Origin of the sequence: Pseudarthrobacter phenanthrenivorans, from assembly GCF_000813845.1 — a bacterium.
Classification (GTDB): domain Bacteria; phylum Actinomycetota; class Actinomycetes; order Actinomycetales; family Micrococcaceae; genus Arthrobacter; species Arthrobacter phenanthrenivorans_B.
On the sequence record NZ_JWTB01000012.1, the window covers coordinates 55,292 to 112,962 of the forward strand.

Consider the following 57,671-nt stretch of genomic DNA (forward strand, 5'->3'; position numbering starts at 1 on the left):
CATGAGGAAGGCATCTCGCTGGTGGGGCAGGATGTGGGAACGCCCGTGGTCGCGTTCAACGGCACCGCCTTCTTCGGGCCCGTCCTGACCCGCATTCCGCGCGGCGAGGAAGCCGGCAAAATCTGGGACGCCACCACCGCCATCGCCGCGTACCCGCACTTCTTCGAGCTCAAGCGCAGCCGCACGGAGAGCCCGGAATTCGACTAGATTCCGGGCGGCGTCCGGGCTCACCTGACGCGCAAAGGGCCCCGGGATAACTACCGTTGTGTAGTTATCCCGGGGCCCTTGTGCATGCCCTGGAGCAGGAGAACAATGGTTTTTACCCACTTCGAAAGAAGCGGGACGCAGGAACCAAAGATTCAGTGATATGTAGTTTGACGCAGCCATCGGCAAAGTTGAATGCAAGCTACCAGTGACGGTGTAGTAAGACCTGAAGATCAGCGGATCCTGCCAGACCATCAGAGTTCGTCACCAGATGGCCGAAAAGTCGAAGCCCCACCAACGGCAAAACGCTGATGGGGCTTCCCCTTTGCCCGGAAACGGGCCACTCACTGGACCGGCGTCAGGCCTTGGCGGGTTCGTCGCTCGGCGCCAGGGCCACGCCGGTGACGGCGAGCTCGCCCTCACCCACCACCAACGTGATGTCCCGGGCGTTGGACGCAGCCTTCAGGTCGGCCAGCCCCGCCCGGAGCTGTGCCGTCAGCGCTTCCGGAGCGGTGATGGTTGCGGACAGCACCTCGGTGCGCTGCTTGACCTTCGCCTCCGACTTGGCCTTGCGGACACCACTGAGGGCCACGCCGACAGTGGCCAACATGGTGGTGTCCCCGCCGGGAATTTCCAGCGCGGCCGGCCATGCGGCACGGTGCACGGAGCCGTTGCGCCACCAGCTCCAGACTTCCTCCGTGGCGAAGGGCAGGAACGGGGCGAAGAGCCGCAGCAAAGTGTCCAGGGTTGTGGCCAGGGCGGCCAGCACGGATGCCTGCTCAGCTTCGCCGGCGGCCCCGTAGGCACGGTCCTTGATCAGCTCAACGTAGTCGTCGGTGAACTGCCAGAAGAAGGTTTCCGTGAGCTGCAGGGCGCGCGCGTAGTCGTAGTTGTCGAACGCCTTGGTGGACTGTGCCACAACGTCGGCCAGCTGGGCCAGCAGCGCCCGGTCCAAGGGGTTCGTCAGGACGCCGAGGTCGCCGGAAAGTACGGAGTTCTCCGTGGCGCCGAGGTTCAGCACGAACTTCGAGGCGTTCAGCAGCTTGATGGCCAGGCGGCGGCCGATCTTCATCTGCGCGATCTCGTAGGCGGTGTCTGCGCCGAGCCGCGCCGAGGCAGCCCAGTAGCGGACGGCGTCGGAGCCGTATTCGTTCAGCACATCCGTGGGGACCACCACGTTGCCCTTGGACTTGGACATCTTCTTGCGGTCCGGATCCAGGATCCAGCCGGAGATGGCCGCGTGCTTCCAGGGGGCGTTCTTCTGCAGCGCATCCGCGCGGACCACCGAGGAGAACAGCCAGGTCCTGATGATGTCGTGGCCCTGGGGCCGGAGATCGAACGGGTACACCTTGGCGAACAGGTCCTCGTCCCGGCTCCAGCCGCCAACGATCTGCGGCGTCAGTGACGACGTGGCCCAGGTGTCCAGGACGTCGGCGTCGCCGGTGAAGCCGTTCGGCTGGTCACGCTGCGTCTCGTCAAAGCCCGGCGCAGCGTCAGCCGCCGGATCGACGGGAAGCAGGTCGTCGGAGGGCAGGATGGGGTTGTCGTAGTCCGGGTTGCCCTGGGCATCCAGCGGATACCAGACGGGGATGGGCACGCCGAAGAACCGCTGCCGGGAGACCAGCCAGTCGCCGTTCAGCCCGGCGATCCAGTTCTCGTAGCGGGAGCGCATGAACGACGGGTGGAAGTCGATCTCCTTGCCCCGGCCGATCAGGCGTTCGCGGCGGTCCTCGTCGCGTCCGCCGTTGCGGATGTACCACTGGCGTGAGGTGACCACTTCCAGCGGCTTGTCGCCCTTTTCGAAGAAGTTCACCGGGTGGGTGATCTTCTTGGGTTCGCCGTCCAGCAGCCCGGCTTCCTTGAGCAGTTCAACCACTGCTTCCTTGGCGGAGAAGGCGGTCTTGCCGGCAATCGCCGCGTACGCTTCCCTGCCGGCTTCGCTGGTGATCCACTCCGGGGTCTCGCCGATGATGCGCCCGTCGCGGCCCATGATGGCCCGGGTGGGAAGCTGCAGCTCGCGCCACCACGTGACGTCGGTCAGGTCACCAAAGGTGCAGACCATCGCGATGCCGGAGCCCTTGTCCGCCTTGGCCAGCGGGTGGGCCTTGACCTCAAGCTCCACGTCGAACAGCGGGGACCTCACGGTCTTGCCGAACAGCGGCTGGTACCGCTCGTCGTCGGGGTTTGCCACCAGCGCGGCACATGCTGCGAGCAGCTCCGGCCGGGTGGTCTCGATGAAGACCTTGTCCCCGTCTTCGGTGAAGAAGGGGTACCGGTAGTACGCGCCGGGCACTTCGCGGTCCTCCAGCTCCGCCTGGGCCACTGCGGTGCGGAAGGTGACGTCCCAGAGCGTGGGAGCCTCGGCCATGTAGGCGTCGCCGGCGGCCAGGTTGGCCAGGAAGGCGCGCTGGGACACGGCACGCGAAGTGTCATCAATGGTGCGGTAGGTCAGGTCCCAGTCCACGGACAGGCCCAGGGTCTGGAACAGGTTCTCGAAGACTTTTTCATCCTCGACAGCGAGTTCCTCGCACAGTTCGATGAAGTTCTGGCGCGATACAACGTCGAAGTCGCGCTGGTTCTTGGCCGGCTGGGCCGGCGGCCGGTAGTCGGCGTTGTACGGGATGGCGGGATCGCAGCGGACACCGTAGTAGTTCTGGACCCGGCGTTCGGTAGGCAGGCCGTTGTCGTCCCAGCCCATCGGGTAGAAGACGTTCTTGCCGGTCATGCGCATGTAGCGGGCCTGGACGTCCGTCTGGGTGAAGGAAAACATGTGCCCCACATGCAGGGATCCCGACGCGGTGGGCGGGGGAGTGTCGATCGAGTAGACCTGCTCCCGGGTGGTGTCGGGGTTGAACTTGTAGGTTCCCTCGGCAAGCCAGCGCTGCGTGAGCGCCGTTTCGAGGCCTTCGAGGGCCGGCTTGTCCGGAACGTTGATGGGGGCGGTGGTGGGCGTGTCTGTACCCTGCGTGTCTTCAGCCATTGGGCAATTCTTTCATGCCCGCTTGCATCCCACCCAACCCGCGCGCCCCGGCGGGACGCGGGCACGGGTAGCATGCCGCTTATGAGCGGGACTCATGGAACCTTTGGCATCAAGCGCACCTATGACGCCGTGGCGGACGACGACGGCTTCCGGGTGCTGGTGGACCGGCTTTGGCCCCGCGGCATGCCCAAGGAGGGCGCCGCCGTCGACCTCTGGCTCAAGGACGTGGCACCATCCACGGAGTTGCGCAAGGAGTTCAACCACCGCCCCGAACGGTTTGCCGATTTCGGTGCACGCTACCGGCTCGAACTGGACTCCAATCCAGCGGTGGACACCCTGCTGGAACTGGCTGCCGGCCACCCCCGCGTCACCCTTCTCTACGCCGCCCGCAACACCGAGGCCAACAACGCGAGGGTGCTCCTTGATTACCTCCGCGAACGTCCCTCCGCCTGATCCGGCTAGGGTGGTGCCATGACTGAGCACTTGCAGAAAAAGGCAGCACTGGTGACCGGCGCGAGCAGCGGCATCGGGGAAGCGACCGTGCGCGCGCTGCGCGCCGACGGCTGGACGGTCTTCGCCGTGGCCCGCCGGGCCGACCGTCTCGCCGCCCTGGAAAGCGCGACGGGCGCCGTCGCCATTCCTGCCGACATTGCAGAGGACGACGACGTGTCCCGGCTCCTCGCGCAGGTCACGAAGGCGGGCGGCATCGACACGCTGGTCAACATCGCCGGCGGCGCCCGCGGTGCCGACCGGGTGGGCGATGCCAGCACCGACGACTGGGAATGGATGTACCGCGTCAACGTCCTGGGCACCATGAAGCTGACCCGCGCGTTCCTGCCCATGCTGCGCGCCACCGGCGGGGGAACGGTGCTGAACCTGACCTCCACGGCCGGGCTGGACGCCTACGAAGGCGGCGGCGGATACAACGCCGCCAAGTTCGGCCAGCACGCCCTGACCAATGCGCTCCGGCTGGAGGAAGCCGAGCACAACGTCCGCGTGATCGAGGTGGCCCCCGGCCTGGTGCAGACCGAGGAGTTCGCCCTCAACCGGCTGGGGGATGCCCAGGCCGCGGGCAAGGTGTACCAGGGCGTGGAGAAGCCGTTGACGGCAGAGGATGTAGCCGACGTGGTCCGTTACGCCGTCACCGTTCCGCACCATATCAACCTGGATCAGATCGTCATCCGGCCCGTGGCGCAGGCGGCAACGCACAAGCTGATCCGCAAGGGCTGACAAGGGTCGCTAGGGGACCCGGATGTTCAACGTGGCGGACACCGCGGCGTGGTCCGTCCCCTCCAGCCTGTCCACCGAATACCCGGACGCCTGGATGTCCGGGCTGGTGACCAGGTGGTCAAGGGCGATCCCCGGGAGATGGTAGCCCCGCATCGGCCAGGTGGGGACCAGCCTGCTGCCCAGCGATGCCGCCACGTCCAGGAGGGGGCGGCCTCCTGTTCCTGCCAGCAGCGCCCGGAATTCCCGGTGGTCGTGGGTCGCGTTGAAGTCCCCGGCAAGCAGCAGGGGACCCGACCCCGGGTCAGCACCGGCTGCGGCAACCAGGTCGCTGCGCCATTGGCCGAGGCCGTTTCCCACCGGCGCCAGGGCGTGCACCGCTGCCACGCGCAGGACGGTGCCGTTGCCGGCGCCCAGGTCCACGTCGGCCACCGGCATGCTGAACCGGGTGCCGGGCAGTGCGCCGGCCTCCTGCAGCGGGTAAGAGGAGTAGATGGCGCTGCCGGCGGCACGGTCCCGCGGACGGGCAACCCGGTGGGGGAGCACGTTGTCCAGTCCCGCCGCCGTGAGCCTTCGTGCGAGTTGGGGCGTGTACTCCTCGACTGCCAGCAGATCAACTCGCCGTTCACGGACCAGCTTCACCAGGGCCGCCGCGTCAGCCCCGCCCAACTCGGCGTTGATGCTCAGGACAACCAGGGACACCTGGCTGCCGGCGGCCTCGGCGGCCGGTTCACGGATGTCCAGCGGGAACAGCCAGAACGCCTGGCAGCCCGCCAGCGCCGCGGCCAGCACCTGCTGCCACCTGCTCCGTCCCAGGAACGCCAACAGCAGGGCTGCGGCGGCGGGCACCGCGGCCCAGGGCGTGAACGCCACCAGCTGCACCGCGAACACGGGCCAGTCGGCGGGTACCGCCCGGATCACGGATACTGCCACGACCGGAAGGGCGGCGGGAACGAACAGCCATCTGCACGCCACAGCCGCACGCCTGCGCGCAACCGAATCCCCGGGAGCTGCCATGAGGCGAGTCTAGGCACACCACCGGGTCCGCGTCAGGCCCTGAATGGCACAGGATGCCGGTGGAATAGTAGACTCAACAGTGGCTATGACCCGGCAATCACCGGTGAGCTTCCGGAAGAACGTGCGGCCGCGCCATGCAGGGCGGGCGGCATTAGTAGAACCGGACGGGTAAGCCCGTTACAGCAGTAATGAGAGGCCGGGGCCAGCGGCCGTTCCTTCGGGAACACGCAGCGCCGGTAAGTGAGGTGGTACCGCGGTAGGCGTGCAGTCTTCGGACCGTACGGCAGCCGTCCTCGCATCCTGAACGGAACCTCCGGCCCGTGCCGGAGGTTCACCCGCGCTCAACCCAGGATGTCGAACATGACGTTTTACCCCAAGGCCTCAGCCAGTACCTCTGCCAATGGCAGCGCCGGCGTTTCCGCCTCCGTGAAGTTCCCGGAGATCGAAGAGCGCATCCTGAAGTACTGGGACCAGGACGGCACCTTCCAGGCAAGCATCGACCAGCGCAGCGCCGACGTCCCCGGTGGTGAGCCCGGCAGCAACGAATTCGTGTTCTACGACGGCCCGCCCTTCGCCAACGGCCTGCCGCACTACGGACACCTGCTGACCGGCTATGCCAAGGACCTGGTGGGCCGGTACCAGACCCAACGCGGAAAGCGCGTGGAGCGCCGCTTTGGCTGGGACACCCACGGCCTTCCCGCCGAGCTCGAAGCCATGAAGCAGCTGGGGATGACCGACAAGACCCAGATCGAAGCCATGGGCATCGACAAGTTCAACGACGCGTGCCGCGCCTCGGTGATGAAATACGCCGACGAGTGGCGCAGCTACGTCACCCGCCAGGCCCGCTGGGTGGACTTCGACAATGACTACAAGACGCTCAACGTCGAATACATGGAGTCGGTCCTCTGGGCGTTCAAGCAGCTGCACGACAAGGGCCTGACCTACAACGGCTACCGGGTCCTGCCGTATTGCTGGAAGGACGAAACGCCGCTGTCCAACCATGAACTGCGCATGGACGACGACGTCTACAAGAACCGCCAGGACCAGACGGTGACCGTCACGTTCCCCATCCTCGCCGGGAAGTCGGAGCTGTCGCAGAAGCTTGCCGGCGTTCAGGCCCTGGCCTGGACCACCACGCCCTGGACGCTGCCCACCAACGCCGCGCTCGCCGTCGGGCCTTCCATCGCGTACGCCGTGCTGCCGGCCGGCCCCAACGGCATCAAGGCGGCCTCGCCCGACGCTCCCGTCGGCGGCAGCTTCCTGCTCGCCGCGGACCTGCTGGGCAGCTACGCCAAAGACCTCGGCTACGACAGCTTCGAGGACGCGGCAGCGGCCGTCGTGGCCACCTACACCGGTTCCGAACTCGAAGGCCTCGAGTACCAGCGGCTCTGGGACGACTTCGCCGACAACGAGAAGTACGGCATGGAGAACGCCTGGCGTTTCGTGGTGGCCGACTACGTCACCACCACGGACGGCACCGGTATCGTCCACCAGGCACCCGCCTACGGTGAAGACGACCAGAAAGTCTGCGAGGAGGCGGGTATCCCCGTGGTGCTCTCCGTCGACGAAGGCGCGCGGTTCCTGCCGCTGTTCAAGCACGGCGACCTTCACGGAATCGTGGGCCTGCAGGTCTTCGAGGCCAACAAGCCCATCACGCAGGTGCTGCGGGCCCAGGGCCGGCTGGTGCGCCAGGCCAGCTACGAGCACAGCTACCCGCACTGCTGGCGCTGCCGCAACCCGCTGATCTACCGCGCGGTGTCCTCCTGGTACGTGGAGGTCACCAAGTTCAAGGACCGCATGTCCGAACTGAACCAGGAGATCAACTGGATCCCCGGCAACGTGAAGGACGGCCAGTTCGGCAAGTGGCTGGAAAACGCCCGCGACTGGTCCATCAGCCGCAACCGGTTCTGGGGCAGCCCCATCCCCGTGTGGCAGTCGACCGATCCCGAATACCCGCGCACCGACGTCTACGGCTCCCTCGCCGAGATCGAGGCCGACTTCGGCCGCCTGCCGCTGAACAAGGATGGCCAGGTGGACCTGCACCGGCCGTTCATCGACGAGCTCACCCGGCCGAACCCGGACGACCCCCGTACGCCCGAAGAGGGCCAGTCCGTGATGCGACGCGTGGAGGACGTCCTGGATGTCTGGTTCGACTCCGGCTCCATGCCGTACGGCCAGGTGCACTACCCGTTCGAGAACGAGGCCTGGTTCAACACCCACAACCCGGCCGACTTCATCGTCGAGTACATCGGCCAGACCCGCGGCTGGTTCTACATGCTGCACATCCTCTCCACCGCGCTTTTCGACCGGCCCGCGTTCCGCAACGTCATCAGCCATGGCATCGTGCTGGGCTCCGATGGCCAGAAGATGTCCAAGAGCCTGCGCAACTACCCGGACGTGTCGGAAGTCCTTGACCGGGACGGTTCCGACGCGATGCGCTGGTTCCTGATGTCCAGCCCCATCCTGCGCGGCGGCAACCTCATCGTCACCGAACAGGGCATCCGCGACGGCGTGCGCCAGGTCATCCTGCCGCTCTGGAACGTCTACAGCTTCTTCACCCTGTACACCAATGCCGCCAACGGCGGCGCGGGATACGACGCCAAGCTGCGCTACGAGGGCTACCGGGACACCCTGGACCAGTACCTGCTGGCCAACACCGGCGACCTGGTCCGCAGCATGACCGCCCAGCTGGACACCTATGACATCTCCGGAGCCTGCGACTCGCTGCGCAGCTACCTGGACATGCTCACCAACTGGTATGTCCGGCGGAGCCGCCAGCGGTTCTTCGACGAGGACCAGGACGCCTTCGATGCCCTGTACACCGCCCTGGAAACCGTCACGCGTGCCGCGGCGTCCCTGCTGCCTCTGGTGTCCGAGGAGATCTGGCGCGGCCTGACCGGCGGCCGGTCCGTGCACCTTGCCGACTGGCCGGACGCGGACCTGTTCCCGGCCAACCCGTCCCTGGTGGAAGCCATGGACCGGGTCCAGCAGATCTGCTCCACCGGCTCCTCGCTGCGCAAGGCAGCGAACCTGCGGGTGCGCCTGCCGCTGCAGGAACTCACCGTCGTGGCACCCGGTGCGGACGCGCTGGAAGGTTTTGCCGCCGTCGTCGCCGACGAACTCAACCTCCGTTCCGTCCGCCTCCTGGACGCCGCCACCGCTTCGCCCGAGGAGTTCGGCATCCAGCAGAAGCTGGTGGTCAACGCCCGGGCCGCCGGTCCGCGCCTGGGCAAGAACGTCCAGCTGGCCATTAAGGGCTCCAAGTCCGGCGACTGGTCAGTGGACGACGACGGTGTGGTCACCGCCGGGGGCCTCCAGCTGGAGCCCCAGGAGTACACGCTGGAGACCGTGGTGGCGGAGTCCGAGGGCGGTTCCGCCGCTGTTGCCGTGCTGCCCGGAGGCGGGTTCGTTGTGCTCAACACCGAGGTCACACCCGAGCTTGAAGCCGAAGGACTGGCCCGCGACATGGTCCGCGCCATCCAGCAGGCACGCAAGGACGCCGGACTGAACGTCAGCGACCGGATCCGGACGTCGGTGACCGCCTCGCAGAACGTGGTGGATGCCCTGCTGGCCAACGCCGGACTCGTCAAGGGCGAAACGCTGACGGTGGACCTGGACGCCCATGCAGGCACCGCGGCTGAACCCGCCGTCGCCGTTGAAAAAGTGGAGGCCTAGGACATGACCGACGAATTTTCCGTGGAAAGCGTCTACGCCGAGCTGCTGGGACGGGCGCCGGAAAACAAGATGGAGCCCCGGCTGGCGCCGCTGTTCCGCGCCATGGATGTCCTCGGGGAGCCCAATAAGGCGTACCCGATCATCCACGTGACCGGAACCAACGGCAAGACCTCGACGTCGCGGATGATCGAGTCCGTGCTCCGCGCCCACGGACTGAGCACGGGCCGGTACACCAGCCCGCACCTGTCCAAGGTCACGGAGCGGATCAGCATCGACGGCCACCCGGTGCCGGACGAAACGTTCGTCAGGATCTGGGACGAAATCCGGCCCTACCTGGAGATCGTGGACTCCGAACTCGAGGCCGAGGGCCAGCCGCGGCTGACCTACTTCGAGTGCCTCACGATCCTGGGCTTCGCCGTCTTCGCCGACCAGCCCGTCAATGTGGCCATCATCGAAGTGGGCCTGGGCGGCATCACGGACGCCACCAATGTCGGCGACGGCCAGGTCTCGGTGGTGACGCCGATTTCGCTGGACCACACCGACCTCCTGGGGGACACCACTGAGGACATTGCCCGCGAAAAGGCCGGCATCATCAAGCCCGGCGGGTACCTTGTCAGCGCTGCCCAGCCCCTCGACGCGGCGCAGGTACTGCTGGAGAAGGCCAAGGAAGTGGGCGTGCCGTTCCGCTTCGAGGGTGTGGAGTTCGGCGTCGAGTCCCGCACGGTGGCCGTTGGCGGACAGGTGGTGACCATCCAGGGCATCGCCGGCCGCTACCCGGACCTTCTGGTGCCGCTGCACGGCGCACACCAGGCACAGAACGCTGCCGTGGCGGTTGCCGCCCTGGAGGCATTCTTCGGCGGCGAAAAGGAACTCGACTTCGAGGTCCTGCAGGAAGGCTTCGCGGCTGTCACGTCCCCGGGCCGGCTGGAGGTGGTCCGGACCGCGCCCACCATCATCGTGGACGCCGCCCACAACCCGGACGGCATCAAGGCTTCGGCTGCCGCGCTGCAGGAAGCGTTCACGTTCACCCGCCTGGTTCCGGTGGTCGGCGTACTCAAGGAGAAAGACGCCGAGGAGATCCTCCGTGAACTCAGGGAATCCCTGGGCGACATGGCGTCGGAGTACTGCTTCACCCAGTCCAACTCGCCGCGCGCCGTTCCGGCCGCCGAGCTCGCCGAGCTTGCGGTGGACCTCGGCTTTGGCGAGGACAACGTGCACATCGCGGAGAAACTGGACGACGCACTGGAATGGGCCGTTGAGCGGGCCGAAGCCAACGATGACCTCTCCGGCGGCGTGCTGGTCACCGGATCGATCACCCTGGTGGCGGAAGCACGCATCCTGCTCGGCAAGACGGAGGCGTAGGCATGGCCAAACTGACCAAGGCACAGCGGGAATGGCGTCCCGGGATGCCGAAGAAGCGCCGGTCCACCAAGGTGATGTTCGCCTCCACGGTGCTGCTCCTGGAAGCGTTCGTCATGTTCTTCGCCACCCTGGTGGTGTTCGGCCTGCGGCGCGGGGAGTTTCCGCCGGCGCTGATCCTCGGCGTGGGCATTGCCCTCAGCGCGGTCATGGTCTTCGCCTGCGCGGTCCTCAACAAACCCTGGGGGATTGGATTGGGCTGGATCCTGCAGCTCGTCCTGATCCTCACCGGCATCTTTGAGCCGGCCATGTTCCTGGTGGGCGCGCTCTTCGCCCTGGCCTGGTGGTACGGCATCCGGACCGGCATCCGGCTGGACCGGGAAGCGGCGCAGCGTGCCCGCGAGCAGGCTGAATGGGAGGCGGCCCATCCGGACCAGGCCGCCGGCCCCGCCCAGCCCCAAACTCCGTAAACCAGTCCCCGTAGACTTATCCCGAAACCCCCACCAACCCATTGGAGCAGTTGTGACTACAGAGCGCACCCTCGTCCTGATCAAGCCCGACGGCGTCGCCCGTAACCTGAGTGGCGCCATCCTGGCCCGGATCGAAGCCAAAGGCTACAGCCTGGTCGAGCTGAAGAAGGTTGACGCCACCCGCGAACTGCTGGAGCAGCACTACGAGGAGCACGTGGGCAAGCCGTTCTACGAGCCGCTGGTGGAGTTCATGCTCAGCGGCCCGGTCGTGGCGGCCATCTTCGAAGGCCACCGCGTGATCGAGGGCTTCCGGTCCCTGGCGGGCACCACGGACCCCACGACGGCGGCCCCCGGCACCATCCGCGGCGACTTCGGCCGCGACTGGGGCCTGAAAGTCCAGCAGAACCTCGTGCACGGTTCCGACTCCACCGAGTCCGCTGAGCGCGAGATCAAGATCTGGTTCCAGGAGAACTAACAGCAGCAAAGGGGAGGGCCGGTGTTCGATGTGAACACCGGCCCTCCCTTTGCTGTAACTGCGGCTAGAAACCCGAGGTTCCCGCGAAAATCTGGATGAACGCGAAGAAGATGGTGGCGATGACGGCCACGTACAGCAGCGCGGTGATGATCCAGCCGGAGTCATCCAGGACACGGGCTGCGCCTGCGGGCATCGGAATCACGCCGGCCGAGATGTTGCGGATGGTGGTCCAGACAAAGAGCGGAATCATCGCGGCCCAGACGATCATGCAGAACGGGCACAGGACGTGGATGGCGTACAGCGCCTGGGACCACAGCCACACGACGAAGATGAAACCGAGGGTGACGCCTGCCTGCAGACCGATCCAGTACCAGCGGGCGAAGGTGGCCCCGGACAGCAGGGCCATGCCCACGGTGATGATGACGGCGAACGCCACGATGCCAATGAACATGTTCGGGAAGCCGAAGAGCGAGCTCTGCCATGTCTTCATGACTTCGCCGCAGGAGATCCAGGGATTCACGTCGCATACGGTGACGTGGTTGGGATCCTTGAGCACTTCCAGCTTCTCCAGTACCAGGGTTCCGGAGGCAAGCCAACCAACAAGGCCGGTGACGACCAGCAGCCAGCCGAAGGGCCGGTTGCGGGTCATCCGCGGGACATTCGCGGCAGGACTGGACTGCGGATCGGCGGCCCGTTCCTGGTGGTGGGCGCTGACGGGGGAGGTGCTGGGCATTGGTGTGGCGTCCTTTTCGTCCGGTGCTCCTGTGCCTGATTGTAACGCCGGACCCTGAGGCCACCACACAGCAACGGAAGAGCATCGGCTGCCTCCGCGGCGATCCGGCGCGGGTATGAGAGAATGAACGTGGCTGGAAGCCGATCCACATTCGGACTCCGGTCCGGTGGTTTGTTCCAAGACCGCCAATGATGAGCAGGGCAGGCTTCGGATTCTTCCGGCACTCCCGCGACTCCATTGGGCGGCACCTGGTTGTGGCACGCAGAACAACGGGTTTTCGAAACATCCGCCGGCTCCCACGGGCTGCCGCACCCCAACGACGGTGCGAACCTGGGAGTATCCACTTGACTTCTGTCAACGCCTGCGGGTTTTGACAATATGTGCCCCAATGGGTGCCGGATGTGGCGGTACGTCAGGGGCAGGAGTGTTGCCACATATGGACAATGATCAGGAACTGGCCGTTAACGAAGATGCAGCGGCCGCTGCACCCAAGAGGGCTGTGCGCACCCGCCGCAAGACGGCTCCCAAGGCCGAGGCCGCCCCGGCGGACGCTGGCGCCGTGGCGCCTGCGGAGGCAGCCACCACCCCCGGTGCCGACGACGGAGCAGTAGAGGCCCTCGCGGAGCCCAAGGCTCCGGCCCGGCGCACCCGCGCCCGGAAGAAAGTTGACGCCGCCGAGCCCCTGCCCGCCTTCGCCGGTGAAGCGGACGCCGCCTCGCCGGGTACCGGCGTCGAGGCTCCTGCGGCAGCTGCCGAGAGCCCCGCACCGCAAGCTGCTTCCGACGCCGCGGCCGCCCCCGACGTGGCTGATGCCGAGGCCAAGCCCGTGCGCCGCCGTCGCGTAGCTACCCGCAAGGCTGCGTCCCCCGCCGCCGCGCCGCAGCCCGAAGCAGAGGCCGTGGCCGCACCGGCGGAATCCGCTGTTGCGGAAGCACCGGCTGGGGAACCAGCCGATGCAGAGGTACCCGCCCAGGAAGCACCCGCCCAGGAAGCGCCGGCCCACGAAGCTCCAGCCACGGCGGCCGCAGGCCCGGCAGCAGCCCCCGAACAGGACCAGGATCAGACCCCACAGGCCACAACCGCCGGTGGAGCTGGCGGTGCCGTGGAAGCGGCCGCCGCATCAGCGCAGGGTGCAGCCCAGGAGCAGACCAAGGAACCCGTCCCGGCCCAGGAACCCGCGCCGGCACAGGAACCCGCCGCAGCCCAGGCGGGGGAGCCGTCCAAGGCCGGGTCCGCCCCGGCAGCCGCCAGCCCGTTCGGGTCCTTGTTCCTTGAACCCGCTTCCCCCACGTCCGTCATCTTCCAGGCACCCGACCTGAGTACCGTGGTCCGCCCCGCTGTGCCGGCCGTCGAGGAGCCTGAGGAAGACGAAACCGACGACGGCGACGACTCCTCCAGCCGCCGCAGGCGCCGCAGCCGGGGCCGGCGGGGCCGCAGCCGCACCGGCGACCGGGCCAGTGAGGACGCCGAGGCCGGCAGCCCAGACACTGACGCCGAGGACGAAGCCGACGAAGACAACGCCGCACAGCTGGAAGACGGTGTCACCTCCCGCCGCCGTCGCCGCCGTCGCCGCGGGGACCAGGACCTTGAACTGACCGGCGGCGGGGACGACGATCCGCCCAACACGGTGACCCGCGTCCGTGCACCGCGGCCGGTGAGCGAAGCACCGGTGAACAACCGGGTCACGAGCGTAAAGGGCTCCACCCGCCTGGAAGCCAAGAAGCAGCGCCGCCGCGAATCCCGAGACACGGGCCGCCGCCGCACCGTCATCACGGAAGCCGAGTTCCTGGCACGCCGCGAATCCGTCGACCGGCAGATGATCGTCCGCCAGCGCGACGACAGGATCCAGATTGCGGTCCTCGAAGACGGCGTCCTGGCTGAGCACTTCGTGTCCAAGACGCAGCAGGACTCGCTGATCGGCAACGTCTACCTGGGCAAGGTCCAGAACGTGCTGCCGTCCATGGAAGCGGCGTTCGTTGACATCGGGCGCGGCCGCAACGCCGTCCTGTATGCCGGCGAGGTCAACTGGGAGGCAGTGAACCTCGAAGGCAAGCAGCGCCGCATCGAAAACGCGCTGAAGTCCGGTGATACCGTGCTGGTCCAGGTCACCAAGGACCCCGTGGGCCACAAGGGTGCCCGCCTCACCAGCCAGATCTCGCTTCCCGGCCGCTACCTTGTGTACGTGCCCGGCGGATCCATGACCGGCATCTCCCGCAAGCTGCCCGACGTCGAACGCAACCGCCTCAAGCGCATCCTCAAGGACCGGCTGCCCGAGCACGCCGGTGTCATTGTCCGCACCGCCGCCGAAGGCGCGTCCGAGGAAGAGCTGACGCACGACATCAACCGGCTGCGCGCCCAGTGGGAAGGCATCGAAAGCCAGGCGGCGTCCACCAAGATCCTTGCCCCCGAGCTGCTTTACGGCGAGCCGGACCTGACCATCAAGGTTGTCCGCGACGTCTTCAACGAGGACTTCTCCAAGCTCATCGTTTCCGGCGAGGAAGCCTGGGACACCATCGAGGCCTACGTCACCTACGTGGCGCCTGATCTGGTGGGCAGGCTCGAGAAGTGGACCAAGGACCAGGACATTTTCTCGGCCTGGCGCATCGACGAGCAGATCCACAAGGCCCTGGAGCGCAAGGTCTTCCTGCCCTCCGGCGGCTCCCTGGTGATCGACCGCACCGAAGCCATGACCGTGGTGGACGTCAACACCGGCAAGTTCACTGGCAGCGGCGGCAACCTCGAGGAGACGGTCACCAAGAACAACCTCGAAGCCGCCGAGGAAGTGGTACGCCAGCTGCGGCTGCGCGACATCGGCGGCATCATCGTGATCGACTTCATCGACATGGTGCTCGAATCCAACCGTGACCTGGTCCTCCGCCGCCTGGTGGAATGCCTGGGCCGCGACCGGACCAAGCACCAGGTCGCGGAAGTGACGTCACTGGGCCTGGTCCAGATGACCCGCAAGCGCATGGGCACCGGGCTGCTGGAAGTCTTCGGCGAACAGTGCGAGGCCTGCGCAGGCCGCGGTGTAGTGACCCACGACGATCCCGTGGAGCACCGCCGCGCCAACATCGTGGCCGCCGAGCACCATGTCCAGCGCACCGACAACCGTCCCGAGCCCCGCGGCGAAGCGCACCGCCCGGAAGGGCACCGGAACGACGCCGCCCAGCCGGGGGTCCGTCCGGAGCGCAAACGCCGCCGCGGCCGCGGCAACCAGCAGCCTGAAGCGGCTCCGGCCCCGGCAGTCCACGTCCACACCGTCCAGCCCGACCCGACAGATGCCGAGCGGCACGCCAAAGCGGAGGCCACCAGGCTTGCCCTGGCCAACATCGCAGCGGCCGCGCACGCGGCGCACCTGCACGACGACGAGGTGGCCGCTGCACGGCAGGTGCCCTCCGTTCCGCCTGCTGCCGCACCCGACGGGGAGAAGCACGACGACGGCTCCCCGGCGCGTCCCGCGGCGGTCCTGACGTTCGGCGGCGAGCAGGTCCCGCTTCCGTTCGTGGAGCACGCCGAGGAGCACCACCCCAAGCCGGCACTCACCCTGGACCGGCTGGCCGAAGCGTTCGCGCACCTCGGCCAGCCCGCCTCTGCCATGGAGGATGCACCGGCCAAGGACGCGGCTGCCCAACAGCCTGCCGAAGCCGAACAGCCCAGGAACGCCGAACGGCCCAGGGAAGAAGCGGCGCCGGTGCAGCAGCCGGCTGCGCTGGAAGCCCCGGCGGAAAAGGATTACTCCGACCACACGCTGGAGCAGTCCCGCCAACGCCGCCCCCGGCGCCACCGGGCCGCCAGCCGTGCCCAGGGTGCCGCCAACGAGACCGCCGTCCAGCACCACGAGAACGTCCAGGCCACTGGCGCCGGGCACTCGCACGCCGCGAAGGCACCCGAGTCCGGCAAACACGGGGCTGCCACGGCGGAACCGGGCAAGGCGGCGGAGGAACCCATCATCCTCGGCGTCGGGGTGCCCGCCTCGGAGCTCTAAGCCCACGCAGGACCACCGCGCCACCCGGGAAGTCCCCGTCCGGTGGACTGTTCCCCTCCGAATAACGGGGGAACAGTCCACCGGGCGGGGACTATCTGCATGCCGGGGACTGTCACCTTTCCCGCGCCCGGGCGTCAGCAGCTAGTCTGGAAACCGACACGGGGTGCCGCGCACAGGCCGGCTGAGATCCAGACCCGTTGAACCTGTCCGGCTAGTACCGGCGAAGGGATGTCTCTTGTCTTCGACCCTCTCCATACCCCTCCCGGCTGTCCTGGAGGCTGCCCCGCAGCCCGCTGGCCGTGCCGTCCCCCGAGTGCTCTCCATCGCCGGTTCCGACCCGTCAGGCGGGGCCGGCATCCAGGCGGACCTCAAGAGCATCGCCGCCCATGGCGGCTACGGTATGGCCGCCATTACCGCGCTCACCGCACAAAACACCCGGGGTGTGCAGGACGTGCATGTTCCTCCCGCCGGGTTCCTGGCCCGGCAGCTGGATGCTGTCAGTGATGACATCAGCATTGACGCCGTCAAGATCGGCATGCTGGGTGATGAAGCGGTCATCCGCACTGTCCGCGGGTGGCTCGAAAAGGTGCGCCCCGCCGTCGTGGTCCTCGACCCGGTGATGGTGGCAACCAGCGGTGACCGGCTCCTGCAGGAATCGGCCGAAGCCGCGCTGCGGGAACTGCTGCCCCTTGCCCACCTCATCACCCCGAACGTGCCCGAGCTCGCCATGCTGGTGGGGGAGGACCCGGCGTCGGACTGGGAAGCGGCGCTGGACCAGGGCAGGCGCCTCGCAGCGGCCACCGGGGCCACCGTGCTGGTCAAAGGCGGCCACCTCGCGGGTCCCGGCTGCCCGGACGCCCTGGTCAACACCGGCGGCCTCCTGGGCCAGGAAGTGGTGGAAGTCCACGGTGCCCGGGTTGCCACCCGCAACAGCCACGGTACCGGCTGCTCGCTGTCCTCCGCCATGGCCACCGTGCAGGCGCGCCTGGGCGACTGGGAAGCGGCCCTCCGGACGGTCAAGCCCTGGCTGGCAGGTGCCCTGGAAAGCTCCGGCACGCTCGAGGTAGGCCAGGGGAACGGACCGGTCCACCACTTCCACCACGTCCGCCCGGCCCTGCCCGAAGGCGGCTTCGCGGCCCTCCTGTGGGCGGAAGCGCAGCAGGACCTCGAGGCTATCTACGCGCTGGACTTCATCAACGGCCTGGCCTCCGGCGGCCTCGCCGAAAAGGACTTCGCCTATTACCTGGCCCAGGATGCCCTGTACCTCAACGGCTACTCGCGGGTGCTTGCCCGTGCCAGTGCCATGGCCCCCTCCGAGGCCGAGCAGCTGTTCTGGGCCGGCTCCGCCCAGCAGTGCCTTGAGGTGGAATCGGAACTGCACCGCTCGTGGCTCAGCACCCGGCCCGCGCCCACCGGCCTGGGCCCCGTCACCAAGGCGTACGTCGACCACCTCACCGCGGCCTCGGCGTCGGGCAGTTATGCTGTCCTCGCCGCCGCGGTCCTGCCCTGTTTCTGGCTCTACGCGGAGGTGGGCGAAAAACTGCACGCCCGCTTCCTTGCCTCCGGCGAACCGGCCGGGCACGCCTACGCGGACTGGCTTCGCACCTATGCTGACGAGGGCTTCGCCGAGGCCACCCGCAGGGCCATTGCCATCGTGGACGCAGCGGGACGGAACGCGTCCGACCATGAGCGGTCAGCCATGGTCACCGCCTTCAAACAGTCGTGCCGCCTCGAACTCGAGTTTTTCGACGCGCCGCGGCTGCATTCCTGACCGCCGGCAGGCGGCGGCACCAGTATCATGGAACGGCACGGTGACGGCGCAGCCGCCGGCTTGTGGTTACTATCACAGCCGGCCCGCCGGAACCAGCCTCATTTGCGGCCGGAGTCGGATTTAGCGTATTCTGGATCTTCGGTGCTTACGCCAACACTTGGGTTATGACCCCACGGCGTTGAGGCACAGCGAAAAAGCAGGCTTTTAGTGAGTCGGTTACGCACGCAAATTTTGTTATAAACGTCGAGAGAAGTGAGTTCCCAAGTGGTGTACGCGATTGTCCGCGCAGGCGGCCGCCAAGAGAAGGTTTCCGTTGGAGACTTCGTTACCCTGAACCGCGTCGCCGGTGGAGCCGGCAGCACCATTGAGCTGCCCGCACTGCTCCTGGTTGACGGTGACAAGGTCACCTCCGCCGCCGCCGACCTGGCCAAGGTAACTGTTACGGCTGAAATCCTCCAGGACCTGCGTGGTCCTAAGATTGTCATCCAGAAGTTCAAGAACAAGACCGGTTACAAGAAGCGCCAGGGTCACCGCCAGGAACTGACCAAGGTCAAGATCACCGGCATCAAGTAACCACCGGTTACTGTTCAGGTATTTCAACAGATTCCCCAGAATTTAGAGGCAGGCATTTCAGATGGCACATAAAAAGGGCGCGAGCTCCACTCGCAACGGTCGCGATTCCAACGCTCAGTACCTCGGCGTCAAGCGCTTCGGCGGTCAGGTCGTTTCCGCAGGCGAGATCATCGTCCGCCAGCGTGGCACCCACTTCCACCCGGGCGCCGGCGTTGGCCGTGGCGGTGATGACACCCTGTTCGCCCTGACCCCGGGCGCCGTCGAGTTCGGCACCCGCCGCGGTCGTCGCGTGGTCAACATCGTTGCTGCTGCAGCTGCAGAGTAACAACAAGTTCTGAACCGGTGGAGCGGGCCTGAGGGTCCGCTCCACTGTTCTTTTAACCGCATTACAATCGATGTGGCGTCCCCGGGCGCCATGTAAACAGCATCTGAGGGAGATCCACGTGGCCAGCTTTGTAGACCGGGTAGTACTGCATGTATCCGGCGGTACCGGCGGCCACGGATGCGTCTCCGTCCACCGTGAGAAGTTCAAGCCCCTCGGCGGTCCCGACGGCGGCAACGGCGGCAACGGCGGCGATGTGATCCTCCGCGTGGACCACCAGACCACCACGCTCCTCGACTACCACCACGCACCGCACCGCCACGCCAGCAACGGCGGGCCCGGCATGGGCGACTGGCGCGGCGGCAAGAACGGCGAGACCCTGGTCCTGCCCGTTCCGGACGGCACTGTCGTCAAGACCAAGGACGGCGAAGTCCTGGCCGACCTGGTGGGGGAAGGCACCGAGTACATTGCCGCAGCCGGCGGCCTGGGCGGACTGGGTAACGCCGCGCTCTCTTCGCAGAAGCGCCGCGCCCCCGGATTCGCGCTGCTGGGCCTCGAAGGCGAGTCCCGCGACATCGTCCTGGAACTGAAGTCCATCGCTGACATCGCCCTCGTGGGGTTCCCCTCCGCCGGCAAATCCAGCCTCATCGCCGCCATGTCCGCTGCCCGTCCCAAGATCGCCGACTACCCGTTCACCACCCTGGTGCCGAACCTCGGTGTGGTGCAGGCCGGCGACGTCCGGTTCACCATCGCTGACGTTCCCGGACTGATCGAAGGGGCCAGCGAGGGACGCGGCCTGGGCCACCACTTCCTGCGCCACGTGGAGCGCTGCGCCGCCCTGGTCCACGTGCTGGACTGCGGTACCCTCGAATCCGAGCGTGACCCCCTCTCGGACCTCGCCATCATCGAAGGCGAGCTGGAGAAGTATGCGGTGGACATGAGCTATGCGGGCCAGGACGGCGAGGTGGTTCCGCTGAACCACCGGCCCCGGCTGGTAGCGCTCAACAAGGTGGACCTGCCTGACGGCAAGGACATGGCCGAATTCGTCCGGCCGGAACTCGAATCCCGCGGCTACCGCGTCTTCGAGGTGTCGGCCACCAGCCATGAGGGCCTGCGCCAGCTGGGCTTCGCCATGGCAGAGATCGTCAAGGCGGCCCGCGACGCCATTGCCGCCGCCCCGCCCAAGGTCCAGCCCACCGTGCTGCGCCCCCGCGCCGTCAACGAGGCCGGGTTCAAGATCCGCCGCGAAGAGAAGAACCTGGAACCGCTCTTCCGCGTCCTGGGCGAAAAGCCCGAGCGCTGGGTCAAGCAGACGGACTTCACCAACGAGGAAGCCATCGGCTACCTGGCCGACCGCCTCGCCAAGCTCGGCGTGGAAACCGAACTCTTCAAGCAGGGCGCCAAGCCCGGCGACACCGTGGTTATCGGCGGCGAAGACGGCGTCGTCTTCGACTGGGAGCCCACCATGATGGCCGGCGCCGAGCTTCTTGCCTCCCCGCGCGGCACCGATGTGCGGTTCGCCGATATCGGCGACCGGCCCACGCGCAGCCAGAAGCGCGAAGAGCAGCAGGAGCGGCGGGATGCCAAGGCAGCCGCCCGCGCCGAGCTTGAGGCGGAACGGAAAGCCGGAATCTGGACCGAATCCGTCAGTGGACGCCGCGCTGCCAAGCCGGTCAAGGAGAGCGGACTGGAAGCGGACGATGACCTCTAGGGGCATGACCGCGGAGCCGGCTGCGCGCACCGCGGACAGAAGTGCGCTGGCAGGAGCCCGCCGGATCGTCGTGAAGGTGGGATCCTCCTCGCTGACCAGCATCAAGGGCGGCATCTCGGAGGAGTCGCTGACCGCACTGGCGGACGCGCTGGCGGCCAAACGCAACGCAGGTGCCGAAATCATCCTGGTTTCCTCCGGCGCCATCGCCGCCGGTCTCGCGCCCCTGGGCCTGGCCAAGCGTCCCCGGGACCTGGCCACCCAGCAGGCAGCCGCGAGTGTGGGCCAGGGACTCCTGATGGCCCGGTACACCCAGGCCTTCGCCGCGCACGGCGTCACCGTCAGCCAGGTCCTGCTCACGGCCGAGGACCTGATGCGCCGCAGCCAGCACACCAATGCCCTGCGCGCCATGGACCGCCTGCTCAATCTGGGTGTCGTCCCGGTGGTCAACGAAAACGACACCGTGGCCACGCATGAGATCCGCTTCGGCGACAACGACCGGCTCGCCGCCCTGGTGGCTCACCTCGTCCGGGCCGACGCACTCGTGCTGCTCTCCGACGTCGACTCCCTCTACGACGGTCCGCCCGCCCAGGGTGCCAGGCGCATCCCCCTGGTCACCGGCGCGCACGACCTCGAAGGCGTCTCCATTGGCAAGGCCGGCAAGGCCGGCGTGGGCACCGGCGGAATGATGACCAAAGTGGAGGCTGCCACCATGGCGGCAGGTTCCGGAATCCATGCCCTGGTGACGTCCACCCCCAACGCTGCGGCTGCGCTGAACGGCGAGGATGTGGGGACCTGGTTCTCCGTCAACGGCTCCCGGAAGCCGGTCCGCCTGCTCTGGCTGGCTCATGTCGCCTCGGTGCAGGGCCGCCTGGTCCTGGACGACGGGGCAGTTCGCGCCGTCCGGCACCACCGGACCTCCCTGCTGCCCGCCGGCATCTCCGCGGTGCGCGGTGATTTCGAAGCGGGCGACGCCGTGGAGCTGGCCGGTGCCGACGGCACGGTCATTGCCCGCGGACTGGTGAACTACTCGTCGGAGGAACTGCCGCGGATGCTCGGCCGGTCCACGCGCGAGCTGGCCGAGGAAATGGGTACCGGCTACGACCGCGAAGTTGTTCATGTTGATGACCTGGTGCTGGTCTGAGCCGCGGGCTCGCCTAAACTTGGACCATGACTGAAGCCCTGATCCACTCTGCCGAACATTCCGGAACCACTGCTGCCCAGGCGCAGCCGGGCGGATCAGCAGAACCGGCGTCGGCTGGTGCTCCTGTTTCGGGTTCGGAACTGTCCGCCGCAGAGGTGGAAGCCGCAGTCCATGCCATCGCCGACCGGGCCCGGCACGCCGCCCGCCGCATGGCCACGGCCAACCGCGCCTGGAAAGACCGCGCCCTCCGGGCTGTGGGCGCGGCGCTGCAGGAAAACGTGCCCGCCATCCTTGCTGCCAACGCCATGGACCTGCAGCGCGGCAAGGACAACGGCACCTCCGCGGCACTCCTGGACCGCCTCACCCTCACCGACGCACGGGTTGCCGCATTGGTGGGAGCCCTGGAAAACCTGGCGAACCTGCCCGACCCCGTCGGCAACGTGGTGCGCGGCCAGACGCTTCCCAACGGGTTGCGCCTGCGCCAGGTGAACGTCCCCATGGGTGTGGTGGCAGCCATCTACGAGGCCCGGCCCAACGTCACGGTGGACATTGCCGGACTGGCGCTCAAGAGCGGCAACGCAGTCATCCTCCGCGGCGGCAGCGCTGCCGAAGCCACCAACCAGGTCCTGGTTCGGATCCTTCGCGAGGCCCTCGAGTCCGTCGGCCTTCCCGCCGACGCGGTGCAGACGGTCGACCAGTATGGCCGTGCCGGCGCCAATGTCCTGATGAAGGCCCGCGGCCGGGTGGATGTGCTGATTCCGCGCGGCGGCCGTGACCTGATCCAGACCGTCGTCACCAACTCCGCCGTCCCCGTGATCGAGACGGGGGAGGGGAACGTGCACATCTTCCTCGACGAATCCGCCGATGAGGACATGGCCGTCGAGATCCTGCTCAACGCCAAGACCCAGCGGCCCGGCGTCTGCAACACCGTCGAGACGCTGCTGGTCCACTCGGGCTCGACGGTGCTGCCCGCCGTCGCCACCGCACTGCGCGACGCCGGTGTCCGCCTCCATGTTGACGCCCGCATCAGTGCCGCGCTGCCCGCCGGAATAGACGCCCAGCCGGCAACGGACACCGACTGGGCCACCGAGTACATGGACCTGGACCTGGCCGTTGCCATGGTGGACAGCCTGGACGAGGCCGTGCAGCACATCCGCACCTGGTCCACCGGACACACGGAAGCCATCCTCACGAACAGCCTCGCCAATGCGGAGCGGTTCATTGCCGAGGTGGATTCCGCAGCGGTCATCGTCAACGCTTCCACGCGGTTTACCGACGGCGGGGAGCTGGGCCTGGGTGCCGAAGTTGGCATCTCGACGCAGAAGCTGCATGCCCGCGGCCCCATGGGCCTGACCGAGCTCACCACCACGAAATGGATCGTCCAGGGCGAAGGCCAGGTCCGCGCGTAGCGACGCGGTAACATAGACCAGAACCCGGAAAGCAGTGGAAGGTTCCGCTGCCCGTAAATCCTTGAATAGGGGAGAAAATGCTGCTCCAGCAGATCGCCATGTCCGTCGCCGCCGCAGGTGAAGAAGGCCACGAGGAGCTTGCTCCACTGTGGGCCGCGCCCTGGGTCTTCGGCGTGTCCATGTTCGCCATCTTCGTGGTGCTGATGTTCATCACCTTGTCCTACACCAACCTGGGCAACCGGCACACCGCCACGGAGGAGCACGCGGATCCGCACCGCCAGCACCCCAACAAGCACGATCGCGGGCAGGGCCACTAACATTTCCCACACACTGCACCGCAATGGTGCCCGGGGGAGGCTGCGGCTGGGCGTGATGGGCGGGACATTCGATCCCATCCACCACGGCCACCTGGTCGCGGCCAGCGAAGTCGCGGCGGAGTTCGACCTTGACGAGGTAGTTTTCGTCCCCACCGGGCAGCCATGGCAAAAGTCCCATAAACAGGTCAGCGAGCCCGAACACCGCTACCTGATGACCGTTATTGCCACGGCCTCCAATCCGCGCTTCACCGTCAGCCGCGTCGACGTGGACCGTCCCGGTCCCACCTACACCATCGACACCCTGCGCGACCTCCGGGCCCAGCGTCCCGATGCCGACCTCTTCTTCATCACCGGCGCCGACGCGCTGGCACAGATCCTGTCCTGGAAGGACATTGACGAACTGTGGTCGCTGGCCCACTTCGTGGGGGTCACCCGGCCGGGGCACGTCCTTGACGGCATGGGCCGCGACGACGTGAGCCTCCTCGAAGTTCCCGCCATGGCCATCTCGTCCACCGACTGCCGTGCCCGCGTGGCTGCCAACCACCCGGTCTGGTACCTGGTCCCGGACGGGGTAGTCCAATACATCGCCAAGTATGGCCTGTACGCCGACGCTGCCGCACCCGCGGATAACCCAACGTCCGAAGCACGCGAACCAGCCAGTACTGAATGAGTTCACAATGAGTCAGGAACAGCCCCCCATCCGCAGCCGCCGGGAACTCCGGAAAGCCAGGGACGCCCAACAGGCATCCCAGGCCGCCACGGAGCAACGTCCGCCTGTTGGTGACCGGGTGGCCGGAGGGCAGCCCATGCCGGCACCGCAGGACCAGGCGCCTGCCTCCGCTCCCCGTGAAGCTTCCCCGGCGCAGCCGCAGGTTCATTCCGACCCCACGCCTACCCAGCGCTCCTCCCAGATCCGGGCCAGGGACCGTGCCGCCCTTCGCGCCATCAAGGAACTTGAGGAAAAGGAAGGCCAGCTCGCCGCCGGCGGCCCGCCCACCCGGCGCCAGCTCCGGCTGCAGCAGCTTAAGGAACAGGCGCTTACCGCCGCCAACCCGGTTGTCCCACCCGCCGCTCCGGCTTCTCCCACGACATCCGGCAACGCCAAGGACACCCGCGCCACCGGTCCTGCTGCCACATCCGGTCCTGAAGTCCCGGAGCCGGCTCCCGGAAGCGCCCCCGCGGGCATGACCGTGGAGCAGGCGCTGGAAGCGCGGGCGCTCATCGCCGCGCAGGCCAGGAACCAAATCGCCAAGATGGAGCACATCGCCTCCACGGATCCGGAGGCGGTGGACCCGGAAATCCTGGCGGAGCAGATTGCCCTCGCCGAGCGTGCCGCTGTCATGAACCGGCGGGCGATGGCCCGGCAAAAGCTGGCCGAGCAGGCAAACAGCCCCGCCGCACCGGCACGGGAAACGGCTGCAAAGGACTCCGCTTCGCGTGACTCCGCAGCCAGGGACAAAGCGGGCCCCTCCACAGCCAACAACCTGGCCATGGTGACGCCCCTGGAGTTCGTCCAGGTACCCGGCGTCGACCGTCCGGTCATGAAGCCGCCGGCAACATCGCACGTTCCCGTCACCACCCGGCCCGGTACCAAGGTCACTCCCGGCGGCGGCAAGCGCAAGCCTGCCGCCCGTCCCAAGGCACCCGCTGCCGACTCCGCCGCCGGCCGCTCCAAGGTCATCGCACGTGCGGAGGCCGCAGCAAAGGCCGCCAGCAGGCCCATGCCGATGGCACGTCCCGGCAACCAGCCGGAGAACCCGTCGGAGGACCTGTTCGAGGACCTGCCGCGCGTTCCTGCCCGGTCTGCCTACGGCCTTGATCCGCTGGATGCCGCCACTGCCGGCCTCACCCGGGCCAGGCGCAACCGCATCCTCCAGTTCTGCATCCTCGCGTTCGGGATCCTGGCCCTCGTTGCCGGCATCATCCTGATCGTCAGCGGCATGTCGCGCTGACACCTGCCGGCCGGCACCACCATCTCTTCACCAAACCAAGGAGTCCCGTGACTGCAACAGAAACATCCATCGCCATAGCCCGCACAGCCGCCAAGGCCGCCGCGGACAAGATTGCCCAGGACATCGTCGCCATGGACGTCAGTGAGCGCCTCGCCCTCGCCGACGTCTTCCTCATTGCGTCAGCCCCCAGCGAACGCCAGGTCAACGCCATCGTGGATGGCATCGAGGAGGAACTCGCCAAGCAGGACCTGCGTCCGGTCCGCCGCGAAGGCCGTTCCGGCGGCCGGTGGGTGCTGCTGGACTATGCCGACGTGGTCATCCACGTCCAGCACGAGGAAGACCGCGTGTTCTACGCGCTGGAGCGTCTCTGGAAGGACTGCCCCGTGGTGGACCTGGAACTCGGCGACGACGCATCGGCCAAAGCCGGCGCTGTTTCCGAGGGCGAATAGTCCCTCCGGGAACGTGAATATTCCCGATTTGGAATTTTCGGAATTGCTGTTCTAAGATATTTGAGTTGCTTCGGGGGAGACCCCGAAGGAAGCTCGGAAAGAGCAGCAACAATCCGGGGCTGTGGCGCAGCTGGTAGCGCACCTGCATGGCATGCAGGGGGTCAGGGGTTCGAGTCCCCTCAGCTCCACCGGAGAGTCCGCCGGAACCACAGTGGTTCCGGCGGACTTTTTAGTTTCCCCGGCAGTTTCCGGGGCAGAAACCTCCCGATTGGCGTCCAGCGGAAAAGTGCATTACTCTGGTCAGGTTGCTCCGGGGAATTCGACCGGAAAAGACAAGAGTACGGGGCTGTGGCGCAGCTGGTAGCGCACCTGCATGGCATGCAGGGGGTCAGGGGTTCGAGTCCCCTCAGCTCCACCAGTACAAGGAAAAAGGAACCATCACCACGGTGATGGTTCCTTTTTTGTTGCCACTGGCAACCGATAGTGGACCGAAGCCCTTCCGGCGCAGGTCAAAGCGCGGTACAACTGTGATTGAGGGCACATCGTCCCGCCTCCGGACTGCTTTCATCCAAGGCGGCGGCCGCGGGACAGGCTGACGAGGAGGTCACAGATGTCCCATGCACATGGTTCCGGCCACGGCCCGAACGGTGATGCTTTTCCCGGCGACGCGCGCCTGACGCGCGATACCGCGATCCGCGGCCCGGCCCGGCCCGGGCCCTACATTGGTGCAGGCATCCTGCTGGCTGCCGCCATCATCTTCCCGCTGATGCCCCAGCTCTACTCCTTTGACGCGCCGCGGCTGGGCGGGATGCCGTTCTTCTATTGGTACCAGCTGCTCTGGGTGCCGGTTTCGGCCATCCTCACGGGCTCGGCCTATTGGCTGGTCACGAAGGAAGACCGGCGACGGCGGGCCGAGGCATCTCCCGGCGGCCCACCCAGGGGTGGCGCCGCCTCCGCCGATGCCGGGGTGGGAGGGGACAGGCCATGAACGGGCGCGAGATCAACTGGGTTGCCCTGATCATTGTCGTCCTGCTCTTCGTGGTGGTTGCCGTCATGGGCTTCCTGGCTGCAAAGTGGCGGCGCAGCACAGAAGTGGAGGGGCTGCACAGCCTGGATGAGTGGGGCTTGGGCGGCCGCGGGTTCGGTACCTGGATCACGTGGTTCCTGCTGGGCGGCGACCTTTACACGGCATACACGTTCGTGGCCGTACCCGCAGCGATGTGGGCCACGGGGGCGGTCAGCGGCTTCTTCGCGGTGCCGTACACCATCGTCCTGTACCCGATCATCTTCATCATCATGAGCCGCCTGTGGTCGGTGTCCCACCGCCACGGGTACGTCACCTCGGCCGACTTCGTGGGCGGCCGCTATGGAAGCCGCTGGCTTTCCCTGGCCGTCGCCGTCACGGGCATCGTGGCCACCATGCCCTACATCGCCCTGCAGCTGGTGGGAATCAAGGCCGTGCTCACCGTCCTGGGCCTGGGAAGTTCCGGCAACGTGCTGCTGACGGACCTGCCGCTGATCCTGGCCTTCGTGGTCCTCGCGGCCTACACCTACACCTCGGGGCTGCGCGCGCCGGCAATGATCGCCGTCGTCAAGGATTTGCTGATCTACCTTGCCGTCATCGTTGCCGTCATCTACCTGCCCATCAAGTTTGGCGGCTGGGACACCATCTTCGGTGCCGCCCAGTCAAAGCTGGGTTCGGTGAACCAGGCCACGGGCAAGCCGGCAGGGGTCTTCATCCCCGGCGCAGCGAACTATTCCGCGTACTGGACGCTGGCGCTGGGATCGGCCATGGCGCTGTTCATGTACCCGCACTCGGTGACGGCAGTGCTGGCCTCCAAGGCCCGGAACACCATCCGCCGCAATGCGGCGATCCTTCCGTTGTACTCGCTGATGCTCGGCTTCCTGGCCCTGCTGGGCTTCGTGGCCATCAAGGCGGGCACCAAGCCCATCGACCTGGACGGGTCGGTCAACCCGCAGCTGGTGGTGCCGCAGCTGTTCCTTGACCACTTCCCGTCCTGGTTCGCCGGGATCGCCCTGGCGGCCATTGCCATCGGCGCCCTTGTACCTGCAGCCATCATGTCCATCGCGGCCGCGAACATGTTCACCCGCAACATCTACCGCGACTTCATCCGTCCCGACGTCGACGCCAGGACGGAGGCAAAGGTGTCCAAGATCGTCTCCCTGGTGGTGAAGGTGGGCGCCCTGGTCTTCGTGATCGCGATGGACCAGTCCGCTGCCATCAACATGCAGCTGCTGGGCGGCATCTGGATCCTGCAGACCTTCCCGGCCGTGGTGGCAGGACTGTACACCCGGTGGTTCGACCGCTGGGCCCTGCTGGTCGGCTGGGTGGTGGGCATCATTTTCGGCACTGTCTCGGCCTACAACGTGGTCAACCCGGTGACGAAGGCCCACTTCGGCGGTTCCGTGGCGCCCATCCCCGGGACCGACTTCAGTGTCTACATCGCGGTGTCCGCGTTCGCGCTGAACCTGGTGGTGGCCGCCGTCCTGACGGTGGTGCTGAGGGCACTGAAGGTCAGGGGAGGCGAGGACCTCACCCGGCCCACGGACTACGAGGCAGACGAAACGGATCCCAAGGTGGTGCAGATCGAGAAGATCCAGCACTTCACCCAGCCCGGCGGTCCTTCACCGGTCGCCTGACCCGTGGTTCACCAGGCCGCCCTCCTGCCGGGTTGCGTCCCGGCGGGAGGGCGCTGCCGTTACGGCCAGGGAGCCGTCACAGCCAGGCAGTGCGGCGCAGCGGCGGTTCCTGCCCACCCGGCCGGCGCGCCAGGACCTGGTTGACCCCGGTAAGGCCGTTTTCGAAGCCGATGGCACTGGCAGCCATGTAGAGCCGCCAGACCCGTGCCCGCCCGGGACCGGCCAGCCGGACGGCCTCATCCCAGTTCCGCTCCAACCGGCTGACCCACGCCCGCAGCGTCAGGGCGTAGTGGCGGCGCAGGGCCTGGACATCGAGGATCTCAAACCGGACGGTCTCAAGGGCGGACACCATTTCGCCGAGGCTGATCATTTCACCGTCAGGAAACACATAGCGCGGGATGAACGAATCGGGGTCCGGGTCCGTCGGGCCTGCATTCCAGGAGATGGCATGGTTGAGCAGCCGGCCGCCGGGCCGGAGCAGCCCGAAGAGCGCGGCAGCATAGGCAGGGGTCTGCGCCCGCCCCACGTGCTCCGACATCCCGATCGAGCTGATGGCATCGAACGGGCCATCCTGCACATCCCGGTAGTCCTGGACCCGGATCTCCACCCTGTCCGTGAGGCCGGCGTCCGCAGCACGCTTCCGGGCGAGGGCTGCCTGCTCCCTGGACAGCGTCACGCCCACCACGGTGACGCCGTACCGGCCCGCGGCGTGCAGCGCGAAGCTTCCCCAGCCGCAGCCCACGTCCAGCACGCGCATCCCGGGCTGAAGCCCCAGCTTGCGGCAGACCAGGTCCAGTTTTTCCTCCTGGGCCGCGTCCAGGCCGTCGTCCACCGCCGGATCTCCGCCGTCCTCCACGCTGCGGCCGGGGCCGGCGCCCGCTCCTGCGGCTTCCGGCCACACAGCGCAGGAATAGACCATGGAAGGCCCCAGCACCAGCGCATAGAAGTCATTGCCCACGTCGTAATGGTGAGAGATGGCGGCTGCGTCCCGCCGCTGAGAGTGCATCCTGCCCTTCCCGGCCACCCGGGCCTCCTCGGGCGGGGGAGCGGGGTTGGGTCCGATGGCACCGAGCCGGGCCGCGGTCCGCAGCAGCAGCCACAGCTCACCGGCGGACAGCGGCCGGAACGGACCGGGCTCGGCGAACTTGCCGGCCGAACTCAGGGCCGAGAAGGCTGCGAAGATGTCGCCCGGAGCATCGATCTCGCCTGCCACATAGGCGCGGCTGAGTCCCAGCTGGCCCGGCGACCACAGCATGCGCCGCAGGGCCCTCCTGGATCTGAACTCCATCACCGGCGCGTCCGGAGGCCCCGCTTCCGAGCCATCCCAGGCCCGCAGCCGCAGGGGTATCTGTTCGGTTCCCAGTACCGCAGCCAACGCCTTCTCCAACCGGGCAGCGTGCCCCGTGCCTGCAGTTCCGGTGCGTGCGGTTCCTCCAGTGTCCATGCGCCCACCCTAAGGCCGCCCCATCCTCCGCGGCTATCATGGGCACGTGATTCCTGACCCAACCGACGTGCTGGTCATCGGCGCGGGGCAGGCAGGCCTGTCGGCCGCTTACCACCTTCAGCGCCGGGGACTGAACTATGCCGTGCTCGACGCCGAGGACGGTCCCGGCGGTGCCTGGCGGCACCGCTGGAAGAGCCTGCGCATGGCCACGGTCAACGGAATCAGCGACCTGCCGGGCATTGCCAAGCCGCAGGTGGATCCGGCGGAACCCAGCTCCGAGTTCCTGTCCCGATACTTCGGGACCTATGAGAAGGAACTGGGCCTGGCCGTGCACCGCCCCGTGAAGGTCAAGGCTGTCCGGCGGGAAGACGATAGCCCCACCGGGCTGCTGCGGATTGAAACCTCCGCCGGCGACTGGAGCGCCAGGGCGGTCATCAATGCCACCGGTACCTGGAGCCGTCCCTTCTGGCCGATCTATCCTGGCCAGTCCTCGTTCCGGGGCCGCCAGCTGCACGTGGCCGACTATGTTTCCGCAGAGGAGTTCCGCGGCCAGCACGTGATCGTGGTGGGCGGCGGCATCTCGGCGGTCGGCCTGCTGGACGAAATCTCCCGCGTCACCAGCACCAGCTGGTTCACCCGCCGGGAACCTGTGTGGCGCGATGCCCCATTCGATGCCAAGGCCGGACACGATGCCGTGGCGCTGGTGGAGGAGCGCGTCCGCAAGGGGCTTCCGCCGCAAAGCGTCGTTTCCGCGACAGGACTGATCTGGACCCCTGCCCTGCGGGCGGCCAAAGACCGGGGAGCCTTGGACCGGCAGCCGATGTTCACTGCCATCGAACCCCATGGCGTCCGCCGCGCGGACGGCAGCTTCCTGGCGGCCGACGCCATCCTCTGGGCCACCGGCTTCAGGGCGGAACTGGAACATCTCGCGCCACTTCACCTCCGGGGACCCGGCGGCGGCATTGCCATGGAGGGAACCCGGGTGGCAGCCGAGCCGCGCGTACACCTCGTGGGTTACGGCCCGTCGTCGTCCACCATCGGGGCCAACCGCGCGGGACGCGCAGCGGTTGCCGCGATCCTTACACTGCCGGGCATGCCACACCCGGCGGAACCGGTAACGTGGGGGTGATGCCCCGGGCCCCGGGGCCGGCAGGAGCGAGAGAAGGCGGCAGGACACCGGTGGCAGCAAACACCCTGGCAGACATTTTCCAGGTCCTGCGCAGGCGCCCCGATATCGAGGCCCCCAACCTGCAGGCCTGGGACGCCACGGACCGCCTGCTGCTGGACACCGCCCTGCAGCTCGGCCGTGCCGGGGGCAACACCGTGGTGGTCGGGGACCGCTACGGTGCGTTGACGCTTGGCGCCGCGGCGGTACTGGCACCGGCCCCGCTGCGCGTCCACCAGGACCTGGTCACGGGCGAAAGGGCACTGCGGCTCAACGCCGAAGCACTCCGGATTCACCGTGAAGCGGCGGCGGAGGACGGCTCCGGCGCCCCTGCTGAATTTACCCAGCTGCCGCTGGGACCGGAACTGCTGGCGGAGGCAGACACCGTCCTGCTCCAGCTCCCCAAAACACTCGCCGAGCTCGAGGAGATTGCCGACGCCGTGGTCCGGTACGCCGCCCCCGGCGTCCGGTTGCTGGCCGGCGGCCGGGTGAAGCATATGTCCCTGGGCATGAACGCAGTCCTTGAACGATTCTTTGTCTCCGTGCAGCCGCAGCTCGCGCGGCAGAAGTCGCGGGTGCTCCTGGCCAGCGGCCCGAAGGTTCCTGCCTCTTCCCCGCGCTTCCCGGCCATCGAGCACCTGGACGGGCTGGACCTGGACGTGGCCGCCCACGGCGCCGTCTTCGCCGGCCCTAAACTGGACATCGGCACGCGCTACCTGCTCACGTTCCTGCCCGCGATGAAGCCGGCCCGCCACGCCGTCGACCTGGGCTGCGGCACCGGAATCCTCGCGGCGATGTACGCCCGCCACTTCCCGGGCTCGGCCGTAACAGCCACCGACCAGTCCGCGGCCGCCGTGCAGTCGGCGCTTGCCACTGCACGCGCCAACGGGTTGGCGGACCGGATCTCTGTCCTGCAGGACGACGCCCTCAGCACCTTCGCCGACGGCACCGTGGACGCCGTGCTGCTTAACCCGCCCTTCCACATCGGGACCGGGGTCCACGCCGGCGCCGGCCTGAAGATGATCGAGGCTGCCGGGCGTGTCCTTGCTCCCGGCGGGGAACTGTGGACCGTCTTCAACCGCCACCTCGACTACCTGCCCGCCCTGGAGCGGCACGTTGGCCCCACCGTGGTGGAAGGCCGGAACCCCAAGTTCACCGTCACGCGCAGCACTCGCAGGCCCCGCTGACCCCGCCTTCCGCCGCCAGGTCCCGCCCAACAGGCCATCCCAATGGCGTTCCGGCGGCTGCGCCGCGCCGCTGTGCGCACATATGGGCGCGGACGCACCCTTAACGTACGATTCAAGCATCAGCAGGTAGCCGAAGACGTTTAGGGGACACAGTGTCTGAGATCCGCCAATCCTCGCCGAGACGCGGAACCAACTTGCCCAGGATGGGGGACTTCAACCTCACGGTCATCCTTGACGCAATCCGCAGGACAGCCGGTGGGCTGAGCCGGGTGGAGCTCGCCCAGATCGTTGGCCTGTCCCCGCAGACGATCTCGAATATCTCCCGCCGCCTGCTGGACCAAAACCTGATCGTGGAAGCCGGCAAGGAAGGCACCGGCCCCGGCAAGCCCCGCACCATCCTCCGCCTTAATCCCGCCGGCATGTACGCCCTGGGCGTGCACCTGGACCCGGCCGTGACCACCTTCGTGGTGCTCGACCTGGTGGGCGCGGTGGTCCGGCATTCGCGGATCAAGACCCCCGGCGGCAACGATCCGTCCGCCGTCATCACCACCATCGCCGCCGAAATCGCCCAGCTGGTGGCCGACTCGGGCGTGGACCGCAACCGGATCGCCGGGCTGGGTGTTGCTGCCCCTGGTCCCATCGACCTGGACAACGGCACGGTGGTGGATCCGCCGCTGCTGCCGGGCTGGGACAGGGTGGAACTGCGCGAGGCGCTTGCCGGGGCCACCGGCTACTCGGTACTCGTTGACAAGGACGTCACCAGCGCCGCCGTGGCGGAAACCTGGGCAGGCGGTCCCAGCGGTGCCGGCAGCTTCGTGTTCATGTATATGGGGACCGGCATCGGCTGCGGCATTGTCCTGAACGACGAGGTGGTCCGCGGCACCTCCGGCAACGCCGGCGAAATCGGCCACATCATCGTGGATCCGGACGGGCCCCCCTGCGACTGCGGCCTGCGCGGCTGCGTGAAATCCTCCTGCATCCCGCAGGTGCTCGTGGCGGAGGCGGAAGCCGCCGGCATCCTGGACGGTTCCGGGGCGGGCAACAGCGCCGCTGAAGTCCAACAAAGCTTTTCCCGGCTCTGCGCGCTCGCAGACGGCGGTGACGAACGTGCCGCCGCCATCCTTGACCGCTCAGCCGTCCTGGTGGCCCGTGCGGTCTCGGTGGTTACCAACACTTTGGACGTCGAACGCGTGGTCTTTGGCGGTCCGTTCTGGAGCGGCCTGGCGGAGCGCTACCTGCAACGGATCCCGCCGCTGTTGGACGCCAACAGCGACGTCCGGCTGATCCATCCGATCGAGGTGGTGGGCACGGGGGTCGGGGACGACGTCGGGGCCATCGGCGCTGCCTCGCTGGTCCTCGAACACACCCTCGCGCCCCGCGCCCAGCGTCTGCTGCTGGAAAGCTGACCGTGATGCTTCGCCGGGTATCGAAGGCAGTATCCCTGATGGCGGCGGCGGTCCTGGCCCTCGCGGCCTGCACCCCCGCCGATCCCGCCGGTGGCACCAGGACCATCAAGGTGGCGTACCAGAAAACCGACTCCTTCACTGCCCTGGACACCATGTTCCAGGACGCGAAAAAGGAGTTTGAGGCCGCCAACCAGGGCGTGACCGTTGAGCTGCAGCCCATCCAGGCCAATGACGACGACTACGGCACCAAACTTGCCCTCGCGCTGCGTTCGCCGTCCACCGCTCCCGATGTCTTCTACGAGGACACCTTCAAGGTCCGCTCCGACGTCGATGCCGGCTACCTCCTGAACCTTGACAGCCGCCTGGCCGGCTGGGGCGAGTGGGCCAAGTTCGACGCCCGCGCCAAGGAGGCAGGCAAGGCTGACGACGGCGGCACGTACGCGGTGCCGCTTGGCACCGACACGAGGGCCATCTGGTACAACAAGAAAGTCTTCCAGGCCGCCGGTATCACCCTGCCGTGGCGACCGGCCAGCTGGCAGGACATCCTGGATACCGCCCGTAAGATCAAGGCCTCAAATCCGGACGTGATCCCGTTCAACCTCTACGCCGGCAAGGGCACCGGCGAGGGGACCGTCATGCAGGGGTTCTACGAACTCCTGTACGGCACTGGGGCGGGCCTCTACGACAAGGAATCCAGGAAGTGGGTGGTCGGTTCTGCCGGTTTCAAGGACTCCCTGACCTTCCTTCAGACCCTGTACCGGGAAAACCTGGCGGTGGCACCGGCCCAGGCCCTGGACCCGAACATCTGGAAGAAGGTGTTTGGCGAATGGTTCCCCAAAGCCCAGCTCGGGGCAACCGTTGAAGGTTCCTACGCGCCGTCGTTCTGGCAAAAGGGCGGCAGCTACGAATGGCCGGCGTACGGGGACGAAATGGGTGTGGCTCCGTTCCCCACCCAAAACGGTGCGGCACCCGGGGCCGTCAGCATGTCCGGCGGATGGACCCTCGCCGTCGGCGCGGAAACCAAGCAGCCCGATCTCGCCTTCAATTTCCTCACCACCGCGCTCAATGCGAAAAACTCGCTGGCGTTCACCGTTGCCAGCTCGCAGATCGCCGTGCGCACCGACGTCGCCGCCGACCCTGGCTACCAGGCGGCCAACCCGTTCGTGAAGGACGTCTCCGGACTGGTCGCCGTCACCAACTACCGGCCCGCCACTTCGGACTACCCCCGGATCTCAGCCGCCGTGCAGGAAGCCACCGAGGCCGTGATCACCGGCAGCAGGACCCCGGAGCAGGCAGCGGCCGATTATGACACCGCCGTGGCGGGCATCGTGGGCGGCGACAAGACCATCCGGAAGTAGCATGCCGGCCACCCCGCGCCACCGGCACGTGCTTCGGTACCTGCCGGTGCTGCCCGCCGTCGTGCTGCTGCTCGTCTTCCTCGCCGGTCCGGTGCTGTGGGCGTTCCAGGCTTCGCTCACCAATGCCGCGCTCACCGGCCGGCACGCCAGGAATCCTGAGTGGGTGGGCCTGGAGAACTACCAGCGGCTGGCCCAGGACCCCGTTTTTCCGCTCTCCCTGGGGCTGACCGTCCTGTTCGTGGCGGGATCGGCCGTTCTGGGCCAGAACGTGCTGGGACTGGCTCTTGCGGTCCTCATGCGCCGCGCACGTCCGGTTGTAGCGGCCACCGTGGGAACCGCCGTCGTGGCCGCCTGGGTCCTCCCGGAAATCGTGGCCGCCTTCGCTGCCTATGCCTTCTTCAGCCGGGACGGCACGCTCAACCAACTGCTGGGCCGGTTCGGGGCGCCGGACGTTGACTGGCTTTATGCCGTGCCCATGGCCGCCGTCGTCCTGGCGAACGTCTGGCGGGGAACCGCCTTCTCCATGCTCGTCTACCGGGCAGCCCTCAACGGCGTGCCGGCCGAACTACTCGAAGCCGCCCACATGGACGGTGCCGGCGTCTGGCAGCGGTTCGCCTTCATCACGCTTCCCGTGATCCGGGGCAGCATCGCCACCAACCTGATGCTGGTCACGCTGCAGACCCTGGCGGTCTTCACGCTGATCTGGGTCCTGACGGCCGGCGGACCGGCCAACGCCAGCACCACGCTGCCGGTCCTGGCCTACCAGGAAGCCTTCAAGTTCGGCGACATCGGCTACGGCACCGCCGTGGCCACGGTCCTGATCCTCATCGGAGCCGTGTTCGGGGCAGCCTACCTCCGGCTCCTGAGGGAGCAGAAGCCGTGACCGCGGCCGTACGGGAGCGGCGGCCCCTGCACCCGGCCGCACGCCGGGGGACCGCCCGCGAACGCGGCAGCGCCTGGGCGGACCTGGTCCTGCTGCTGATCGGTGGTTGCTTCCTGCTGCCGCTGCTGTGGCTGGTGTTCGGTTCCCTGGATCCCGCCGCCGGCCACGCCACGCGGATCCCGGAGCGGCCGGCCCTGGATAATTTCGCCGCGGTGTTCACCCCTGCGCTGCTGTTCCGGCCACTCTGGAACAGCCTGCTGCTGTCAGCCGGGACGGGCGTGGTGACACTGGCCGCGGCCGTGCTTGCCGCCTATCCGCTGTCCCGCTACCGGTCCCGCTTTAACACCCCGTTCATGTACGGCATCCTCTTCGGCACCTGCCTGCCCGTCACCGCCATCATGGTCCCGGTCTACGGCCTGTTCGTGCAGTTCCGGCTGCTCGACTCGCCGGCCGCCACCGTTCTGTTCCTGGCCGCCACGAGCCTGCCCATGGCCATCTGGATGACCAGGAATTTCATGGACTCCGTACCGCTGGAGGTGGAGGAAGCGGCCTGGGTGGACGGTGCCTCCCGGCTGGGAGCGCTGCGGTCCATCGTGCTGCCGCTCATGCGGCCGGGCCTGGGCGTCGTGTTCATCTTTGTGTTCATCCAGGCGTGGGGGAACTTCTTCGTCCCGTTCGTGCTCCTGCTGTCCGAGGACCGGCAGCCGGCTGCCGTCTCCATCTTCAGTTTCTTCGGCCAGCACGGGGCAGTCGCATACGGCCAGCTGGCCGCGTTTTCAATCCTCTATTCCATCCCGGTCCTGGCGCTTTACGTGCTCGTCGCGCGCGGGTCCGGCAATGCGATGGCCCTCGCGGGGGCTGTCAGGGGTTAATCGATATCCTCGAGCACAACGCCGAACGGCAGGGTGTCGTCCAGGTGCGCCTGGTGGCCGGTGGGGTTGTTGACCACACGGACACCGTGCAGCTTCTCCGCTGCCGACTGCATCAGGACCGGCCTGACCGTATCGACAAAGTGCTCGTTCTTGTCGGCGAGATATTCCTTGTAACTGGCTGGAAGCTCAATCATGGCAAAAGAATAGACCTGCCGGCCCCGCATGGGGAGGGGTGCCCATTGCCGGGTTTCAGGTGGTCCGCTTGGATAGGATGGCGGGCGGGACAGGGCCGGCCCAGTCCCAACACCGTCACCAGGGGGAACAGTGCTTTCGACCAGCATGCCAGCAACCATCCAGCCGGCGGAGCTGGCCAGGGCACAGCAGGTGGCCGCCAACATCTCGCGCACCTTCGATGCGAAGGTGGTGGGCCAGGCACGGCTGCGTGAGTCCCTTCTGGTGGGCCTGTTGACCGGCGGCCATATCCTGCTCGAGAGCGTCCCGGGGCTGGCGAAGACCACGGCCGCCCAAACCCTGGCCGACGCCGTCAGCGCGGGGTTCCGGCGCATCCAGTGCACCCCCGACCTGCTGCCCAGCGACATCGTGGGAACCCAGATCTACGATGCAGCAAAAGGGACCTTCCGGACCCAGCTGGGCCCGGTCCACGCCAACATCGTGCTGCTCGACGAGATCAACCGCTCCAGCGCCAAGACCCAGAGCGCCATGCTGGAGGCCATGCAGGAACGCCAGACCTCCATCGGCGGACAGGACTACCCCCTGCCCTCGCCGTTCCTGGTCCTGGCCACCCAGAATCCCATCGAGCAGGAAGGCACCTACCAGTTGCCCGAGGCCCAGATGGACCGCTTCATGCTCAAAGATGTGCTGGACTACCCCACACCTGCTGAAGAAGCCGAGGTCATCCGCAGGATGGACGCCGGCGTTTTCACGCCTGCGCAAAAGCCGCCGGCCGCCGCGTCCCTGGACGCCGTCACGGAGATCCAGCAGCTGACCCGGCGCATCTACATCGACCCGGCGGTCATCAACTACATCGTGGGGCTGGTGTACGTCACGCGGAACGCCTCCCAGTACATCGACGCCAGGCTCGCCGGGTTCATCGAGTTCGGCGCCAGCCCCCGTGCCAGTATCGCCTTCAGCCAGGCATCCCGTGCGGTGGCCCTGCTGAACGGCCGGGACCACGTCATTCCCGAGGACGTCAGGTCCCTGGCACACCGGGTACTGCGGCACCGGCTGATCCTGAATTTCGACGCCGTGGCGGAGCAGGTCCCGGTGGAGTCCGTGATTGACGCCGTCGTCGCCGCCGTCCAGACCCCCTGAACCTCCATGGCGAGCCTCCTCCACCGGGTCAAGTCGAAAATGGCCATCTTCGCGCACCGCAAAGCACGCGGGATGCTCGACGGCGAATACGGTTCCGTCTTCAGGGGACGCAGCCTGGACTTTGACGACCTGCGCGCCTACGTGCCGGGTGATGAAGTCCGCGACATCGACTGGAAGGCGTCGGCGCGCCACGGCTCACCACTGATCAGGCGGTATGTGGCCGTCCGGCGGCAGACCGTCCTGCTCATCACGGACACGGGGCGCAACATGGCGGCGGAGGCACGGTCCGGTGAAGTGAAAAAGGACATTGCCGTGCTGGCACTGGGGGTCCTGGGCTACCTGGCCCATCGCCACGGCGACCTGGTGGGGCTGGTGTGCGGGGACTCCTCGGCCACCCGCCAGTTGCCGGCCAAGGGCGGCGAGGCCCACCTGGAACGGCTGCTGCGGCACGTGGACTCGCAGACGACGCTTGACGGCGCTGCCAGCAGGATCGAGGACCAGCTCGACTACGTGGCACGCAACATCACGGGCCGCCACCTGCTCTTCGTCGTGGCGGACGAACTGGCGGGGGACCCGGCCACCGCAAAGCTGCTGCGCAGGCTCCGCGCCCAGCACGAAGTCCTCTGGCTGACGGTGCGGGATGCCGACCTGTCACCCTCCCGGGGCGCCGGGAACGGCTGGAACCCGGTCCGGAATCCGAACACCGGCGCGGAGTCCTACAGTGTGGCCGATTCCTCCCGGCTGGCTTCACAGCCGGCCCTGTCCGCCGAGGTAGCTGACGCCTATGCAAAGGCCACCGCCGAGCGGGACGCCGGACGCAGGGCCATGCTCCGCGCTGCCGGGATCACGGACGGGGAAGTGGAAGGCAGCGGGGACGTCCTTACCGCCCTTTTCGCGCTCCTGGAGAGGCACCGCCGTGCAGGATAATTCCGGGTTCTACGGTCCCCTCCACTACAGTCCGCTCTGGCTGTGGTGCGGCCTGGCCCTGCTGGCCTTGGTGGCTGCCTGGTACGTGGCCGTGTTTGCCGGCACCCGCACCGCCCCGCCGCCAGGCCAAGGCAGCGCGCGCTCCACCCTGACCGACCTGCCGGCGCTTAAGGCGGCCTACCTGCAGCGCATCCAGGACGTGGACCGGGCGGCCGCGGGCGGCGCCCTCGATGCACGGACCGCGCACCAGCAGATCAGCCTCCTGCTCCGCGGGTTCGTCCGGGACGCCACCGGAGTGGATGCCACCAGGATGACCCACCAGGACCTGGCCCGGCACCCGCTGCCAGCCGCGGCCGAGGTCGTCGAAGCACTGTACCCCGCAGAGTTCGGCCCGGGGCCACCTCCCTCCGTGGCCGCGTCCGCCGCCACAGCCGCAGCGGCGGTGCGCGCATGGCACTGATGTTCTGGTGGCTGCTGCCGGTGGCGGCGCTTGCGGCAGGAGCGGCGGTGTGGGCCGCCCTCCGGCGCAACAGAGGCTCCAATGCGCGACGACGGCCCGTGGCCCACGCCGACAGGCTCACCGCGCTGCCGGAATACCAGGCGGCCCTGCGCCGATACCGGCGCCGGCTGGCCATGGCGGGAACAGCGTGCGCGGTACTGCTTGTTGCGGCGGCAACAGCCGCAGCACGTCCCATCGACGTCACCACCATCAGCCCCGGGCAGCACAACCGCGACGTCATGCTCTGCCTGGACGCATCAGGATCCATGAGCAGCGCCGATGCCGCGGTGGTGGACGTGTTCGCGAAGCTGGCCGAAAAGTTCGACGGCGAGCGGATCGGCCTCACCATCTTCGACAGCAGCGCCATCCAGGTCTTTCCGTTGACCGACGACTATGCCTATGCCCGGGAGCAGCTCAGCGCCGCCAAAGACGCCTTCGACGGAAAACCCGGAAGCTCCGGCTTCCTGGACGGCACGTGGAACGGCCGGGGCTCGTCGCTGATCGGGGACGGCCTGGCGTCCTGCCTCAACAGTTTCCCTCCCGGCACAGCTCCGCCGCGGGAGCCGCCGCGGGAAGGGCCGCAGCGCTCGCGGTCCGTGGTGCTGGCCACGGACAACTTCCTCTCCGGTGAACCGATCATGACCCTGGACCAGGCAGCCCAGCTGGCCAGGGACCGGTCCGTTCACGTCTACGCCCTGAACCCGGCGGACCTGGACTACGGCGCGGGCGGCGACCAGCCGGGGGCCCGGCTGCGTGCCGCCGCGCAATCAACCGGCGGCGCCTACTATGCTCTGGACAATCCCGGGGCAGTGGCCGGCATTGTGGGCGCCGTGGAGCAGACCGAAACGGCAGCGATCCAGGGTGCGCCGCGCGCCGTCTTCTCGGAGATCCCGGGCCTGCCCCTCGCGGTTGCGCTGCTGGCCGCGCTGGTGCTGTGCCTGGTCCTTTGGCGGCTGCAGGGCTTCCGGGCACACCGGCGGTCGTGGCTGCGGCGTGGAGCTGTGCTCCTGCTGCTCCTGGCGGCGCTGTTGCGGCCCGGCCTGCCCGGCGGAACCGTGCCGGCCGCAACCGCCGACCTGAACGTGTTCTTCGTGGTGGACACCACCACCAGCATGGTGGCCGAGGACTACGGCAACAGCAGGCCGCGCCTGGAGGGTGCCAGGAAGGACATCATGGCCATCGCGGAACAACTGCCCGGTGCCCGCTTCTCCGTGATCACCTTCGACACCACAGCGCACGTGCGGATGCCGCTCAGCACCGACACCCTGGCCCTGCAAACCATCACCGACGTCCTGGAACCCCAGGTGACGGCCTACGCCAGGGGCAGCAGCATCACGGCAGCCAGGCACGCGCTCGCTGAGCGGTTGGCCGCGGCCCGGGACAGCCACCCCTCCCGGCCGCAGCTGGTGTACTACCTGGGTGACGGCGAACAGACCAGCGGCAAGGAACCGGAAGCCATGACGCTCGACGGCGGGCTGGTGGCAGGGGGAGCGGTGCTGGGTTACGGAACGGCCGCGGGGGGCCGGATGAAGAAAAACACCGGATTGACGAACGACACCCGTTTGATGGACGACACCCATTCGACGGAAGACACAGGGGGTGGGTCCGACGACGGGACCGCCGATGGAGGTCCCGCAGGCGGGCGCAGCGGAGGGTACGTCCAGGACAACCGTGCCGGCAGCACCGGCGACGCGGTGTCCGTCATCGACGAGGAACGGCTGCGCCGCATTGCGGACCAGCTTGGCGTGCCGTATGTGCACCGGGACGCAGTCGGTTCCGTGGCGGACCTGCTGCAGATGGCCCATCCCGGTGCGGTGGACCGGACTGACGGGCCCGAATCCGTGGCTGCCGCCGCGGAACTCTACTGGCTCCTTGCCGCCGGCGCCTTCCTGGCCGCCCTGCCGGAGGCCGCAGGCATCCTTCGGCAGCTGCACGGCCTCCGGCCAACCCGCCGACAGGAGGCGGCGCGGTGACCGCCATCGACCGGAGGCGCCGTCTGCTGGCATGGTCGGCACTGCCTGTGCTCCTGGCGTTGTGCGTCGCCGCCAAACTCCTCAGCCTGGCCATCCTCGGCGGCCAGGCGGCGTCAGGTTTCGCCGCCGGTGACGCCCGTGCCGTGGATGCAGCTGCGGGCGGACTTGGCATCGCCAACATCGTCGAACCGCACAAAGGCCCGTTCGCTTCCGGTGACGCCGCAGTGCTGGAAGGGGACTACAGCACTGCCCGGATCCGGTTTGAAAAGGCATTGGGCTTGGCCCCGGATGGCTCGCCCGACTCCTGCCTCATCCGCGTGAACCTGGTGCTGGCGATTGAACGCCTCGGTGACCGGCAGCTGCAGGCCGGGGACCCGGCGTCGGCCGTCCCTCTTTACACGGAAGCTCTGGCGGCAGCGGGCCAGGCGCCTGACGCCTGCGGCTCCGTGGCACCGGAAGCCAGCGGCCTGCTGGCGGATGCCAGGGACCGGCTGGAAGGCAAGCTCGGGGCGGCCGGACAACCTGCGGACCAGCCTACGCGGCCGGCGGAGTCCGCCCCGGACGGGACCGAAGATGCACAGCAAAACCGGCTGCAGCAACTGCAGGACAGCGCGCGCGGGGCGGAGCGGGAAAGGAACGGCAGCCGGGAACGCGGGGAATACCTGGACGGCGGCGGGGGAGCGGCGCCGGACCGCCCTTGGTAGGCGTGGGCGAAGAAAATTCTGCCGGTCCGGAAAAGATCCAGTAAAACTGTGTCTTAATTCGGTTCCAACTTGTCCCGGCCCCGCAACGCCCCATAGAGTCGTACACAAGTTACCGCGGTAACGTGTCAGCGATCCTCCGTCACGGAGGGTGTGGGTGCCCCCATGTGGGCCTGACATTTGCTCACGGACTACTTCATTCAAGGCGCAACAGTCACGGCTGCGTCCCTGGTGGAGCCCCTCCGTGTTCCCCAAACTCAAATCATTGCCGGCTTCCCTGATTTTCCGTCCGGGAGACGCCAATGGCCCAAAGCCAAGGACGCAAATGTCACCACCAAGCCTTAGCGACGCACATCCCAACCTCTCCGACACCGCCCCGGTGGCGCTGTCCTACGAGCTGTTTCCGCCGCGTTCTCCCGCGGCGGCCGAAACCCTGTGGACCACCATCCGGGAGCTCGAGACCACCGGGCCGGACTATGTCTCCGTGACGTACGGTGCCAGCGGATCCAACCGGAACACCGCCGTCGACCTCATCAACCGGCTCCTGCGGGAAACCACCCTGCGGCCGCTGGCCCACCTGACCTGCGTGGGCAACACTCCCCAGGAACTCGCCGCCATTGTGGGAGAACTGCTGGACACCGGGGTTCGGGGCATCCTGGCCCTTCGGGGCGATCTTCCCAAGGACGCCAGCGCCCCGGCCGCCGGATCACTCCGGTACGCCCAGGACCTGATCGAACTCATCCGCCGTGTCGAGCAGCGCCGTTCAGCCTTGCTCTGTGCCGGAAAGATCGCCGTGGGCGTTGCCGCCTACCCCACCAGGCACCCGGAGTCACCCAGCGAAGAGCACGACGTTGAGGTCCTGCTGGCCAAGCAGCGCTCCGGCGCGGACTTCGCCATCACCCAGGTGTTCTTCAAGACCGAGCAGTACGCGGACCTCCTGGCCCGCGCCCGGCGTGCCGGCGTAACCATTCCGATCATCCCCGGCGTCATGCCGCTGACCAGCCTCCGGCGCCTGCGCCGGCTGGGCGAACTGACCGGTGTGGAGCCGGCGGCGGAACTTATGGAACGCCTGGCCGCCGCCGACACGGACCTCGAGCGGCTGCACATCGGCGTCGACGCCACCGTCGACCTCGCCAACGCCGCCCTTGACGCCGGCGCCCCCGGCATCCACATCTACACGTTCAACGAACACCAAAGCGCCCTGGACGTCCTGGACAAGCTCGCCCTTCCGCGGCACAGCCGCAACGGCAGCCGGTCGACCACCAGGGCGGGATCGCCGAGCTGGACCCAGCCGGCACCGGCTTCGGCGAGCTTCTCAAGCAGCTGAACGTAGACGGGCAGGACGTCCTCGAGGCGGGACAGCGGCGCAAAGCCTGCCGGGGCGTCGTCGGATGCGGGGGCGAAGTAGAACCGATTGCCGGCATGCTCAACCCTGGGTGGTTGAGCCTGTCCAAACCTTAAGAAGCGGGTGAACGGCCGGTCACATTACGTGGCCGGCCGTTGCCGGCTGCCGCTTCATCCGCCATGCGGCGGCTGCCAGCCACACGGCAGAGACCACCACTGCCACGATCGCCACCAGCGTCGGCACGGAGTTCGCCGCCGAAAATCCCGATTCCCCGATGATCCATCCCTGCACCAGGTAGGCGAGGCCGGATACCGCCAGCAGGTAGCCGGCAATCCGGGAGACCCGGTGTGTTGCGGCTACGGCGATTCCCAGCATGACCATCGCGGCACCCAGCAGGATGCTTTGGTAGCTGCGCATGCCCCACTCCAGCCAGCGGATGCCCTCAGCCGTGGCAAAACGGGAGGCCTTGTCCGGCTCCGGAGCGGCAGCCCAGGCGTCGACAGCCTGTTTCAAGGCCACCCCGTCCACCGCCTGCAGGGCGCCGTAGAGCGCAACCGCCGCAGCGGCGGAAAGCGCCCCGAAGCGTGCGGTCCACGCCAATCCATGCCGCTGCACCCCGCAGGCGCTGGCCATGGACACCAGCCCCGCCCCCACCAAGGCCATGCCTACGAACTGGCCCAGGTGCACGCCGGTCCAGATCCCGCTGTTGGCATAGGCGGTGAAGGAAGCAACATGGTCGTTCGCGTCATGGGACTCCGCGTGCAGCACGCCCGCCAGGATCGAGACCACTACGCCGGCGAGAAGCAGCGACGACGCCAGCCGCCAGGTCTTCCGCCCGCCATCAACCGTCTCCATGGGTTGCCCGCCGTCGTGCTTGAAGCAGTCCCTTCAGGACTCCCAGACAATCTCGTCGTCCACCACGCCGTCCTGGTCGGCGGATGCCACCAGGACCTCGTCGGTGAAATGCTCGCCCAGGGTGAAATCCAGGACGAAGTAGCGTTCCGGCTGGCCCGGGTAGATCCCCACGTGGCCCAGCTTGAGGGCTTTCAGGAAGACGTCATTGGTGAGCTGGCTGCGGTCCTGGACGCCGAAAACCTTGTGCAGGTGTTCTTCCTTGAGGGCATTGCAGTGGAAATGAAGGTACTCCTGGGGACTGGTGCCCTCCTGCTCCAGCTCTTCGGCAATCATTTCCCGGACTTCGTCAACGAGTTCGGGGAGGAAGCGGAGCCGGTACTCGACCTTGCGGAGCGCGGCCTCATCGAAGTGGTCGTGGGCTGTGATGTTCAGGTCGAGTTCCAGCGGGTGGCCGCGCAGCTCGTGCTTCGCGGCGAAGAGATGGTCCACGCCGTGGTTGAGCTCGATCTCCCCAAAGTGCTGGCTCGCTACCTTGTTCATAGTCTCAACATAGACCCGAAGGGCAGACCATTCCAGCGTTCGGCGCTAATTCACCGCGGTGCGCATCCCTGCGAGGGTTTCGGCCAGAAGGTCGACGAAAAGCTGCACGCGCGCCGTCTTGCGGTCATTTATGAGCAGGGCAAACACGTTCCGGGCCAGCCGGATTTCCGGTACGTCCAGCACCACCACCCCCGCCGGCTTGTTCCGCAGCGCGAGCTCCGGCACCAGGGCGGCGCCCAGTCCCGCGGCGGCCATTTCCAGGCTGGCGTGGAAATCGTCGCTGTGCGCCACCACCCGCGGATGCAGGTTGCAGCCAGCGAACAGCCGCTCGATCACCATGGCGTCACTGGTGCCGGGGTGGTGCATGATCCACGGCATTTCGGACAGATGGTCGGCCGCCACCTTGGCGTCGGCCCGGAAGCCCCAGCCGGCCGGCAGCACCACACGGAAATCGTCATCGCCGATCCATTGCCGGTTGATGGTGTTCGGCCAGGCAAAGCCGGTCTGGCCCACCTGGAACACCACGGCCAGGTCCAGGTCGCCGCCGGTCCGCAGCCCCTGGATGGTCTGCCCAGGCTCCGCCACGGACACCCGCAGGTCGATGCCGAGCTTCTTCCACGCCGGATTCTTTAGGATCCGGGGGAGCACATAGGTGGCAAGGCTGGGGAAGATCCCCAGCCGCAGCTCCTGGCTTTCCGTATCCTGCGTCCTTGAGGCGGCAGCCATCAGGGCCTCGATGTCCGTGAGCACCTTCGCCGCGTGCCTGGTCATGACGACGGCGGCCTCCGTGGGAACCACGGCCCGCGCCGACCGCTTGAAGAGGGTTACGCCTGTTTCCCGTTCCAGCGCGGACATCTGCTGCGAGACGGCGGAGGCCGTGTAGCCGAGGGTCGCGGCCGCCGCGGCGAACGAACCCAGCCGGGTGACCTCCAGGAGGGTCTTCAGGTGCACGGGATTTACCACCAGCCCACAGTACTGCACCCATCCGTTGCCGGTGCCGCACCGAATAGTCCTCTGTATACCCGGCAACAGCGGCAAATGTTCAGCAGAGGAGCATGAATGTCACCCAACCCAGCAGGAAGCGCAGGCGGACCGCGACGCGTGGCCGTCATCGGCAGCGGCGTGGCAGGTTTAACGGCCGCTTACGTACTGAACCGCCAGGACCACGTCACCTTGTTCGAAGCGGATTCGCGGCTGGGCGGCCATGCCCACACCCATGACATGCAGCAGCCTGACGGCAGCGTCATCGGCGTCGACACCGGTTTTATCGTGCACAACGAACGGACCTACCCCACCCTGCTGCGGTTGTTCGCCGAACTCGGCGTGGAAACCCAGGACTCGGAAATGAGCATGTCCATCCGCTGTGACGGCTGCGGACTGGAGTACGCCGGCGCCCGTGAAGGAGCCCGCGGCATCATCGCCCGGCCCTCAAGCCTGCTGCGTGGACGCTACCTGCTGATGCTGCTGGAGGTCACCCGTTTCTACCGGAAGGCGAGGGAACTGCTGAAGGCCGCGCCGCCGTCGGCCGTCAGCGGCGGCGTGCAAGTACCGGAACTGACGCTTGGCGCGTTCCTTGAACGGGAAAAGTTCAGCCCCTACTTCATCTCCCATTTCATGACCCCCGTGGTCAGCGCTGTCTGGTCCTGTGACCCGACCACCGCCCTGGCCTATCCGGCACGCTACCTGTTCACGTTCCTCGGCCACCACGGCATGCTCGGCGTGAAGGGTTCGCCGCAATGGCGGACGGTAACCGGCGGTTCAGCCCGGTACGTGGAGAAGCTCGCCGCGACCCTGGCCGACGTCCGCCTCAACACCCCGGTGACCGCCATCCGGCGCACCCCGGATGGTGTGGAACTGGCAACGGCCAACGGGCTGGAAGAGTACGACGCCGTCGTGATTGCCACCCATCCGGCGCAGGCACTCGGGTTCCTGGCCGACGCCACTCCGGAGGAGAAGGAAGCCCTGGGCGGAATGCCCTACTCGGTGAACCACACGGTGTTCCACCAGGACCCGGCAGTCCTGCCGGGCTCGGACAACGCCAAGGCGTCCTGGAACTACCGGCTTCCGGATTGCGATGCCCGCCCCGATAAGGTCCTGGTCAGTTACGACCTGACCCGGCTCCAGCGGCTCCGGCCGGCCGACGGGCGGCCCTACCTGGTCAGCCTGGGCGAATCGGAACTCATTGCCGACGACGCCGTGCTGGAGCGGATGGTCTACGAACACCCGCAGTACACCCCCGAATCGCTCCAGGCCCAGCAGGCCATCGCGGCATTGGCCGACAACCGCATCGCCTACGCCGGGGCCTACCTTGGCTGGGGCTTCCACGAGGACGGCGCCCTCTCCGGGGTACGTGCCGCCGAAAGGCTCGGCCGCACCTGGCCGGCACTCCATGCCCCCGGCGCTGCCAGCGGCGAGGGGGAGCGGGACCTGCTGGCCGCCGAACCTGCATGACCATGCGCGCCGCGATCTACCGCACGTCCATTTCACACGTACGGCGTTCCCCACTGAAGAATGCATTCACCTACCGGAGCTACAGCTGGTTCGTGGACGTGGATGACCTTCCGCGCCTGCCGTTCCTGCTGCGGCCGCTGGCCGTCTTCCGCGCCGGGGACCACCTGGGTGACCCCGCCGCCGGCTTCCGGACCAACGTGGAGCGCTACCTGCGGAGCCAGGGCATTGAGCCCGACGGCGGCCCCATCCACATGCTTACCAGCGCCAGGGTTTTCGGCTACGTCTTCAACCCGCTCACGCTGTTCTGGTGCTACCGGTCCAGCGGGGAACTGCAGTGCGTGGTGGCCGAGGTCCACAACACCTACGGCGAGCGGCACTGCTACCTGCTGCGGACCGACGCCGCCGGGCGCGCCTCAGTGCCGAAGGCGTTCTACGTTTCACCTTTTAACGACGTCGACGGGCAGTACCGGATGAAGCTTCCGGCACCCGGAGACCGGCTGGCGGTGTCCATCATCCTTGAGCGGGAAGGGCACCGGCCCTTCGTCGCCACCATGGACGGGCGCCGGCACCCGGCCACCGTCCGCAACATCCTGGCAGCAGCCATCCGCGTCCCGGCCGCGCCGCTGCTGGTATCCGCCCTGATCAGGGTGCAGGGCATTAAACTCTGGGCAAGACGCCTTCCCGTCGTTGCCAGGCCACACCACACCTCACAGGAGGCAGTTCAATGACAATGACCGACGACAATGGAACCGCTGCAGCCGTGGACGGGAGCGTTCCGTACACCGTGCCCCAGGCCCCCGCCGTCATCGACCCCGCGGTCTGGCCCGGGATCGCCACCGTCCCGGACGGCCTCAAGGCCGGAATCGCTGCCCGGGTTGCGGAGGGCATCTTCAAGGCCGCCGTCCGGCGCCTTCCACTCGAGGTCCGGTACCCCGACGGGCAGGTCCTTGGCTCCGCACCGGCAGGAAGCGTTGTCCCGGTCATGACCATCCACCGCCCGGACGATTTCGCGCGCCGGCTGGGGGACGGCGGGCTTATCGGCTTCGGCGAGGCGTACATGGCAGGGGACTGGGGTGCCGAAAACCTGACGGCCGTCCTGGAGGTCTTCGCCGCAACGGCCGGAACCCTGGTTCCCGGATACCTCCAGAAGCTCAGGGCCCTGTTCCTTCCCCGCCAGCCGCGCAGCGAGCGCAACTCTCCCGAAAACACCCGGTCCAACATCTCCCGGCACTACGACCTGTCCAACGAACTGTTCGAGACGTTCCTCGACCCCACCATGTCGTACTCCAGTGCGCTGTTTCCCACCCGCAACGGTTCACCCGGGCACCCCACGCGCGATGGCTTCGCCGCCGCGCAGCAGGCCAAGATCGACCGCCTGCTGGACAAGGCCGGCGTCGGACCCGGAACGCGGGTGCTGGAGATCGGCACCGGCTGGGGTGAGCTGGCGCTGCGCGCCGCCGCCCGTGGAGCCACCGTCTACTCGGTCACCCTGTCCAGCGAGCAGCAGGAGCTGGCCCGGAAACGCGTTGCCGACGCCGGCTACACGGACGCTGTGACCATCGACCTCAAGGACTACCGGGCCGTGGAAGGGGAGTACGACGCCGTGGTGTCCGTCGAGATGATCGAGGCCGTGGGCTACCAGTACTGGGCCACCTACTTCCAGACCATCGAGCGCGTCCTGGCTCCCGGTGGCAAGGTGGCAATCCAGGCCATCACCATCGCGCACGACCGCCTGCTCGCCACCCGGACGGGCTACACCTGGGTCCACAAGTACATCTTCCCCGGCGGGGTCATCCCCTCGGTGCGCGCCATCGAGGACATCACCGAGAAGCAGACGGGCCTGCAGGTCCGTGAACGGTTTGCCTTCGGGGAGCACTACGCCGAGACGCTGCGCCTGTGGGAGGAACGCTTCATGGAACGGCAGGACGAGGTGGCCGGGCTCGGCTTTGACGCCGTCTTCCAGCGGATGTGGCTGTTCTACCTCTGCTACTCCCGGGCAGGCTTTGCCTCCGGATACCTCGACGTGCAGCAGATCGTCCTTGACCGGAAGAAGACCCTGCCCGGTACGGGAGCCGCCAAATGACGGCGGCGCTCGCGGAAACCATTGCCGAGGCGCTGCGGCCCGTGGTGGGCGGTGAGCTTCCCGTCCGACTGAAGGTATGGGACGGCTCCGAAGCCGGTCCGGCCGGGGCGCCCGTGGTCCGGCTCAACAGCCCCAATGCCATCCGCCGCCTGCTGTGGGCACCGGGCGAACTGGGCGCAGCCCAGGCGTACGTCACCGGCGAACTGGACATCGACGGTGACCTCAATTCCGCCCTGCAGCAGCTGTGGGAGGTGGTGCGCCACCGCCGGCTGTCCGGAGTCCGCCCAACCCCTGCGGTGCTGGCCCGTATCGGCCGGATCGCCCGCGCGGCCGGTGCGCTGGGGGCGCCGCCGGCGGCGCCCGCCACGCAGGCGAAGGTAACGGGACGCCTGCACAGCCTGGTCCGTGACCGTGCCGCCATCAGCCACCATTACGACCTCAGCAACGACTTCTACGGCCTGATCCTGGATCCGCAGATGGCCTACTCCAGCGGGTACTGGCTGCGTGAACCGGGCGAAGGCTATGGGGTGGAGGATGCCCAGCGGGACAAGCTGGACCTGGTGTGCCGCAAGATCGGCCTGGCCCCCGGTACGCGCATGTTGGACGTCGGCTGCGGCTGGGGATCCCTGAGCCTGCACGCCGCGCGCCACTATGGCGTGTCGGTGGTGGGTGTCACGCTGTCCGTCGAACAGAAGGCATTTATCGACGCCCGCATCAGGGAGTACGGGCTTGAAGGCCGCGTTGACATCCGGGTCCAGGACTACCGCGAGGTCCCGGACGGGCCATTCGATGCCGTTGCCTCCCTGGAGATGGGCGAGCACGTGGGCCAGAAGAATTACCCCGTGTACGCGAAGGCGCTGTTCAACAATGTAGTGCCCGGCGGCAAGGTGCTGGTCCAGCAGATGTCCCGGCGCGGCAGGCACCCGGGCGGCGGCCCGTTCATCGAGTCGTTCATTGCCCCGGACATGCATATGCGTCCCGTGGGCGAAACCCTTGGCTTCCTCGAGGACGCGGGCCTGGAAATCGAGGGGGTGGAAGGGATGCGGCGCCATTACGTCCGCACCCTCGAGGCCTGGTACGCCACGTTCAGCCGGAACCAGGAACGGGCCGAAGCCATGATGGGCGCCGAAGTGGTCAGGGTGTGGCGGCTTTACCTGGTGGGGGCACTCCGCAGCTTCGCGGAGGGCCGGATGGGCGTGGAGCAGATCCTCTGCAGCAGGCCGGCCATCCTGTAAGGCACAGCCGGGGGTGCGTTTGCTCACCCGAGGGGGTTCCGTGGGTCACCCGGAGCCCCCTTTTTTGCTGCCCTGGGCTGTCCGCGGACGGGTGCGACACGCCGTCTTTTCCACGACACGCGGAAGCCTTAATTGTGGCTAAGTACTCCACAGCATGTGGATTCCGTCCGCAAAAACGCCGGGATCACGGACATTTTGAAGGCCCCTGCCTGTGGATTAACGGTGCATTAAATGACATACTTGTAATACATCATCTTGGGGTTCCAAAGAGGCGTCTGCACTACATGTAGTATCTACATACAGCTTGGGCCGGGACACCGGACCAGCCGAAGATTTCGACTAAGGGGACAGCGACAATGACCGTAACGGTTTACACGAAGCCTGCTTGTGTTCAGTGCAACGCCACCTACCGGGCGCTCGACAAGAAGGGCATCACCTACCAGAGCGTTGACATCTCCCAGGACGCCGAGGCACTCGAGCGCCTGAAGGCATTGGGCTACATGCAGGCACCCGTTGTGGTCACCGACCAGGACCACTGGTCCGGTTTCCGCCCGGACAAGATCGAGGAACTGGCCCTTTCTGCCGTTACTTCCGTCGCCTAGGAAGTCCCCTCTTTCTGCCGGCAACCAACAACCAGCTGAGGTGACATCCATCGCGGCACCAGCAGTACAGCAGGGCCCTGCGGCTGATTTGATCCACTCGGCTGCCGGAATCCACGCGGCTCAGCGTGTGGAGGCCTCCCCGCCGGCCCTGCCACTCGATGGCAGCGGGCCGGCCCGGCCGCTGGAGGCCGTGACCGACAGCCGGCTCATCTATTTCTCCTCCGCATCGGAGAACACCAGCCGCTTCGTGGCAAAGCTGGGCCGCGACGCGGCCCGGATTCCACTGTTTGCCAAGGACGCGCCCCTTCTCGCCACCCGGCCCTATGTGCTGGTGGTCCCCACCTACGGCGGCACCGGGGGAGAAGGCTCCGTCCCCAAGCAGGTCATCAGGTTCCTGAACAACCCGCAGAACAGGCAGCTGATCCGCGGCGTGATCGGCGCCGGCAACACGAATTTTGGCGACAACTACTGCATGGCAGGCGACATCATCGCTGCCAAGTGCAGGGTTCCGCACCTCTACCGCTTCGAATTAATGGGCACGCCAGACGACGTGACCCGGGTCAACCAAGGATTGGACACGTTTTGGACACGACTGTCGCAGACACAGAAGTAACCAGGGCACAGAAGCCCGAGATGCCGGCCGCGTACAAGGGCCTGGGCTACCACGAGCTGAACGCCATGCTGAACCTCTACGGTCCCAACGGCGAGATCCAGTTCGGCGCCGACCGCGAGGCCGCGCACCAGTACTTCCTGCAGCACGTAAACAACAACACCGTGTTCTTCCATGACCTGGAAGAGAAGCTCGACTACCTGGTGAAGAACCAGTACTACGAGCGCGAGACGCTGGACCAGTACACGATGAACTTCATCCGTGAGCTGTTCAACCGCGCCTACAAGAAGAAGTTCCGCTTCGAGACCTTCCTGGGCGCCTTCAAGTTCTACACGTCCTACACGCTGAAGACGTTCGACGGCAAGCGCTACCTGGAGCGCTACGAGGACCGCGTGTGCATGGTGGCGCTGCACCTGGCGCGTGGCAACGAAGAACTTGCCAGCCGCCTGGTGGATGAAATCATCGACGGCCGCTTCCAGCCGGCGACGCCCACCTTCCTCAACGCCGGCAAGGCCCAGCGTGGCGAACTCGTCTCCTGCTTCCTGCTGCGCATCGAGGACAACATGGAGTCCATTGCCCGCGGCATCAACTCCGCGCTGCAGCTCTCCAAGCGCGGCGGCGGCGTGGCCCTGTCGCTGACCAACATCCGCGAGCATGGCGCGCCCATCAAGCAGATCGAGAACCAGTCCTCCGGTGTCATCCCCGTGATGAAGCTCCTCGAAGACAGCTTCTCCTACGCCAACCAGCTGGGTGCCCGCCAGGGCGCCGGGGCCGTGTACCTGCACGCCCACCACCCGGACATCTACCGGTTCCTGGACACCAAGCGGGAAAACGCGGACGAGAAGATCCGCATCAAGACCCTCTCGCTGGGCGTCGTCATCCCGGACATCACCTTTGAGCTGGCCAAGAAGAACGAGGACATGTACCTGTTCTCGCCGTACGACGTCGAACGCGTCTACGGCGTGCCCTTCTCCGACGTCTCGGTCACCGAGAAGTACTACGAGATGGTGGACGATTCGCGGATCAAGAAGACCAAGATCAGCGCCCGTGAGTTCTTCCAGACCCTCGCCGAGATCCAGTTCGAATCCGGCTACCCGTACATCATGTTCGAAGACACGGTGAACCGGGCCAACCCGATCGCCGGCAAGATCACCATGAGCAACCTCTGCTCCGAGATCCTGCAGGTCTCCACCCCGTCCCTGTACAACGAGGACCTGACGTACCAGACCGTGGGCAAGGACATCTCCTGCAACCTCGGGTCGATGAACATCGCCAAGACCATGGATTCGCCGAACTTTGGTGCCTCCATCGAAACGGCCATCCGCGCGCTCAGCGCGGTATCGGACATGTCCTACATCAACTCGGTGCCGTCCGTGGCCGAGGGCAACGCGAAGTCCCACGCAATCGGCCTGGGCCAGATGAACCTGCACGGCTACCTGGCACGGGAGCGGGTCCACTACGGCTCCGAAGAAGGCCTGGACTTCACCAACATCTACTTCTACACGGTGCTGTTCCACGCCCTGCAGGCGTCCAACAGGCTGGCCATCGAGACCGGCCAGAGGTTCGGCGGCTTTGAGAACTCCAAGTATGCGAGCGGCGAGTTCTTCGACAAGTACACCGAGCAGGAATGGCTCCCGGAGACCGAGCGTGTCCGCGAACTCTTCGCGGGCCACCACATCCCCACCCAGGATGACTGGCGCGAGCTGAAGGCCTCCGTCATGGAGCACGGCATCTACAACCAGAACCTGCAGGCTGTCCCGCCCACGGGGTCGATCTCCTACATCAACAACTCGACGTCCTCCATCCACCCGGTGGCTGCCAAGATCGAGATCCGCAAGGAAGGCAAGATCGGCCGCGTCTACTACCCGGCCCCGTACCTCACCAACGACAACCTGGACTACTACCAGGATGCGTACGAGATCGGCTACGAGAAGATCATCGACACCTACGCCGCTGCCACCCAGCACGTGGACCAGGGCCTGTCCCTGACGCTGTTCTTCAAGGACACCGCAACCACCCGCGACATCAACAAGGCCCAGATCTACGCCTGGCGCAAGGGCATCAAGACGCTCTACTACATCCGCCTCCGCCAGATGGCGCTGGAAGGGACTGAGGTGGAGGGCTGCGTGAGCTGCGCCCTTTGATTGTAGTTTCAATCGAATCGTGAGCGTACGACGGCGGGCAACCGCCCGCCGTCGTACGCTTTAACTTAGAGAACCACCCAACAATGAGGGGATGACATGACCGAGAAGGTCAAGCTTCTGAGCCACGTCGAGGCCATCAACTGGAACCGCATCCAGGACGACAAGGACGTGGAGGTCTGGAACCGACTCGTCAACAACTTCTGGCTGCCCGAGAAGGTGCCGCTGTCCAACGATGTCCAGTCCTGGAACACCCTGACGCCGGCCGAGCAGCAGCTCACCATGCGCGTCTTCACCGGCCTGACCCTGCTGGACACCATCCAGGGTACGGTGGGCGCGGTCTCCCTCATCCCGGATGCGCTGACGCCGCACGAGGAAGCCGTCTACACGAATATCGCGTTCATGGAGTCGGTGCACGCCAAGAGCTACTCCTCGATCTTCTCCACGCTGGCCTCCACCAAGGAGATCGACGAAGCCTTCCGCTGGTCCACCGAGAACGAAAACCTTCAGAAGAAGGCGCAGATCGTCATGGACTACTACCAGGGCGACGACCCCCTGAAGCGCAAGGTTGCCTCCACGCTGCTGGAGAGCTTCCTGTTCTACTCGGGCTTCTACCTGCCCATGTACTGGTCCTCGCGCGCCAAGCTGACGAACACGGCTGACCTGATCCGCCTGATCATCCGCGATGAGGCCGTGCACGGCTACTACATCGGTTACAAGTTCCAGCGCGGACTGGAGACCGTGTCCGAGGAGCGCCGCCAGGAAATCAAGGACTACACGTTCGAACTGCTCTTTGAGCTGTACGAGAACGAGGTCCAGTACACGCACGATCTGTACGACGGCGTGGGCCTGGCCGAGGACGTCAAGAAGTTCCTGCACTACAACGCCAACAAGGCCCTGATGAACCTGGGTTACGAGGCGATGTTCCCGGCATCCGTCACCGACGTGAACCCCGCGATCCTCTCGGCCCTGTCCCCGAACGCGGACGAGAACCACGACTTCTTCTCCGGCTCCGGATCCTCCTACGTGATCGGCAAGGCCGTGAACACCGAGGATGAGGACTGGGACTTCTAGAATCCTCCCCATATCTTCGTATCTGTGAACAAGGGACTCTGCACGTCGAGTGCAGGGTCCCTTGTGCTTTTCAGGATCCAGGGGCTTGCAGGCGCCAGCGAACACCATCCTGCGACCCTCGGAACGCCGATGAAACCCAGCCGTCCGCGCGGTCCGTTGGGAGCCTATCCAGCACTGGGAAACGCGTGCAGGCATTCTTCTCCCACGGAGGGTGGTCAGTGAAGATGGTCCACTGTCCCGTCCGGCTTCGTGGGCATGCGTGGGTAAGGCGGTTGCCGTTGTCCACCTCGTGGCCGGACTGAAGGCGGCCATTGGGCTGGTTCCCAGTCCTGATGTTCGCTTTTGTAAATGCGCCCTGAGGGTGAGATCCAGCCGGGCGGCCCATCCTTGGTCGCACTCGTTGGTTTCCAACCAGCGACGTGTTTGAGCCTGTGATGTTTGGGGCAGGGCTGTCCCAGGTTGCTGATCCCGGTGGATCCGCCGTGGTGCCAGGCCAGGAGGTGATCTGCCTCATTGTCGAGGGAATGGTTGCTGCAGCCGGGGAAGGGGCATTTTCCGTCGCGCAGCCGCAGCCAGTTCCTGATGGGCTTGGTGAGCCGATAACTCGTGCGGCCGATTTCCAAGGGTGCCCCGTCCCTTGGATCCACGAGGACCCGATGGAATGAGTCCGCCCCATTGGCTACAAGCTTCCGTGCCATTGAAGGAGGAATGGGACCGTACCCATCCAGCATCGCCGGTTCTTCGGTTAACCCCAGCAGGGAGAAGACTGGAACGGTAACCAGTACTTCCGTCCTGGGGGTGGGGACCTCGGCATTGCCGGATGCCCCCATCCCGGCACCCGTTTCGCCGCCACCGTGTCGGAGGGCTGCCGCTGCGAACGCGTCTACGCGTAGTTGCGTGAGGGTCCTGTCTTCGTGGGGACCTTGCAGACCGCGGGCGATGGCGGTATATCGGTTCCAGATCGCATTTGCCTGGTCGGCGGGAAGGTAAGCCGATAGTCGGGCCATGCCATCCTGTTCCGGGGCGTATTCCAGGCAATCGGTCCTGTGCACCTTTGATGTGCCGTTTCTCGATGCTGTCCGGATGGTGGCGTTCCCGCCAGATCCTGACTTTCCGCCGGAATCTATAGGCTGGCATCTCACCAGCCGGGCAGTTGCCGTCAGCATTGCATACGTCCGGGTGGAGGAAGTGTGATTCCAGTGCCCCTGCGGCCTCGCAGTCAAGGGTTGCGGTTTCGTCCACCATCACTCGGGCGTGATGCCACGACACGTTCCCGGCATGCAGGGCTGCCATGGTTCGTGGCAGGGACGTTGACAGGGCATAGGACTGGGCCAGTAGAGCGCCCGCTGCCCGGTCGCCGATGGCGAGTACACACCCCACCTCCGCAGCGATGGCCATTTCCTGCGCTTGAACCGGCCTGCCGGCTGGAGCCGCGGAGCGTGCGGAGTCGGCGTACGTAGCAACTGCCGCCGATTTCAAGGCCGCGACCCGGGCCTCCGTACGTGCAACCCCGGCCAGGATGTCCAGACAGGCGTCAGCGACGGCGGCCAGTGGATCAGCCGCTGAGGGATTCCCGTAACGGGACTGATTAACCTCTGTGCGGAGCAGGGCTATGGCGGTGTCGATCACCTCAAAAGCCTCAACCACCGCTTCGCTTGCCATGTGTTCATTATGAAAGGTGGGTCTGACATTCTATTGGTGCCTCCTTGTTACCCAGTAATGCACCAGCGGCAGCAAGATCATCGAAAGCGAAACGCGGCGGCGGGCATCCTGTGATCCCCTTGTCCCGGGGCCAGGACCTCAACTCGACCGCTATGCCCAAACGGGGAATGCAGTAGCAATCGCAAACCATGGAGGTGACCATCCTCAAACTCATGGATGGTCACCTGGAAATGTCGCCGACGATCTGGTTGAGGACGCAAACATGTTCCACCACGACCTACTTGGCGGCAACCATCCCGCCAACCACGTCACCTTTCCTGGCTGAGGCTTGCTCCTGCTGGTCCTGAAACCGATGAAGGGCCAGTATTTGCCGGTGCCGGCCGGAGTGAAGCAGGGCCATCATTAGATTGCAGAGCAGCTCACTGCACGGATCGGAGTAGGCCATGTTTGGGGTTCTGTTGTGCAAGCTGAATATCAGCCATAAATGGCACGTTGAACACGCCGAAGACGGCAGCTTGTATAAGCGCTGCCTCCGCTGCGGAAAGGACGATGATGAGCGCCAAAGAGGAGGAGGGGAGTTCAGTGGCTGGGTAGGACCAGTCGGAGGAGGCGGGATAGGTTAGATCTCCGTCCGTAGACAGCGCGATTTCATCACTCTTCCCGGTTTGGCAACACCCCTCTGTGTCCCTGGAGCGTGGCTCGAATCCCTAAATGAACTAGCCGACATCCGGGGACTGCCGTGGGGTAGATCTGTCCGCACGTTCCAGGGTCCGCGAAGGCCGTCATTTTCTATTTGTCAGATAGGGATGGGCGTGATTCATCAGTCTGCCGGCTTGCAGAGGCGATCCAGGGCCTCGTTGAGAGTCGACTCCATCCGACGGTTCAAGAAACTGCG

The 57,671-nt window shown here is 66.8% G+C and carries 49 protein-coding genes, 2 tRNA genes, 2 pseudogenes and 1 riboswitch (2 of these 54 running past the window's edge); of the genes and pseudogenes, 42 read left to right on the forward strand and 11 right to left on the reverse strand.

Annotation, left to right across the window (positions count from 1 at the left end):
- A protein-coding gene (locus RM50_RS06300; RefSeq protein ID WP_043450995.1) for a DsbA family protein crosses the window boundary here: on the forward strand, window positions 1-207 show its end. Its footprint begins 408 nt before the window's first position; only the last 207 of its 615 coding nucleotides appear in the window; its start codon lies off the left edge, out of view; the stop codon is at window positions 205-207.
- Window positions 208-562: 355 nt separating this feature from the next.
- Here RM50_RS06300 and valS read toward each other — a convergent pair whose 3' ends face one another.
- The gene (gene valS / locus RM50_RS06305; protein WP_043450997.1) at window positions 563-3,184 is read right to left on the reverse strand and encodes a valine--tRNA ligase; all 2,622 of its coding nucleotides are present in this window, start codon (window positions 3,182-3,184) and stop codon (window positions 563-565) included.
- A gap of 81 nt (window positions 3,185-3,265) precedes the next feature.
- Here valS and RM50_RS06310 point away from each other — a divergent pair, with 81 nt between their 5' ends.
- Together RM50_RS06310 and RM50_RS06315 are read left to right on the forward strand one after the other, a co-directional pair.
- A complete protein-coding gene (locus RM50_RS06310; protein WP_043450998.1) occupies window positions 3,266-3,637 on the forward strand; it encodes a DUF488 domain-containing protein in 372 nt (123 codons plus the stop codon).
- Window positions 3,638-3,655: 18 nt separating this feature from the next.
- Complete coding sequence (locus tag RM50_RS06315; protein WP_043451000.1) at window positions 3,656-4,414, forward strand: SDR family oxidoreductase; 759 nt, start codon at window positions 3,656-3,658, stop codon at window positions 4,412-4,414.
- A gap of 9 nt (window positions 4,415-4,423) precedes the next feature.
- On the opposite strand, the gene RM50_RS06320 is transcribed toward RM50_RS06315, so the two are convergent.
- On the reverse strand, window positions 4,424-5,428 hold the full coding sequence (locus tag RM50_RS06320; protein WP_043451002.1) for an endonuclease/exonuclease/phosphatase family protein: 1,005 nt from the start codon (window positions 5,426-5,428) through the stop codon (window positions 4,424-4,426).
- A 360-nt stretch (window positions 5,429-5,788) separates the two neighbouring features.
- On the opposite strand from RM50_RS06320, the gene ileS reads away from it, so the two are divergent.
- From ileS to ndk, 4 genes are read left to right on the forward strand one after another with little or no spacing between them, the layout of a single operon-like run.
- The gene (ileS, locus tag RM50_RS06325) at window positions 5,789-9,103 is read left to right on the forward strand and encodes an isoleucine--tRNA ligase (RefSeq protein WP_043451004.1); all 3,315 of its coding nucleotides are present in this window, start codon (window positions 5,789-5,791) and stop codon (window positions 9,101-9,103) included.
- 3 nt (window positions 9,104-9,106) lie between these two features.
- Complete coding sequence (locus RM50_RS06330; RefSeq protein ID WP_043451006.1) at window positions 9,107-10,465, forward strand: bifunctional folylpolyglutamate synthase/dihydrofolate synthase; 1,359 nt, start codon at window positions 9,107-9,109, stop codon at window positions 10,463-10,465.
- Window positions 10,466-10,467: 2 nt separating this feature from the next.
- Complete coding sequence (locus RM50_RS06335) at window positions 10,468-10,932, forward strand: DUF4233 domain-containing protein (protein WP_043451008.1); 465 nt, start codon at window positions 10,468-10,470, stop codon at window positions 10,930-10,932.
- A gap of 52 nt (window positions 10,933-10,984) precedes the next feature.
- Entirely contained in the window at window positions 10,985-11,407 is a 423-nt protein-coding gene (gene ndk, locus RM50_RS06340) for a nucleoside-diphosphate kinase (protein WP_043451010.1), read from the forward strand.
- Between the two features lie 64 nt (window positions 11,408-11,471).
- On the opposite strand, the gene RM50_RS06345 is transcribed toward ndk, so the two are convergent.
- A complete protein-coding gene (locus tag RM50_RS06345; RefSeq protein WP_043451012.1) occupies window positions 11,472-12,140 on the reverse strand; it encodes a vitamin K epoxide reductase family protein in 669 nt (222 codons plus the stop codon).
- Between the two features lie 436 nt (window positions 12,141-12,576).
- Between RM50_RS06345 and RM50_RS06350 the strand changes: the two genes are divergently transcribed.
- From RM50_RS06350 to mctP, 15 genes are all read left to right on the forward strand, one after another.
- Window positions 12,577-16,125: an Rne/Rng family ribonuclease gene (locus RM50_RS06350; RefSeq protein ID WP_043451014.1), complete on the forward strand. Its 3,549-nt coding sequence runs from the start codon at window positions 12,577-12,579 to the stop codon at window positions 16,123-16,125.
- A gap of 149 nt (window positions 16,126-16,274) precedes the next feature.
- Window positions 16,275-16,371: riboswitch (TPP riboswitch) on the forward strand.
- The gene (gene thiD / locus RM50_RS06355; protein ID WP_430929391.1) at window positions 16,361-17,896 is read left to right on the forward strand and encodes a bifunctional hydroxymethylpyrimidine kinase/phosphomethylpyrimidine kinase; all 1,536 of its coding nucleotides are present in this window, start codon (window positions 16,361-16,363) and stop codon (window positions 17,894-17,896) included. It overlaps the preceding riboswitch by 11 nt.
- Before the next feature lie 264 nt (window positions 17,897-18,160).
- Window positions 18,161-18,469, forward strand: a complete 309-nt coding sequence (gene rplU, locus RM50_RS06360; RefSeq protein ID WP_003803420.1) for a 50S ribosomal protein L21 — start codon at window positions 18,161-18,163, stop codon at window positions 18,467-18,469.
- A gap of 61 nt (window positions 18,470-18,530) precedes the next feature.
- Window positions 18,531-18,794 (forward strand): 50S ribosomal protein L27, encoded by a 264-nt coding sequence (gene rpmA / locus RM50_RS06365; protein WP_009372867.1) that lies wholly within the window; start codon window positions 18,531-18,533, stop codon window positions 18,792-18,794.
- 118 nt (window positions 18,795-18,912) lie between these two features.
- Window positions 18,913-20,502: a GTPase ObgE gene (gene obgE, locus RM50_RS06370; RefSeq protein WP_043451016.1), complete on the forward strand. Its 1,590-nt coding sequence runs from the start codon at window positions 18,913-18,915 to the stop codon at window positions 20,500-20,502.
- Window positions 20,492-21,643, forward strand: a complete 1,152-nt coding sequence (gene proB / locus RM50_RS06375; protein ID WP_043451018.1) for a glutamate 5-kinase — start codon at window positions 20,492-20,494, stop codon at window positions 21,641-21,643. Before obgE ends, proB begins: the two co-directional genes overlap by 11 nt.
- A gap of 26 nt (window positions 21,644-21,669) precedes the next feature.
- A complete protein-coding gene (locus RM50_RS06380; protein WP_043451020.1) occupies window positions 21,670-23,052 on the forward strand; it encodes a glutamate-5-semialdehyde dehydrogenase in 1,383 nt (460 codons plus the stop codon).
- Window positions 23,053-23,129: 77 nt separating this feature from the next.
- Window positions 23,130-23,369 (forward strand): hypothetical protein, encoded by a 240-nt coding sequence (locus tag RM50_RS06385; RefSeq protein ID WP_043451021.1) that lies wholly within the window; start codon window positions 23,130-23,132, stop codon window positions 23,367-23,369.
- A gap of 1 nt (window position 23,370) precedes the next feature.
- Window positions 23,371-24,039 (forward strand): nicotinate-nucleotide adenylyltransferase, encoded by a 669-nt coding sequence (gene nadD / locus RM50_RS06390; protein ID WP_156133846.1) that lies wholly within the window; start codon window positions 23,371-23,373, stop codon window positions 24,037-24,039.
- A gap of 7 nt (window positions 24,040-24,046) precedes the next feature.
- On the forward strand, window positions 24,047-25,321 hold the full coding sequence (locus tag RM50_RS06395; RefSeq protein ID WP_043451025.1) for a hypothetical protein: 1,275 nt from the start codon (window positions 24,047-24,049) through the stop codon (window positions 25,319-25,321).
- 47 nt (window positions 25,322-25,368) lie between these two features.
- A complete protein-coding gene (gene rsfS, locus RM50_RS06400; protein WP_043451027.1) occupies window positions 25,369-25,770 on the forward strand; it encodes a ribosome silencing factor in 402 nt (133 codons plus the stop codon).
- A gap of 115 nt (window positions 25,771-25,885) precedes the next feature.
- Window positions 25,886-25,958, forward strand: a tRNA-Ala gene (locus RM50_RS06405).
- Window positions 25,959-26,112: 154 nt separating this feature from the next.
- Window positions 26,113-26,188: transfer RNA gene (locus RM50_RS06410), tRNA-Ala, on the forward strand.
- 192 nt (window positions 26,189-26,380) lie between these two features.
- A complete protein-coding gene (locus RM50_RS06415; protein ID WP_043451028.1) occupies window positions 26,381-26,758 on the forward strand; it encodes a DUF3311 domain-containing protein in 378 nt (125 codons plus the stop codon).
- Window positions 26,755-28,431: a monocarboxylate uptake permease MctP gene (gene mctP / locus RM50_RS06420; RefSeq protein WP_043451030.1), complete on the forward strand. Its 1,677-nt coding sequence runs from the start codon at window positions 26,755-26,757 to the stop codon at window positions 28,429-28,431. The genes RM50_RS06415 and mctP overlap by 4 nt, the downstream gene beginning before the upstream one ends.
- Before the next feature lie 76 nt (window positions 28,432-28,507).
- Here the strand turns inward: mctP and RM50_RS06425 are convergent, their stop codons facing one another.
- Complete coding sequence (locus tag RM50_RS06425; RefSeq protein WP_043451033.1) at window positions 28,508-29,875, reverse strand: class I SAM-dependent methyltransferase; 1,368 nt, start codon at window positions 29,873-29,875, stop codon at window positions 28,508-28,510.
- Between the two features lie 46 nt (window positions 29,876-29,921).
- Here RM50_RS06425 and RM50_RS06430 point away from each other — a divergent pair, with 46 nt between their 5' ends.
- From RM50_RS06430 to RM50_RS06455, 6 genes are all read left to right on the forward strand, one after another.
- Complete coding sequence (locus RM50_RS06430; protein WP_043451035.1) at window positions 29,922-31,004, forward strand: FAD-dependent oxidoreductase; 1,083 nt, start codon at window positions 29,922-29,924, stop codon at window positions 31,002-31,004.
- Window positions 31,005-31,054: 50 nt separating this feature from the next.
- Window positions 31,055-32,227, forward strand: a complete 1,173-nt coding sequence (locus tag RM50_RS06435) for a class I SAM-dependent methyltransferase (RefSeq protein ID WP_043451037.1) — start codon at window positions 31,055-31,057, stop codon at window positions 32,225-32,227.
- A gap of 203 nt (window positions 32,228-32,430) precedes the next feature.
- Window positions 32,431-33,633, forward strand: a complete 1,203-nt coding sequence (locus RM50_RS06440; protein ID WP_043451038.1) for an ROK family transcriptional regulator — start codon at window positions 32,431-32,433, stop codon at window positions 33,631-33,633.
- A 5-nt stretch (window positions 33,634-33,638) separates the two neighbouring features.
- A complete protein-coding gene (locus tag RM50_RS06445; RefSeq protein ID WP_052260015.1) occupies window positions 33,639-34,991 on the forward strand; it encodes an extracellular solute-binding protein in 1,353 nt (450 codons plus the stop codon).
- Window position 34,992: 1 nt separating this feature from the next.
- Window positions 34,993-35,874: a carbohydrate ABC transporter permease gene (locus tag RM50_RS06450; protein ID WP_043451040.1), complete on the forward strand. Its 882-nt coding sequence runs from the start codon at window positions 34,993-34,995 to the stop codon at window positions 35,872-35,874.
- A complete protein-coding gene (locus RM50_RS06455) occupies window positions 35,871-36,746 on the forward strand; it encodes a carbohydrate ABC transporter permease (protein ID WP_082007002.1) in 876 nt (291 codons plus the stop codon). Before RM50_RS06450 ends, RM50_RS06455 begins: the two co-directional genes overlap by 4 nt.
- On the opposite strand, the gene RM50_RS06460 is transcribed toward RM50_RS06455, so the two are convergent.
- Window positions 36,743-36,970, reverse strand: coding sequence for a hypothetical protein (locus tag RM50_RS06460; RefSeq protein ID WP_043451041.1), 228 nt, complete (start codon window positions 36,968-36,970; stop codon window positions 36,743-36,745). The two genes, RM50_RS06455 and RM50_RS06460, sit on opposite strands and share 4 nt — an antisense overlap.
- A 115-nt stretch (window positions 36,971-37,085) precedes the next feature.
- On the opposite strand from RM50_RS06460, the gene RM50_RS06465 reads away from it, so the two are divergent.
- The 6 genes from RM50_RS06465 (at window position 37,086) to RM50_RS06490 (ending at window position 43,505) form a co-directional block, all read left to right on the forward strand.
- On the forward strand, window positions 37,086-38,078 hold the full coding sequence (locus tag RM50_RS06465; protein ID WP_240471899.1) for an AAA family ATPase: 993 nt from the start codon (window positions 37,086-37,088) through the stop codon (window positions 38,076-38,078).
- A 6-nt stretch (window positions 38,079-38,084) separates the two neighbouring features.
- Complete coding sequence (locus RM50_RS06470; RefSeq protein WP_043451043.1) at window positions 38,085-39,005, forward strand: DUF58 domain-containing protein; 921 nt, start codon at window positions 38,085-38,087, stop codon at window positions 39,003-39,005.
- Complete coding sequence (locus RM50_RS06475) at window positions 38,995-39,465, forward strand: hypothetical protein (RefSeq protein WP_043451044.1); 471 nt, start codon at window positions 38,995-38,997, stop codon at window positions 39,463-39,465. Before RM50_RS06470 ends, RM50_RS06475 begins: the two co-directional genes overlap by 11 nt.
- Window positions 39,456-41,477 (forward strand): VWA domain-containing protein, encoded by a 2,022-nt coding sequence (locus tag RM50_RS06480; RefSeq protein ID WP_167562158.1) that lies wholly within the window; start codon window positions 39,456-39,458, stop codon window positions 41,475-41,477. Before RM50_RS06475 ends, RM50_RS06480 begins: the two co-directional genes overlap by 10 nt.
- Window positions 41,474-42,181 (forward strand): hypothetical protein, encoded by a 708-nt coding sequence (locus RM50_RS06485; RefSeq protein WP_043451046.1) that lies wholly within the window; start codon window positions 41,474-41,476, stop codon window positions 42,179-42,181. The genes RM50_RS06480 and RM50_RS06485 overlap by 4 nt, the downstream gene beginning before the upstream one ends.
- 322 nt (window positions 42,182-42,503) lie before the next feature.
- On the forward strand, window positions 42,504-43,505 hold the full coding sequence (locus RM50_RS06490; protein WP_043451047.1) for a methylenetetrahydrofolate reductase: 1,002 nt from the start codon (window positions 42,504-42,506) through the stop codon (window positions 43,503-43,505).
- Here RM50_RS06490 and RM50_RS21220 read toward each other — a convergent pair.
- From RM50_RS21220 to RM50_RS06505, 4 genes and pseudogenes are all read right to left on the reverse strand, one after another.
- A pseudogene (locus RM50_RS21220) lies at window positions 43,490-43,540 on the reverse strand (hypothetical protein); the annotation flags it as partial. The gene RM50_RS06490 and the pseudogene RM50_RS21220 sit on opposite strands and share 16 nt — an antisense overlap.
- A 118-nt stretch (window positions 43,541-43,658) precedes the next feature.
- Complete coding sequence (locus RM50_RS06495; protein WP_043451049.1) at window positions 43,659-44,378, reverse strand: hypothetical protein; 720 nt, start codon at window positions 44,376-44,378, stop codon at window positions 43,659-43,661.
- Window positions 44,379-44,411: 33 nt separating this feature from the next.
- Entirely contained in the window at window positions 44,412-44,918 is a 507-nt protein-coding gene (locus tag RM50_RS06500; protein ID WP_043451050.1) for a DUF2004 domain-containing protein, read from the reverse strand.
- Between the two features lie 45 nt (window positions 44,919-44,963).
- Window positions 44,964-45,881 carry a LysR family transcriptional regulator gene (locus tag RM50_RS06505; RefSeq protein ID WP_043451149.1) on the reverse strand — a complete coding sequence of 306 codons (918 nt, stop codon included), beginning with the start codon at window positions 45,879-45,881 and terminating at the stop codon, window positions 44,964-44,966.
- A 96-nt stretch (window positions 45,882-45,977) separates the two neighbouring features.
- On the opposite strand from RM50_RS06505, the gene RM50_RS06510 reads away from it, so the two are divergent.
- From RM50_RS06510 to nrdF, 8 genes are all read left to right on the forward strand, one after another.
- Complete coding sequence (locus RM50_RS06510) at window positions 45,978-47,369, forward strand: NAD(P)/FAD-dependent oxidoreductase (protein ID WP_052260002.1); 1,392 nt, start codon at window positions 45,978-45,980, stop codon at window positions 47,367-47,369.
- The gene (locus tag RM50_RS06515; RefSeq protein ID WP_043451053.1) at window positions 47,366-48,097 is read left to right on the forward strand and encodes a DUF1365 domain-containing protein; all 732 of its coding nucleotides are present in this window, start codon (window positions 47,366-47,368) and stop codon (window positions 48,095-48,097) included. The genes RM50_RS06510 and RM50_RS06515 overlap by 4 nt, the downstream gene beginning before the upstream one ends.
- Window positions 48,094-49,452, forward strand: coding sequence for an SAM-dependent methyltransferase (locus tag RM50_RS06520; RefSeq protein ID WP_082007003.1), 1,359 nt, complete (start codon window positions 48,094-48,096; stop codon window positions 49,450-49,452). Before RM50_RS06515 ends, RM50_RS06520 begins: the two co-directional genes overlap by 4 nt.
- On the forward strand, window positions 49,449-50,687 hold the full coding sequence (locus RM50_RS06525; RefSeq protein ID WP_043451055.1) for an SAM-dependent methyltransferase: 1,239 nt from the start codon (window positions 49,449-49,451) through the stop codon (window positions 50,685-50,687). The genes RM50_RS06520 and RM50_RS06525 overlap by 4 nt, the downstream gene beginning before the upstream one ends.
- Window positions 50,688-51,043: 356 nt before the next feature.
- Window positions 51,044-51,289 (forward strand): glutaredoxin-like protein NrdH, encoded by a 246-nt coding sequence (nrdH, locus tag RM50_RS06530; RefSeq protein WP_043451057.1) that lies wholly within the window; start codon window positions 51,044-51,046, stop codon window positions 51,287-51,289.
- Between the two features lie 148 nt (window positions 51,290-51,437).
- Complete coding sequence (nrdI, locus tag RM50_RS06535) at window positions 51,438-51,902, forward strand: class Ib ribonucleoside-diphosphate reductase assembly flavoprotein NrdI (RefSeq protein ID WP_156133849.1); 465 nt, start codon at window positions 51,438-51,440, stop codon at window positions 51,900-51,902.
- Between the two features lie 20 nt (window positions 51,903-51,922).
- Window positions 51,923-54,043 (forward strand): class 1b ribonucleoside-diphosphate reductase subunit alpha, encoded by a 2,121-nt coding sequence (gene nrdE, locus RM50_RS06540; protein WP_043451061.1) that lies wholly within the window; start codon window positions 51,923-51,925, stop codon window positions 54,041-54,043.
- Window positions 54,044-54,139: 96 nt separating this feature from the next.
- Window positions 54,140-55,114, forward strand: a complete 975-nt coding sequence (nrdF, locus tag RM50_RS06545) for a class 1b ribonucleoside-diphosphate reductase subunit beta (protein ID WP_043451063.1) — start codon at window positions 54,140-54,142, stop codon at window positions 55,112-55,114.
- 215 nt (window positions 55,115-55,329) lie between these two features.
- Here nrdF and RM50_RS20330 read toward each other — a convergent pair.
- Window positions 55,330-56,776: pseudogene (locus tag RM50_RS20330) on the reverse strand (DUF222 domain-containing protein).
- An 820-nt stretch (window positions 56,777-57,596) separates the two neighbouring features.
- Window positions 57,597-57,671: the end of a serine hydrolase domain-containing protein gene (locus RM50_RS06550; RefSeq protein ID WP_043451064.1), read on the reverse strand. It continues 1,101 nt past the right edge of the window; the window shows 75 of its 1,176 coding nt (coding positions 1,102-1,176); its start codon lies beyond the right edge, outside the window — the gene reads right to left on this strand; its stop codon occupies window positions 57,597-57,599.

What these genes read in the sequence shown, in the direction of transcription:
- RM50_RS06460 (WP_043451041.1), bottom strand. Translation starts at nt 36,970, where the DNA reads ATGCGGGGCCGGCAGGTCTATTCTTTTGCCATGATTGAGCTTCCAGCC.
- RM50_RS06425 (WP_043451033.1), bottom strand. Translation starts at nt 29,875, where the DNA reads ATGGACACTGGAGGAACCGCACGCACCGGAACTGCAGGCACGGGGCAC.
- RM50_RS06495 (WP_043451049.1), bottom strand. Translation starts at nt 44,378, where the DNA reads ATGGAGACGGTTGATGGCGGGCGGAAGACCTGGCGGCTGGCGTCGTCG.
- RM50_RS06395 (WP_043451025.1), top strand. Translation starts at nt 24,047, where the DNA reads ATGAGTCAGGAACAGCCCCCCATCCGCAGCCGCCGGGAACTCCGGAAA.
- rpmA (WP_009372867.1), top strand. Translation starts at nt 18,531, where the DNA reads ATGGCACATAAAAAGGGCGCGAGCTCCACTCGCAACGGTCGCGATTCC.
- nrdH (WP_043451057.1), top strand. Translation starts at nt 51,044, where the DNA reads ATGACCGTAACGGTTTACACGAAGCCTGCTTGTGTTCAGTGCAACGCC.
- RM50_RS06415 (WP_043451028.1), top strand. Translation starts at nt 26,381, where the DNA reads ATGTCCCATGCACATGGTTCCGGCCACGGCCCGAACGGTGATGCTTTT.
- RM50_RS06335 (WP_043451008.1), top strand. Translation starts at nt 10,468, where the DNA reads ATGGCCAAACTGACCAAGGCACAGCGGGAATGGCGTCCCGGGATGCCG.
- RM50_RS06330 (WP_043451006.1), top strand. Translation starts at nt 9,107, where the DNA reads ATGACCGACGAATTTTCCGTGGAAAGCGTCTACGCCGAGCTGCTGGGA.
- mctP (WP_043451030.1), top strand. Translation starts at nt 26,755, where the DNA reads ATGAACGGGCGCGAGATCAACTGGGTTGCCCTGATCATTGTCGTCCTG.
- RM50_RS06320 (WP_043451002.1), bottom strand. Translation starts at nt 5,428, where the DNA reads ATGGCAGCTCCCGGGGATTCGGTTGCGCGCAGGCGTGCGGCTGTGGCG.
- RM50_RS06450 (WP_043451040.1), top strand. Translation starts at nt 34,993, where the DNA reads ATGCCGGCCACCCCGCGCCACCGGCACGTGCTTCGGTACCTGCCGGTG.
- RM50_RS06380 (WP_043451020.1), top strand. Translation starts at nt 21,670, where the DNA reads ATGACTGAAGCCCTGATCCACTCTGCCGAACATTCCGGAACCACTGCT.
- RM50_RS06510 (WP_052260002.1), top strand. Translation starts at nt 45,978, where the DNA reads ATGTCACCCAACCCAGCAGGAAGCGCAGGCGGACCGCGACGCGTGGCC.
- RM50_RS06480 (WP_167562158.1), top strand. Translation starts at nt 39,456, where the DNA reads ATGGCACTGATGTTCTGGTGGCTGCTGCCGGTGGCGGCGCTTGCGGCA.
- RM50_RS06515 (WP_043451053.1), top strand. Translation starts at nt 47,366, where the DNA reads ATGACCATGCGCGCCGCGATCTACCGCACGTCCATTTCACACGTACGG.
- ileS (WP_043451004.1), top strand. Translation starts at nt 5,789, where the DNA reads ATGACGTTTTACCCCAAGGCCTCAGCCAGTACCTCTGCCAATGGCAGC.
- RM50_RS06490 (WP_043451047.1), top strand. Translation starts at nt 42,504, where the DNA reads ATGTCACCACCAAGCCTTAGCGACGCACATCCCAACCTCTCCGACACC.
- RM50_RS06310 (WP_043450998.1), top strand. Translation starts at nt 3,266, where the DNA reads ATGAGCGGGACTCATGGAACCTTTGGCATCAAGCGCACCTATGACGCC.
- RM50_RS06440 (WP_043451038.1), top strand. Translation starts at nt 32,431, where the DNA reads ATGGGGGACTTCAACCTCACGGTCATCCTTGACGCAATCCGCAGGACA.
- proB (WP_043451018.1), top strand. Translation starts at nt 20,492, where the DNA reads ATGACCTCTAGGGGCATGACCGCGGAGCCGGCTGCGCGCACCGCGGAC.
- RM50_RS06520 (WP_082007003.1), top strand. Translation starts at nt 48,094, where the DNA reads ATGACAATGACCGACGACAATGGAACCGCTGCAGCCGTGGACGGGAGC.
- RM50_RS06345 (WP_043451012.1), bottom strand. Translation starts at nt 12,140, where the DNA reads ATGCCCAGCACCTCCCCCGTCAGCGCCCACCACCAGGAACGGGCCGCC.
- RM50_RS06525 (WP_043451055.1), top strand. Translation starts at nt 49,449, where the DNA reads ATGACGGCGGCGCTCGCGGAAACCATTGCCGAGGCGCTGCGGCCCGTG.
- RM50_RS06465 (WP_240471899.1), top strand. Translation starts at nt 37,086, where the DNA reads ATGCCAGCAACCATCCAGCCGGCGGAGCTGGCCAGGGCACAGCAGGTG.
- RM50_RS06385 (WP_043451021.1), top strand. Translation starts at nt 23,130, where the DNA reads ATGCTGCTCCAGCAGATCGCCATGTCCGTCGCCGCCGCAGGTGAAGAA.
- valS (WP_043450997.1), bottom strand. Translation starts at nt 3,184, where the DNA reads ATGGCTGAAGACACGCAGGGTACAGACACGCCCACCACCGCCCCCATC.
- RM50_RS06315 (WP_043451000.1), top strand. Translation starts at nt 3,656, where the DNA reads ATGACTGAGCACTTGCAGAAAAAGGCAGCACTGGTGACCGGCGCGAGC.
- nrdF (WP_043451063.1), top strand. Translation starts at nt 54,140, where the DNA reads ATGACCGAGAAGGTCAAGCTTCTGAGCCACGTCGAGGCCATCAACTGG.
- RM50_RS06350 (WP_043451014.1), top strand. Translation starts at nt 12,577, where the DNA reads ATGGACAATGATCAGGAACTGGCCGTTAACGAAGATGCAGCGGCCGCT.
- RM50_RS06470 (WP_043451043.1), top strand. Translation starts at nt 38,085, where the DNA reads ATGGCGAGCCTCCTCCACCGGGTCAAGTCGAAAATGGCCATCTTCGCG.
- nrdE (WP_043451061.1), top strand. Translation starts at nt 51,923, where the DNA reads ATGCCGGCCGCGTACAAGGGCCTGGGCTACCACGAGCTGAACGCCATG.
- RM50_RS06445 (WP_052260015.1), top strand. Translation starts at nt 33,639, where the DNA reads ATGCTTCGCCGGGTATCGAAGGCAGTATCCCTGATGGCGGCGGCGGTC.
- RM50_RS06500 (WP_043451050.1), bottom strand. Translation starts at nt 44,918, where the DNA reads ATGAACAAGGTAGCGAGCCAGCACTTTGGGGAGATCGAGCTCAACCAC.